The organism is Lysobacter claricitrinus, from assembly GCF_045866565.1.
Taxonomy (GTDB): Bacteria; Pseudomonadota; Gammaproteobacteria; order Xanthomonadales; family Xanthomonadaceae; genus Cognatilysobacter; species Cognatilysobacter claricitrinus.
Genome location: NZ_BAAFZV010000002.1, coordinates 1,274,851 through 1,330,052 on the forward strand (window position 1 = coordinate 1,274,851; position 55,202 = coordinate 1,330,052).

The window sequence follows — 55,202 nt, forward strand, 5'->3', positions numbered from 1 at the left end:
CTTGTTTTCCGCATTGAGCACGACCGCGGTCCAACGACCGAATGTCGGTGAACCGCGACGAATGTCGACCGCCACGTCCCAGACCTCGCCCTGCAGCACGGTGACGTACTTGCCCTGCGGGTTCCGCCACTGGTAATGCAAACCGCGCAGGACACCGCGCGTGGACTGCGAAACATTACCCTGCACGAAGCTCGGCGCGAGACCTTGCGGCGCCAGACGATCGAGGTTGAACGACTCGTAAAAAAAGCCACGCTCGTCGCCAAACACTTTCGGCTCAACGACCAGGCAGCCCGGTAGATCGGTTTCAATCACTTTCACGGCACGTGACCCCGATCGATCAAACCGAGCAGATAGGCGCCGTAGCCGTTCTTCCGTAGCGGCTGCGCGAGGCGAACCAGATCGTCGTTGCCGATCCAGCCGTTGCTCCACGCGATTTCTTCCGGACAACAGACGCGAAGCCCTTGCCGGGCTTCGATGGTTTCGATGTAGTTCGAGGCCTCGAGAAGCGAATGGTGCGTGCCGGTGTCCAGCCAGGCATACCCGCGTCCGAGCCGCTGGAGATGAAGCGAGCCTTCGTCGAGATAGACGCGATTGAGGTCGGTGATTTCGAGCTCGCCGCGCGCTGACGGCTTGAGCTTTGACGCGAATTGGCTTGCGCGTCCGTCGTAAAAATAGAGGCCTGTAACCGCGTAATTGGAACGCGGCTGCACCGGCTTTTCTTCGATGCCGACAACGCGACCATCGGCATCGAATTCGGCGACGCCGTAACGCTCGGGATCCCTCACCCAGTAACCGAACACGGTGGCCCCGTCGGCGCGTTCGTCGGCCTCGTGCAGCATCGCCGTCAGCCCCGGGCCGTGGAAAATGTTGTCACCGAGCACGAGGCAGCTCGGCGCGCCCGCGAGAAATTCCGCGCCGATCACGAACGCCTGCGCGAGACCATCGGGACTTGGCTGCGCTGCGTACTCGATCCGCATGCCCCACTGCGACCCATCGCCGAGCAGCGACCGGAACAACGCCTGCTCATGCGGCGTATTGATGACCAGCACGTCGCGAATACCCGCGAGCATCAGCACGCTCAGCGGGTAGTAGATCATCGGCTTGTCGTAGATCGGCAGGAGCTGCTTGCTGATCGCCTGGGTGATCGGATACAGCCGCGTGCCGGAACCGCCGGCGAGGATGATGCCCTTGCGACCGGTGGAGCTCATGCCTGGCCGATCCGTTCGAGGCGGTAGCTTCCGTCAAGGACACGATCAACCCACGGCTGGTGCTCCAGATACCAGTCGACGGTATTTTCGATGCCCTGTTCGAACGTCACGGTCGGCGACCAGCCGAGATCGCGCTCGATCTTCGAGGCGTCGATCGCGTAACGACGGTCATGTCCCGGACGATCGGTGACGAACATGATCAGCGACTCGCGGGCGCGGCCGTCCGCCAGCGGACGTTTCGCGTCGAGCAGGCGACAGATCGTGCGAACCACCTCGATGTTCTCGCGTTCGGCATTGCCGCCGACGTTGTAGGTCTCGCCCACCTGCCCCGAATCGAGCACGCGTCGGATGGCCGAGCAGTGGTCCCCGACGAACAGCCAGTCGCGAACGTTGCGACCATCGCCGTACACCGGAAGCGGTTCGCCGCGAAGCGCACGCGCGATGATGAGCGGAATGAGCTTTTCGGGGAACTGGAACGGCCCGTAGTTGTTCGAACAGTTCGTCGTCAGCACCGGCAGGCCGTAGGTGTGGTGGAACGCACGCACCAGGTGATCGGACGCCGCCTTCGACGCCGAATACGGCGAATTGGGCGCGTACGGCGTGGTCTCGGTGAACTTGCCGGTATCGCCCAGCGAGCCGTAGACCTCGTCCGTCGACACGTGCAGGAAGCGGAACGCGTCGCGCGCCGGCGCATCCAGCGACTTCCAGTAGTCCCGCACCTTCTCGAGCAGGCTCAACGTGCCGACCACATTGGTCTGGACGAACGCGGCCGGGCCGTCGATCGACCGATCGACGTGGCTCTCGGCCGCGAAATTGATCACGGCATCCGGACGATGCTCGGCGAGGAGGCGTTCGACGAGCCCGGCGTCACCGATGTCGCCATGCACGAACACGTGGCCGGCGGCGTCCGCGACGGACGACAAGGTGTCGAGGTTGCCGGCGTAGGTAAGCGCATCCAGGTTAATGACCCGCACGCCGCGCTGGACGGCGTCCAGCACGAAGTTGCCGCCGATGAAACCGGCGCCGCCGGTTACGAACCAAGTGGTCAAACCGGATTGCTCCTGGTGGGGCGAGGGCGTGTGCCGACGATCAGAACGGAATGTCGTCGTCCGCGAAGTCGCTGCCGAAATCATTGTTGCGCGCGGCCGGTGCCTCGCGGCGCGGAGCCGGCGCGGACTGCGGAGCGCGCTGCTGGCGGTCGCCGCCGCGGAACTCGCTGCGTCCGGCGCCGGAGCCGCCGCCTTCGCCGCCACCACCGCCAAGCATCTGCATTTCGTCGGCGATGATGTCCGTGTAGTACTTCTTGGCATCGCCTTCGCCGCTGGTCGAATACTCGATGCGGCCCTCGATATAGACCTGGCGGCCCTTCTTCAGGTACTCGCCGGCGATCTCACCGAGCTTGCCGAACAGCTTGACGCGGTGCCATTCGGTCTTTTCCTGCTGGTTGCCATCGCGGTCCTTGCGCACGCTCGTCGTGGCGAGGCTGAGCGAGGTGATCGCCATGCCGCCCTGCGTGTACTTGACCTCGGGATCGTTGCCGAGATTGCCGACGAGAATGACCTTGTTGACGCCGCGTGCCATGTGTCTGTCCTTTCCGGATCGTGGTTGACGACCGACATTGAAGTATACCCGGCGGCCGGTGTCGGTCATCCGGCGCCTCGACGGGGCGTCGGAAATGTCCGGGCCGCAACGGGTGCCGCCTATAATCGCCGGCCGCTTTCCCACCGTACGAGACGCCGAGAATGCCGTCCCCGTCCCTGTCCGAAATCCAGGCGCTCGCCAAGGCCCCCATGGCCGCGGTCGACCACCTGATCCGGGACCGCCTCGCCTCGGACGTGGTGCTGATCAACCAGGTCGCCGAATACATCATCGGCGCGGGCGGGAAGCGTCTGCGGCCGATGCTGCTCCTGCTGGCGGCGGGCGCCGCGGGCGGCGACCAGGCGATCGACCGCAACGCGCATCAGCTCGCGGCCGTGGTCGAGTTCATCCACACCGCGACACTCCTGCACGACGACGTCGTCGACGAGTCCGACATGCGCCGCGGCCGCCGCACCGCGAACGCGGTCTGGGGTAACGCCGCAAGCGTGCTCGTCGGCGACTTCCTGTATTCGCGCAGTTTCCAGCTCATGGTCGAACTGCAGCGCATGGAAGTGATGCAGATCCTCGCGGATACGACCAACCGCATCGCCGAGGGCGAGGTACTGCAGCTCCTGCACATCCGCAACCCGGATACCGACGAGGCCGCCTACCTGCGCGTGATCGAGCGCAAGACCGCGGTGCTGTTCGCGGCGGCAACGCGTCTCGGCGGCCTGCTGGCGAACACGCCTGCGACGGAATGCGACGCGCTGGAAGCTTTCGGCCTCGACCTCGGCTACGCATTCCAGATCGCCGACGACGTGCTCGACTACGCGGCCGATGCCGACGTGCTCGGCAAGAACCTCGGCGACGACCTGGCCGAAGGCAAGGCCACGTTGCCGCTGATCCACGCGATCGCACACAGCGACGCGGTGACGTCGGCGCGCCTGCGCGAGATCGTGTCGAACGGTGATGTCGATGCGCTGGACGAAGTCGTCGCCGCAATTCGCGCGACGGGCGGCCTCGACTACAGCCGCGCACGTGCGAACGAGTACGCGGCGAAGGCCGAAGCCGCCCTCGCCGCCCTGCCTGCGAACGCGTACAGCGACGCGCTGCGCGGACTCGCGCGTTACGCCGTCAACCGCGAGACTTGACCGACGCCGACGCGGCGCCGAAGCGCTCGCGGAAGAAGTCGCCGAGCATCCGGTACGCGCGCGCCGCCGACTTGGCGTCGTAGCGGCAATTGCTCGCGGGGTCGTTGCCCGCGTCGGCTTCCGCGAAGCAGTGCACCGCGCCGCCGAAGTCGACGAATTGCCAGTCCGCGCCCGCAGTGTTCATTTCCGCTTGGAAGGCGGCAACCGCTTCGCGCGGTGCGCCCTTGTCCGCCGCACCGTTCAGCACAAGCAGCGGTGTCTTCGCGACGCCGGGCGCGGCCGGCATCGTCGCGTCCAACCCGGCATGCAACGTGACGGCACCGTCGAGCGCCGCGCCCGCGCGCACGAGTTCGAGCACCGAGGTGCCGCCGAAGCAGAAGCCGAACGCGCCGATATGGCGGGCGTCGAGCGGCGAGCTTCCCGCCTGCGCGCGCAGAACGTCGACCGCCTTCTCCATGCGCGCGCGCAACTTGGGGCGATCGCCCTTGAGTCCACCCGCGGCGGCACCGGCTTCCTTGGCGTCCTTGGGACGCACGTTCGCGCCGTAAACATCCGCGACCAGCACGACATAGTCGCGGCCCGCGACCTTCTTCGCCTTCTCAACGGCTGACGCGTTGACGCCCATCCAGTTCGGAACCATCACCAGCCCGGGGCGGTTCTTCGGGCCGGCGTCGTCGTAGACGAGCACGCCCTGGAATTTATCGCCGTCGAGGGTCCAGTCGACGTTGCGTGTACGCATTGCGGCATGCGACTGCGCGGCGGCGAGCAGGAGCACTACGGTCGTGGCGATACGGAATCGGCGAACGATCATCGTGGGAACCTCCGGGCTGGGGATGCCGGAGGGTAGCGCGCCGCGGGGTCCGGGCGCGTCGAGGCTCAGGCGATGCCGAGCCCCGGGATCGCGCTGATGCTCTCGGGGTCGAAACCTGCGCGACGCGCGAAATCGCGGCCGCGGTCCACGTAGTCGCGCCAGACGCCGAAGCTCGGCGCGCCCGGCGACAGCAGGATGACCGGCGCGGCCGAACCGGCCAGTGCGTCGCGTGCCTGCGCCATTGCATCCGCCAGATCCTCGGCGGCGCGCAGGTCGAAGCCGGACTCCTTCGCGATCGGCGCGAGCAGCGCGTGGATGCGCGGGCCGTTCGCGCCGAGCGTGATGATCACCTTCGGCGCGCGCGCGCGCATGGCCGTCGCGAAGTCCGACCAGTCGAGTCCACGATCGTGCCCGCCCACGAGTACCGCGACCTCGCGATCGGCGAAACACTCGAGTGCCGCCAGTGTCGCGTGAGGCGTGGTGCTGATCGAGTCGTTGACGTAGGTGACGCCGCCACGTTCGCCAAGCGTCTGCAGGCGATTCGGCAATGGGCGGAAGTCGAACGCGGCCTTGGCCAGCGAATGCGCGTCGACGCCGAGTGCGTCGATCGCCGTCAGCACCGCGGCGAGGTTGCCGCGATTGTGTCGACCCGGCAGCGGCAGACCGCGCGTATCCATTACTGCATCGTCGCCGCGATACAGCATGTCCTCGCGCAGGTGCCAGCCGCGCGCGTCGCCGAACCAGCGGACGTCGATGTCGCCCGGCAGCTGAAGTTTCGAAAGAATCGGATCGGTCGCGTTGAGCACGGCGATGCGTGGGCGCGCGTCCATCACCAGTCGCAGTTTGTCGGCGACGTAGCGCTCGTGCGAGCCGTGCCAGTCCAGGTGCTCGGGGAACAGGTTGAGCACGAGCGCGACATCGGGGCGCGCGCCGCTGACAGCGACGTCACCGGTCTGATAGCTCGACAGCTCGATCGCCCAATACTCCGGCGCCGGCTGCGGATCGAGCACCTCGAGCAATGGCAGGCCGATGTTGCCCGCGAGCGCTGTGCGATGTCCGGCCCTACGCAGCAGGTGCGCGAGCAGCGACGTCGTCGTGCTCTTGCCCTTGGTGCCGGTCACGCAGACGGTATTCGCGACGATGCCGTCGTCGGCCGCGTGTTCGCCGAACCACAACGAGGTGCCACCGATCAGCAGCGCGCCGGCGTCGCGCGCAACCGTCGCCGCATCGCCGTACGGGCTGATGCCGGGTGATTTGACGATGACGTCGAATGCCGCGAGCGACGCGCCGTCAACGTTCGTCGACACCGCGAGATGCGCGTCGCTGAGCGAAGCTGCGTCGACCGCCTCCTCCTCCGAACAGAACAGCGTCAGCGGCAGCGATGGCAGGCGCGAGCGGATCGCGCGGTACGCCGCGCGGCCCTCGCGGCCCCAGCCCCACAGCGCGACGCGCCGGCCGTCAAGCTGCGAAATGCGCACGCAGGCGGGCCCATAGCGCGTCGGGAATACCGTGCTCGTCGTCGATCGTCAGCAACGATTCGACCGCGGGCACGTCGCCAAGCTGCGGCAGGATCTCGCGTGCGAAACGCTCGACGATCGCGTCTTCGCGCCATTCCGGACGCTGCGCGAGCGCGGCCATCGCGGCGCGCGATTCCTGCCCTTCGCCGACGCATTCGAATGGCTTGTGATCGCGATATTCGAGCAGCGCGTCGAAGCCACCCGTCTGTGACGGTTCGTCGAGCAGGTTGCGGCCGAAGATGCCAACCAATCGCGGCTTGCTCATGAACGGCGCGAGGGCGAGGAATACGAAATGGCACTTCGGACAGATGCCGCACCAGCGCTGCGCCGGGCGCTCGCCGAGGATGTGGAAGTTGCGGTTGCAGCTGGAGAAATGCTGGTCGTAGCGATCACTTTTCGCGAACTGTCGTGCCACGGCGAGTTCGCTCAGCGGACGCAGCAGCGAGTAGTAGCGGAGATCGGCCGCGACATGCGCGCGCAGGTGCGCGGCGAAGTCGCGTTCGAACTGCCAGCCCTTGGACCACTGGTGGTTGACCTCGCCGGTGCCCTCGATCATCGAGCCGTAGCTTGCCGAGCGCTCGTTCGAGAACACGACCTGGTCGACGCCGAGCACGAGGGCGGCCAGCGCCAGGATGGCCGAGTTCACCGCCGTCACCGGAATGTGGCCATTCCATGCGCCGTTGCGGTTGTACTCGAACAGTTGCGGCGCGAGCTGACGACCGATGTTGAGCGTCGGCAGGCCGGTGCGTTCGGCACACGCGGCGATGAGCTGCGAGCCGCCGATCCACGTCACTGTCTGATCGATGCCCGCGATGCGCAGTGCCTCGATGCTGACCAGCGAATCCTTGCCGCCACCGATCGCGGTGAGCGCGTGTTCGCGCAGGCCGACCGCAGGTGCGCTGGTCGACGTCGCCGCATTCGCCGGGAACCGGATCGTGCCGCGCAGATGCAAGCCGTTGCGATACGCGAACTCGCCGAGGCCGTTCTCGTACACCTCGGTCAGTAGCGACGCGGTGGCGGCATCGATGTCATAGCCATCGATGCGGATCGTCTTCGGCACCGCCGCCTTGTAGTAGCTGACGCCAGCGATCAGGTGCAGCAGTCGCACCGCGCGCTGCACCGCTTCGGCGCGCGCGTCGTCGAACGCGAACGGCGCGCCCGGAATGGTGACGGTTTCGACCAGCTCCGGGCCGTCGTCGAAGGCATAGACGAGCCGGGCCACGCCCGTCGCCGCGTCGAAGTCGCAGCGGACGAAGCGGAACGCCTGGATCGCGTCGCGCGAGAAGCGCCAATCAGTCATCGAGAATGTCCTCGGCCGGCAGCGGCCGCAGGTTGTAGGTGTTCGCCATCGCCATGCCGTAGGCGCCGGCGTCGGCAATGAGGACGACGTCCCCCTCGCCCGTCGCGGACGGCAGGCGACGGCCGCGACCGAGCACGTCGCCGCTCTCGCAGATCGGGCCGACGACGTCGAAGGTGTCGAGTGACGCATCGTCGATGCGGGTGAGGTTGTGGATGCCGTGGTAGGCGTCGTACATCGCCGGGCGGGCGAGTGCGTTCATGCCGGCGTCCAACCCAACGCGCCGGATGCCGTCCTTCTCGATCACCTGCGTGACGTGCAGCAGCAACGCGCCCGCTTCGGCGACGAGGAAGCGACCCGGCTCGATCGCGAGGCGACAACGCGGATACGCCGTCTTGATGGCGCGCACGCCTTCGCGCCACGCATCGAGATCGAATGGTCGCGCATCCGGCGTGTACGGCACCGGGAAACCGCCACCGATGTCGATCGTGTCGATCGCATCGCTGGAATCGGCGAGCGCCGCGAGCGTGCCGTAGACCTCGCGCCAGTGCGCCGGATCGTCGATACCACTGCCGAGATGCGCGTGCAGCCCGGTGATGCGCAGGCCCAGCTTGCGCGCCCCGCTCATGAACGCATCGAAGCGCGCGATCGGCAGGCCGAACTTCGCTTCCGCGCCGCCGGTACGCACCTTTTCGTGGTGGCCGTCGCCATGGCCGAGGTCGAGTCGTAGCCACGCATTGCGGCCGCGCACGACGTCCGGCCAGCGCTGCAGCAGCTCGATGCTGTCCAAGGTGACATTGATGCCGGCGGCGAACGCGGCCTCGTACTCGCGGCGCGGCGCAAAGCTCGGCGTGAACAGGATGCGCGACGGGTCGATCGGCGGCAGCGTCGAACGCACGTGCTCGACCTCCGCGATCGACACACATTCGAAGCCGAACCCCACTGCTTCGAGAGCGCGCAGGATCTGAGGATGCGCGTTCGCCTTGAGCGCGTAGAAACCGCAGTCGACCGGACCACCGTGGAGCAGTGAGCGGGCGCGCTCGCGGACGGTCGGCAGGTGGTAGACGTAGCGCGGCGTGCCGGCCTCGGCACGCGCGAGCAATGCGTCGCGTCCCGAAACCCACCACGGCGTCGCGCGTTGCGGGCGGCCGTGCACGACGTCGCGCCATGCCGGACCGAACACGCTTTCGTCGAGCACCGGCATCGCGCCGCCGCGCACGAGTTCGGCGTGCAGCGTCGGCAGCAGGCCTTCGGCGTCGGCCTCGTCGACGACGAACGTCAGGTTGAGATCATTCGACGACTGCGAAATGAGATGAACGCGCTCGCGACCGAACGTCGCCCACACGTCCGACAGCTTGTGCAGCAGCGAGCGCATGCCGCGGCCCACCAGCGTGATCGCCGCGCACGGGGCGATCACCTTGACGCGACACACCTCGGCGAGGTCTTCGCTCAGCGCGCTCAGGACATTCGTGGTGACAAGGTTCTCGCTCGGATCCAGCGACACCGTGACGTTCGTTTCCGACGAGCCGATCAGGTCGATCGACAGGCCGTGCTTCTTGAAGCGCTCGAACACGTCGGCGAGGAAGCCGACCTGCTGCCACATGCCCACCGACTCCATCGACACCAGCACGATGCCATTGCGCCGGCTGATCGCCTTGACGCCCGGTACCGTCGCTGCCGTCGCATCGATGCGCGTGCCGGGAAGATCGGTGCGCTCGGTGTCGAGGATCGCCATCGGCACGTTGGCGTCGCGGCAGGGCCCGATCGAGCGGGGGTGCAGCACTTTGGCGCCGGTCGTCGCGATTTCCTGCGCTTCGGCGTAGTCCAAACGCGCAAGCAGGCGCGCATCCGGTACTTCGCGCGGATTCGCGCTGAACATGCCGGGGACGTCGGTCCAGATTTCCACGCGCGCCGCGCCGAGCAGTGCACCGAAGTACGCGGCCGATGTATCCGAACCACCGCGCCCGAGGATCGCGGTGCCGCCGTCCCCGTGACGCGCGATGAAACCCTGCGTCAACACGACGGTATTCGGCTGCGCGGTGAACCGCGCAGCGAAATCGGCGTCGGTGCCGTGATGGCAGTTCACCGACAACCGCCCGGCCCAGTCGCTCTGGTTCGGCAGCGCGACGGCATTGAGCCACTGGCGCGCATCACACCAGCCGATGTCGAGGCCCTGCGACTTCAGGTAGGCGACGCCGAGCGTCGACGACAGCAGTTCGCCCTGCCCGAGCACGTCCGCCTGCCAGTCGAGGCTGCGGGCCGTCGCGCGCGGGTCGGTCGCGAGTGCCTGCAAGGCGGCGAGTCGTTCGCCCAGCACCGCATCCGCGTCGAGACCCAGCTCCGCGGAGAACTCGCGATGACGCGCGACCAGCGCCGCGATCTTCGCGTTCGTCGCTTCACCCGCGCCCGTGTTCGCGATCGCCTGCAACTCGTTGGTCACGCCCGATAGCGCGGATACCACGACGAGCACGCGCACGTTCTCGTCGTGCGCCCGTTTGGCTGCGAGTCGCCCGATGGTGTCCCAACGGGTCCGGCGCGACACTGAAGTGCCACCGAACTTGAGTACGACCCAGCGCGTCGAAGCGGTCACGAGGTTTCCTGGAGGAGCCATGCGGCGACGAGCCGCGGGGCGGGGATGGGAGCACGCCACGCCGTCCTGGGCGAATGACGCATGCTCATGAGAGCGCGCGATTTTATTCGATGACGGGCCGCGCGCGTCCGGCCACAATGCAGGCCCTTTCCACGCACGTCACGCTTTCCATGACGCAGCGCCGCTTCCTCCAGCTCGACGTCTTCGCCGATCGCCCCGGCGCCGGCAACCCGCTCGCCGTCGTGATCGACGCCGATGGCCTCGACACCGCGACGATGCAGGCGTTCGCGAACTGGACCAACCTGTCCGAAACGATCTTCCTGCTCCCGCCCGGCCCCGGCGCCGACTACCGCGTGCGCATCTTCACCCCGCGGCAGGAGCTGCCGTTCGCCGGGCACCCGAGCGTGGGCGCGGCGTGGGCGGCGATCGACAGCGGGCTGGTCGACGCGGGGGCAGCGTCACTCATGCAGGACTGCGCAGCCGGCCATTTGCCGGTCCAGGCGGCGCCCGATCGCACGATCCGCGTGCGTGCGCCGAAGGCGCGACGCGCGGCGCCACCGACCGACTGGGAAGCGCGCCTCGCCGCTGCCCTCGATGGCGTCGAGCGCGGCCCGCTTCCGGCAGCGCTGTGGGACAACGGCCCGCGGTGGTGGCTGGTCGAGCTGGCTGACGAGGCTGCAGTGCGCGCCCTCGTCCCCGACCTTGCCGCGATCACCGCGCTCACCGCGGATGCTGCGGTCGGCCTCGCCGTGTTCGCGAACGCCGACGCGGGCCACGACTACGACGTCGTCGTCCGCGCGTTCTGCCCGGCCGACGGCATTCCGGAGGACCCCGTCACCGGCAGCGCGAACGCGGCGATCGGTGCGGCGCTGTTCGAGGCCGGTCGCGTCGCGCCCGGTAGCCACTACGTCGCCAGCCAGGGCCGCGAAGTCGGCCGCGACGGCCGCGTCGACGTGCAGGTCGACGCCGATGGCGAGGTGTGGATCGGCGGACGCGTGCAGGCCGTGGTGCGCGGTACCGTCACGTGGTGAACGCTATTCCGGACGCCATGAAAAAACGCTACGTGCAGCTCGACGTGTTCGCCGATCGCCCCGGCGCGGGCAATCCGCTCGCCGTGATTCCCGACGCGGACGGGCTGGACGACGCCACGATGCAGGCGATAGCGCGCTGGACGCGCCTGCCGGAAACGACGTTCGTGTTCCCGCCGACGTCGCCCGATGCGAGCTATCGCATCCGCATCTTCAGCCCGCGTCGCGAAGTGCCGTTCGCGGGGCATCCCAGCGTGGGCACCGCGAGCGTCGTTCTCGATTCGGGCATGGCGACGCCGCGCGACGGCGTGCTGGTGCAGGAAGGCATCGCCGGCTTGCTGCCCTTGCGTGTCGAGGGCGACGGCGCATCGCGCACGATCGCGGTGCGCACGCCGCGCGCGCGCCTGGTCGAACAGGTCGAGGCGAACGATGCGCGCATCGCGCGTGCCATCGCCGGCATGCGCCTCGGCGCGTTGCCCCCGGCGCTGATGGACGGCGGGCGTCGCTGGTGGCTGGTCGAACTCGAAAACGAGGCGGCGCTGCGCAGGGTCGAACCTGCGTGGGGCGCGATCTCGCAACTCGCGACGCGCACCGAAAGTATGGGTGTCTGCGCTTTCGCACGCGCCGACGCAGCCGCCGACTACGACCTCGTGGTGCGCGCATTCGTCGGCGCAACCGCGCAGTTCGAGGACGCCGCGTCCGGCGCCGCCAATGCCACCCTCGCGGCCTGGCTGGCGCAGAACGATCGCCTGCCCGGCCGCGGCGGGCGCTACGTCGTCAGCCAGGGCCGCGAGGTCGGTTTCGATGCGCGCCTGCAACTGCACGTCGACGACGCGGGCGATGTCTGGTCGGGCGGCCACGTGCGCACGGTGGTCACTGGCACCATCGACTGGTAGCGGTTGCCGCAGGTCGCCATTAACCAGGGCCGGCCGACCCATGCATGCGGCGGCGCACTCGGCGACGACATGCGCGCGAACCCTGTAGCCGTCAATTGACTCTCCCCGCCCCGACGCGCATCCGCGCGTTTTCAGTCGTCCGCGAGTTTGTCGGCGTGCCGATGCATGAGCTTCCACTCGCCGTGCTCGCGACGAAAGATCTCGGTAACGCGCAGATTCATGACGGTGCCCGGCGGCTGGCCGCGGACGTTGACCACCGATCGCTGGATTCCGATCCAGTACGCGAAGTCGCCAGTCGCGCCCTTGTGCATGATTTCGAAGTCGTTCTTTCCGCCCGGGCGGAAGTGCGCGGCGCCGTGCGCGTTCGCGGCATCGACCTGCGCCGCGCCCTGCACGCAGTCGCCTTTGGGCCCGAAGATCGTCGCTGGATCCGCGGCCACCGAAATCCCTTGCAGAGGTGCGGCATCGCCATCGACGAATGCGTCGGACGCCGCCTTCCGGCGCGTCATGAACGCCGCGAAATCGTCCGGATCTGACATGTCGTTCTCCCTGATGTCGGCCGCCCGGTTTGCCCTCATTGCACCTCGAGCGAGATGGGCACCGCCGCGAGGACCTTCGAGATCGGGCAGTTCGCCTTGGCATCCTCGGCGTAACGCCGGAAGTCGTCGGGTGACAGGCCCGGCGCCTCGCCGCGCACCGTCAGCTTCACGCCGGTGATGTGCGGCCCGCCGTCCATCGACAGCTCGACGTCCGAGCGCGAGTCGATGAAGGTCGGCGGATGGCCGACTTCGGTGAGCTTGGCCGACAGCGCCATCGCGAAGCAGCCCGCGTGCGCGGCGGCGATCAGTTCTTCCGGGTTCGCGCCCTTCTCGTCGCCGAAGCGCGTGTTGAAGCCGTAGCGCGTGTCCTGGAAGACGCCGCTCTGCGGCGTATTGAGCCGGCCGATGCCGGACTTGAGGTCGCCTTCCCAGCGCGCGGTGGCATGGCGGGTGATGGCCATCGGCAGATCTCCTGAAACGGGAACCGGCACGTTACGGCCCGCGCGCTAAGCCGTCGTGAGCGGCCGTGGCGGAAGCTGTTGCAGCGCAACGCGACGCCCAACAACGGTCGCGCTATCGTGACCCAGCCCCGCCATGACGGCCCGCCCAGCTTCGCTGCGGCGTGCTGCGCGGACAGCCATGACGGCGCATCGCCGGACCGCCACGCGGCCCGCGTTGCGGCCGGACATGACGCCGACATCGACGCCCTCGCCCGGACGGCCGCTCCCCTACCCCCACAGGAGCTTCCGGTCATGGCTTACAGCGCAGAACAGATCCGCAACGTGGCCCTCGCAGGCCACCCAGGCGCCGGCAAGACCACGCTTTTCGAAGCCCTGCTGCATGCCGGCGGCGCGATCCAGGCGGCAGGCAGCATCGAGCGCGGCAGCACGGTGTCGGACTTCGACCCGGTCGAGAAGCAGCGAGGCCATTCGCTCGATGTCGGCATCGCCAGCACCGACCACGCCGGCATCCACATCAACCTGATCGACACGCCGGGGTACCCCGACTTCCGCGGACCCGCCCTTTCGGCGCTCGCGGCGGTGGAAACCGTCGCGATCGTGGTGGCATGTGATGCGGGCGTCGAATACGGCGCCCGTCGCATGATGGAGTACGCAAAAGCACGCGGCCTGTGCCGCGCGATCATCGTCAACAAGATCGACCACGGCGGCGATTGCAGTGCGTTGCTCGAGGCACTGCGCGAAACGTTCGGCAACGAATGCCTGCCGCTGAACCTGCCTGCGAACGGCGGCGCGTCGGTGATCGACTGTTTCGGTGCGTCGACCGGCGACAGCGACCTCGGCCCCGTCGCTGACTGGCACCAGAAGATCATCGACCAGGTGGTCGAGATCAACGAGACGGTGATGGAGCACTACCTCGATCTCGGCGAGGACGGGCTGTCCGGTCAGGAACTGCACGACGCCTTCGAGCAGTGCCTGCGCGACGGCCACCTGGTGCCCGTGCTGTTCTGCTCGGCGCGCAGCGGCGCCGGCGTGCGTGAACTGCTCGACGTCGCCGAACGCCTGTTCCCGCATCCGGGCGAGGCCAATCCGCCCGCGTTCGTGAAAGGCAGCGGCGCGGATGCGCAACCGATCGAGGCGAAGCCGGACCCGAACGCGCACGTGATCGCCGACGTCTTCAAGATCATCAACGATCCCTTCGTCGGCAAGCTCGGCGTGTTCCGCGTGTACCAGGGCACGGTGAAGAAGGACACGCAGCTGCTGGTCGACGACGGCAAGAAGCCATTCCGCGTCGGCCACCTGTTCAAGCTGCGCGGCAAAGAGCATGTCGAAGTCGACCAGGCGATTCCGGGCGACATCGCGGCAGTAGCGAAAGTCGAGGAGCTTCATTTCGACGCCGTGCTGCACGACAGCCACGACGAGGACCAGATCCATCTCGCGCCGCTCGCATTTCCCAGGCCGATGTTCGGGCTAGCGGTTGATGCCGCGAGCAAGGGCCACGAACAGAAATTGGCGACCGCACTGCACAAGCTGTCGGAAGAGGACCCGTGCTTCCAGGTCGAACACACCGCCGAGACCAACGAAACGATCGTGCGCGGCCTGTCCGACCTGCACCTGCGCGTGAATCTCGACCGGTTGAAGGAGCGCTATGGCGTCGAGGTGACGTCGCGTCCGCCGCGGATCGCGTATCGGGAAACGGTGTCGACGAAAGCCGAAGGCCATCACCGCCACAAGAAACAGACCGGTGGCGCGGGCCAGTTCGGCGAAGTGTTCCTGCGCATCGAGCCGCTCGATCGTGGCCGCGGTTTTGAATTCGCCGACGAGGTGAAGGGCGGAACCATCCCCGGGCAATTCATTCCGGCGGTCGAGAAAGGCGTGCGCCAGGCGCTGGCGGCGGGTGCGCTCGCCGGCTATCCATTGCAGGACGTGCGCGTGGTCGTCTACGACGGCAAGCACCACGCGGTCGACAGCAAGGAAGTCGCGTTCGTCACCGCCGGCAAGCGCGCGTTCGTCGACGCCGTGCTGAAAGCCAAGCCGCAGGTACTGGAACCGATCGTCGACCTAGAAGTGGTCGCCCCCGAAGCCAACATGGGCGACGTCAGCGGCAACCTGGCCGGCAAGCGCGCGCGCATCCTCGGCACCGACAGCACGCGTGGCGAGGTGATCGTCAAGGCACAGGTGCCGTTGTCGGAACTGGAGGGGTTCGCGGCGGAACTGAAATCGATCACCGCCGGCCGCGGACGCTATTCGATGGACTTCAGCCACTACGAGCCGGTGCCGTCGAACGTGCAGCAGAAGCTGGCGGAGAGCTACCGGCCGAAGGTCGAGGAAGACTGAGCGACGCATCCGTCGCGGCAACGAAAAGGGCCGGCATTTCGCCGGCCCTTCGCTATGTCGAACTTGCCCGATGTCGCGCTTACTCGGGATGCACGTCCACGCGGACGCGGATGCGGCTGCCCGGGTCGTAGCTGGTGCGCGTCGTGTACTGGCGGCCGCCGTATTCGTACGTGACGTCGTAGCCCTGCACGTTGCGACCGCTTTCGTACGCACCGACCGGCATCGGGTCGCAGGTCGTCACGTGACCGACGGTCGGATACGTCTGCGGACGATGCGCGTTGTCGTAGATCTGCTTGCCGACTTGGCTGCCGACCATCGTGCCGATGGCGGACGTCGCGTAGCGCGCGCTGCCGCCGCCGATCTGGCTGCCGACCACCGCACCCACGATGCCGCCGATCACAGTTGCCGCCGTGCTGCCGCCCTGCGTGGGCTGGCGGACCGGTCGACCGTAGCGGTCGGTGTACTGGCCGTTGTACGGATCGTTGTAGCCGTCGTCCGGATAGCCGTCGCCGTTGCGGTCATAGCCGTTGTTGTACGGGTCGTTGCCGTAGCCGCCGGCATAGGTGCGGCTCTCCGTGCAGCGCGGCCCGCCGGTGGTGGCCGCATAGCTGCCGCGCGGGTCGTAGATCGGGTTGGTGCGGATGACCCGCGCATAGTCGTAGTACCCGCCCTGCGATGCATAGGCGCCGGACGAGGTCGGGTACGAGGAATACTGCTGCGCCGACGCCGCGCCCGCGGTGGCGGTCAGCGCGAGCGCGAGGACGGTGGCGGTGACGTGCTTCATCGAGGAGCTCCCACGCCGGGATGGCGCAGGCGCATCCTCGGGTCGGCGCTCTCAATGCATCCTGAACCCGGCGGACGCGGCGTTAACCGCTCAGCCCGCGTTTACACGGCGTCGACATCAGGGGCCGTTGGTGGTCGACCCCAGCGTGCGCGGCTGCACGGAAAGCTCGGCGCGCATCAGGCCGTCCGGGTGCTCGTTGGTCCGCAGCACGAGGTAGCCCTGGCCGTCGCGGATCTGCTGCGCGATCGCCGGTGTCACCGAGGCCGTGCCGCCGATGATGCGGGCGTCCTGGCCGTCGACCACGACGTCGAGGCGCGCGACCTGCCCCGTGCTTTCGCCCGACGTGCCGGTGTGCAACGTCACCGACGTCGCGCGTTCCGTCAGGCCCGACACCACCATGTCGACGCGCACGTTGTTGCTGTCGTCCAGCGTGACGCGCGCTTCGCCTGAAGGCGGATGCACATCGGCTTCCGGCGCACGCACCGGTGCGAAGCGCCCCTGCATGTGGACGACCTGCTGCACGGGTTGCACGGGCTGCGCGAACCCGACGGGCGCGGTCGAGAGCAGCGCGATGAGGACGAGGGCGGCGGTGGTCGGTCGCATGGCGGCGGTTCCGGAGCAGACGCTTCCGGATAGGGCGTCGGCCGCCATGGCGGCGTGAAAACCGAGTCGCACCAGCCCGGCGTCGGCGTGGCTCGGACGAATGGGCGAAGCGACCGCTGCGCACGCAACGACAGACAGTGACCCCGCGTTCACCACGCGCGGCAGAAGGTGCGGCGGTCAGACGTGGAGACCGCCATGCGCCGAGCTGTTCCCGCCCTCGTGTTTGCTGCCTCGGCAGCGTTGTTCCTGACGACGGCGTGCTCGACGGTCGGTGCGTTGCTGGGGTCGGACACGCTCACGTTCTCGCAGCAGCAGATCCAGCAGAAGCTGGTGAAGAAGTTCCCGCGCGACTACGACAAACTCGGCGGGCTGGTCACGATCACGCTGATGAATCCGCGCCTGTCGATTCCACCGGGCGATCGCCGCCTTCGGGTCGACTTCGACGTCGCCGCGGCCGCACTCGGCCATGCCAGCCGCACACCGGACGGCTCGTTCACGCTGACGAGTGCACTGCGCTACGATCCGGCGACGCGCGGCCTGCATCTGTTCGAGCCGCGCATCGAGAGTGTCGAGGTCGCCTCGCTCGGTGGTCGCATGGGCGACACGCTGCGCAGCGCGCTCAACGACTGGCTGTCGGACTGGGCGCAAAAGGAACCTGTCTACCAGTTCGACGATTCGCTGATCGGGCGCCTCGGCGCGCGTCGCGTCGAGGGGACGAAGATTCAGGATGGGCAGGTGGTCGTACAACTCGGCGAGTGATCGTCGATCGATGCGCGTCGCGTTGGCGACGCTTCTCTCCGTCGCGCTCGCCGCGTGCGGCCACGATGCGGCGTCGAACGCGGGCACCACCGTGCCGCCCGTCGCCGATGACGATGCACTCGCTGGCACGCTGCCGACACCGGCCGCGACGCCGGGCAGCGCGGTGACCGCCATGCCGACGCAACCGCCGCCCCCGGGTGCCGCGGTGGTTGCCGAAACTCCGGCCGCCGCGCTGCCCACCGACGCGACCGCGGCGACCCCGACCGACGTTGCGACCGATCCGAACGCGTTGCCCGCACCCGTCGACGCGGGGACGACCGACGCGGCGCCGGCGCCGAACGCGGCATCGGCCGCACCGACCGACACCACCGCGCCCGCCCCTGCACCACCACCTGTCAGCGCTGCCGACGCCAGCGCGGCGGCGTCGGTGGTCAACCAGTACATGGCGGCTCTCGGCGCGAATGCGCCCGCGCGCGCCCAGGGACTGTGGTCGACCACGCCGAACGACTCCGCGGTGCTGCAACTCGCGCGCGGCACGACGTTCAACGTGGGTGTAGGCGCGCCTTCGGCGGACGCCGGCGGACATGTGACCGTGCCGGTCGATGTGCGCGGCACGGCCGACGATGGCGGCGACCGCCACGTGCAGGTCACCTACACGCTGCAACGCACCCAAGCCGGCGCATGGCGGATCCTGTCCGCCAACGTGCGCGACGCCGCGCCCTGATCGACGCGATGCCCCGTGTCGCCACCTTCGTGCTCGACACGAACGCGTGGCTGGATCTTCTGGTGTTCGGCGATACCGCGTTATCGGGTTTCACCGATTCCGTCGTAGCCGGCGAAGTACGCGTCGTGATCGACGGGCGCGCATTCGCTGAACTCGAACGCGTCCTGCGCTACGACACCGTGCGCATCGACGAGGCCACCGCGGCATCGTGCGTGGCGACGGTGCGTGCACTTGCACAATCAATCCCGGTGCCGGCGATGGCGTTGCCGAAATGCCGCGACCCCGACGACCAGATGTTCCTCGAGATCGCCGTCTGTTCGAACGCCGACGCCCTGCTTACGCGTGACGCGGAACTGCTGCGCATGGCGCGGCGGATGGCGCGCGACCACGGCCTCGCGATCGTCGCGCCCGCTGCGTGGCGCGACGTCGTCGCTCAGATGTCGAAGCGGTAGGCCAGCTTCACCAGCAACTGCTCGCTGTCGCGCAGGTCGAACGCATCCTTGAGCCGCCCTGCTGCGTCGACGTCGCCCATCGTCGGTTCCTCGAACAGGCCACCGCCGCGGACGTAGGCGATGTAGAGGTTCGACAGCGGCGCCAGTTCGTAGCGATAGCGGACCTGAAACCCCAGGTTGCTCAGGCCGAACGGCTGGTGGCGCGTCGCCACCGGTAGCGGCGTTCCGTCGCCCCCGAGGTCGTATGTCTGCGGCGAACGCGCGTCCAGGCCGATCGCTTCGAGCCGTACGCGCAGCTCCTGCTTGTTGCTGATCAGCCAGGTGACGCCGGCCGCGAAGAAGATCTGGTCGACCTGGTAGGTCGCGAGCGATGGCGTTCCGCTCGCGTCGCCGCGCCACAGCAGCAGGCCCGGATCGTGCTTGAGCTCCATCGCGAGGCCAACGTTTGCGTTGTCGCTGATGTAGTACGTGGGCTCGACGTCGAGCGAGATCGAGCCGTGGTCCCAGCCGCCCAGGCTTTCCGCGGCGTAGCGCGAATTCCAGTAGAAGCCCCACGGCCCGCGACGCGGAATGCCGCGCTCGTAGAACAGGTAGAGCTTGGACGGCATGCGCACGTTGCCATGGCCGCGCGTCACCAGGTCGTCGTAGCCGGGCGTGAAGCTCGCGACTTCGAAGAACTCGTTGCCGCCGTCGCGCATCTCGCTGGTGCGGTTGACCGACCACGCGTCGGCGATCTTGACGCCGTGATCGTTCGCGCGATGCGACACCGCGCCACGCCATTGGTGGCTGGCATAGCTCGATTCCTTCGGCAGGTCGGTGAAACGACGCGAGATCTCGTAACGGCCGTAGTTGAAGTTGTTGCGCTCGAGGTAGCCGAAATCGTTGAGCTGCAGGTGATCGCCCAGGTGCAGCAGGTAGAGCTGCTGGCGCCAGCCTTCGCCGAGATCCTGGTCGAACTTCATCTGTGCGCCGGTATCACGGATCGACTGGCCCGCCTGGTCGACATCGGAGCCGACCACGGTCGTTCGCAGCGACATGCTGTCCGACGGCGTCCAGCGATGATCGACCTCGCCGACATTGGCCGTGCGATCGAGGAACGGTCGATCCACGCGCGTCACCATCGCGCCGAAGCCCTGCGTCTGCAGGTCCTTTGTAGCGCGCAGCGCATAGAAGTCGCGACCAACCTCGTCCGCCTCGGTAGCGGCGAACAGGCCATAGTTCACGCCCCCTGCGCTGCCGTTGACCTTGACGGCGGCGGTGACGTCGCCCGCACCCAGTCCGTCGTCGCGCGTGCCGCCGACGCGTCGCGTGTACAGCAGGCGGTTCGCGGTGTTGAGCGAGCCGAACGGCACGTCGAAGAAGCTCTGGTTCTCGGTGAAGAACGGGCGCTTGTCACTGAAGAACGTTTCGATCGCGGTGAAGTTCACGACCAGCTGGTCGCTTTCGACCTGGCCGAAGTCCGGGTTCAACGTCGCCGATAGCTGGAACTTGCCGCTGGGCTTCCAGAAGACGTCCGCGCCGGTGTCGAAATCCGCCTTGTGCGCGACGTTGTCGTACACGCCGACGACGTAAGGCGTAATCGCGAGCAGCGCCTCGCTGTACTTCGGCACGTCGACCTTCTCGAACACCGACAGGAAGCGCGGTTCGGTAAAGCTCACCGCCGGCCACGACGCGCGTTCGCCGGTCGATCCGATCACGCGGTCGAGCACGATGCCGATCCGGCGCGTATCGCCCTCCGCGTCGCGCATCGGCGCGGTGTACCAGGGAATCAGCATCTCGGCCGACCAGCCTTCGGCGTCCTCGCTGACCGCGTGTTTCCAGTTGCCATCCCAGTCCGTGCTGAACTGGTTTTCGCTGGTGATCACCGCGTCGATGATGCTGTCGGACAGCAACACCGTGAAGTTGTAGCCGGTGCGGCCGTCACCATCGAAATCGACGTAGAGGTTCACGCGATCGAATGGCCCGCCCTGGTCGCGCTGCGCGCGCTCGCGACGACGCGTCACGCTCGCCGGCTGCGTGTTGCGGAACGCGATCGCGAGGCCTTCCGGCGTCGCCTTGAACCAGGCCTCGGTGGGCTGCGAGGCCGGCTGGCGCGAGAGCGGCTGGGTCTGACGGAAATCGGTGACGTGGCGTGCGTCGGCCCATTCGGCAGGATCGACATGGCCATCGATCTTCACTTCGGTCGCGGCGAACGCGATCGATGGCAGCGATGCAAGGACGGCGAGCGCCAGCGCGGCGCGGGGCAAGGCGGACATTGAAGGAATCCGGTGCGGCGCGCGGACGGGCCTGGAGGTGCCCGCAGACTAGTCGGCCGCCCGGAGGCGGCCGACTGTCATAGGTCATGGCGTCGCGATGGCCTGAGCGGGCATCCGCACGCGTTACGCGCGCTTGCGGGCGCCCGTGCCGCGCCGGCTGCTGCCGGTGGAACCACGCGTGGCCTGCTTCGTCGCCGCCTTCGATCGGCCGCTCGAGGCGGGCTTGGCCTTGGACTTCGGCTTCGCTTCCGGCTTCGGCTTGCGCTTGGGCTGCAGCATCGTGCCGGTGCAGTTCTTCGCGCCGCACAGGCAGGCCCAGATTTTCTTCATGCGCGGCGTGTGCGCCTCGCCGAGGGTGATGCCGTAGTTGTACGTCAGCTCCTCGCCCGGCTTGATCGCCTTCTTCGCCTCGATGAACACGCGATCCTTGGTGCGGTCGTCGCCGTCGGCTTCCTCGATCACCGAGTCGCAGTTGGGCGAGCAGCTGTGGTTGATCCAGCGCGCGACGCTGCCACGGCGGGCGCCATCGATCACGTAGTCGTCGTTGAGCGTGAAGAGGAACGTGTGGCCGGAATCGGCGGAGCCGTCGTCGCTGTTATCGACGTCGTCGTGCGTGCGGCGCTCTCCGCGGTATTCGATGATGCGCTCGCCCTTGGCGATCGGCGCGATGGCGAACACGCCGGTGCCGTGGATGGCGGAGCGGCGGGCGACGACCTTGCTGGGCATGCGGTGGACCGGATGAAGGGGAGCCGCATTCTGCCGTGCCCGCAGGCTGCGGTCACCACATGCCGCGCGCCGCTGAACCGCCCAAGCGGCCGAATTGGCGCGGGCCGGCGCTAAATCGTACAATTCCGGTCCCGATTCGAAACCGCCTGGACGAGGCCCCGCGCATGCTCCGGGTCACCAAGCTCACCGACTACGCGACCGTCGTGCTCACGGTCCTCGCGGCCGCGCGCAGTGAAGTGCTGAGCGCGACCGAGATCGCCGAGCGCGCCGGCTTGGAATCGACCACGGTCAGCAAGGTGCTCAAGCCGCTTGCGCAGGCCGCTCTGGTCGAAGGCTTCCGCGGCGCGCACGGCGGCTATCGACTCGCCCGCCCGGCGCGCGACGTCTCGCTCATCGAAGTGATCGAGGCGATGGAAGGCCCGCTCGCCGTCACCGAATGCAGCGTGCATGACAGCCAGTGCGGCATCGAATCGTCCTGCGGGATACGCCGCAACTGGCGGCGCATCAACGACGTCATCGCGCAGTCGCTGCGCGGCGTCACGCTGCAGGACATGCTCGAGCCCGAAGCCGATGCGGGCGCCTCGCGCCGTCGCATCGACCTTCGCCTCGCGAACGCCTGAGAGACCCATGACCGACCAGATCGCCAACGCCGAGATCCACCAGCAGCTCGGTCGACGCTACGAAGCCGGCTTCGTCACCGACATCGAGTCGGACACGTTCCCGGCCGGCCTGAACGAGGACATCGTCCGCGCCATCTCGGCCAAGAAGGACGAGCCCGAGTGGATGACCGAGTGGCGCGTCGCTGCGTACCACCACTGGCTGACGATGACCGAGCCGCACTGGGCGAAGCTCGACATCGCGCCGATCGACTTCCAGGCGCTGAGCTACTACTCCGCGCCGAAGGGCCCGAAGTACAAGTCGCTTGATGAAGTGCCGAAGGAACTGCTCGATACCTACGACAAGCTCGGCGTGCCGCTGCACGAGCGCGCGAAACTCGCCGGCGTGGCCGTCGACGCGGTGTTCGACTCGGTGTCGGTCGGCACCACGTTCCGCAAGGAGCTGGCCGAGAAGGGCGTGATCTTCTGCTCGATGTCCGAAGCCGTCCGCGAGCATCCCAACCTCGTGCGTCAGTACCTCGGCAGCGTCGTTCCGACCGGCGACAACTACTTCGCCGCGCTCAACTCCGCCGTGTTCTCCGATGGCAGCTTCGTCTTCATCCCAAAGGGCGTGCGTTGCCCGATGGAGCTGTCGACCTACTTCCGCATCAACGCGAGCGAGACCGGCCAGTTCGAGCGCACGCTCATCGTCTGCGAGGACGGCGCGTACGTCAGCTACCTCGAAGGCTGCACCGCGCCGATGCGCGACGAAAACCAGCTGCATGCCGCCGTCGTCGAGCTCGTCGCGCTGGAAGGCGCGGAGATCAAGTACAGCACCGTGCAGAACTGGTACCCCGGCGACGAGAACGGCGTCGGCGGCATCTATAACTTCGTGACCAAGCGCGGCGAGTGCCGCGGCGCGAAGAGCAAGATCAGCTGGACGCAGGTCGAGACCGGTTCGGCGATCACCTGGAAGTATCCGAGCTGCGTGCTGCTGGGCGACGACTCGGTCGGCGAGTTCTATTCGGTCGCGCTGACGCATCACCGCCAGCAGGCCGACACCGGCACCAAGATGATCCACGTCGGCAAGCGCACCAAGAGCAAGATCATCAGCAAGGGCATCAGCGCGGGCCGCGGGCAGAACACGTATCGCGGGCTGGTGCGCGTCGAACGCACCGCCGACGACGCGCGCAACTACACGCAGTGCGACTCGCTGCTGATCGGCAAGAAGTGCGGCGCGCACACCTTCCCGTACATCGAAGTCCGGCATCCGGGCGCGAAGGTCGAGCACGAGGCGACGACGTCCAAGATCAGCGACGACCAGATGTTCTATTGCCGGTCGCGCGGCATTTCGGAAGAGGACGCGGTGTCGATGATCGTCGACGGCTTCTGCAAGTCGGTGTTCAAGGAGCTGCCGATGGAGTTCGCCGTCGAGGCGAAGAAGCTGCTCGAAGTAAGCCTTGAAGGAAGCGTTGGGTGAGTGGCCGCGCCTAGCTGATGCCACCGAGGCATCAGCTGCGGCCACGAACACCCCGCCGCAAGGCCGGGCCGGGCCGGACGGAACGCCAACTGCCAGGCGCCCACAGCCTGTCGAAACAAGCCGCAAGCGACGAACCCTCGCGCTACGGACTGCAACAGAATTCCTGGAAAACGAAACGATGCTGAAGATCGAAAACCTCCATGTCCGCGTCGCTGGCAAGGACATCCTGAAGGGCCTCACACTGGACGTCGCAGCCGGCCAGGTCCACGCGATCATGGGCCCCAACGGCGCGGGCAAGTCCACGCTCGGCAACGTGCTTGCGGGTCGCGAAGGCTATGAGGTCGTCGACGGCACCATCGAGTTCGACGGCCGGGACCTGCTCGCGCTCGAACCCGAGGAACGCGCCGCAGCCGGTGTGTTCCTCGCGTTCCAGTACCCGGTGGAAATCCCCGGTGTGAACAATACCTATTTCCTGCGCGCCGCACTCAACGCACAGCGCAAGGCGCGTGGCGAGGAAGAACTCGATTCGATGCAGTTTCTCAAGCGCGTGCGCGAGAAGCTCGCGGTTCTGCACCTGAAGGACGAGCTGCTGCATCGCGGCGTCAATGAAGGTTTTTCCGGCGGCGAGAAGAAGCGCAACGAGATCTTCCAGCTCGCGCTTCTCGAACCCAAGCTCGCGATCCTCGACGAAACAGACTCGGGCCTCGACATCGACGCACTCAAGGCGGTCGCCGACGGCGTCAACGCGCAGCGGTCGCCGGATCGCGCCTTCCTCGTGATCACCCACTACCAGCGCCTGCTCGACTACATCCGCCCCGACGTCGTGCACGTGCTGGCCGACGGCCGCATCGTCGAGACCGGCGGACCCGAGCTCGCGCTGGAACTCGAGCAGCACGGTTATTCGTGGGTGAAAGACCGCATCGCCCCGGGAGCCGCGGCCTGACATGAGCGCCCTGCTGGACTCCCTCACTGCCGCGTTCGACACGCTGCCGCTGCGCGACGCAGGCGGCCTTGAAGCCGCGCGTCGCGATGCGCTCGACGCGCTGCGTCGCGACGGCCTGCCGGGCCCGCGCGTGGAAGCCTGGAAGTACACCAGCCTGCGCCCGCTGGAGCGCCGCACGTTCGCCGCGGCAAACGAGGCACTCGCGTTCGATGGGGCATGGGTCGCGACGATCCCCTCGCCGCGCATCGCGTTCGTCAACGGCCGGTTCGCGTCGGAACTCAGTGATCTTTCATCGCTCGCCAGCGGTATCGCCGTCGAATCGCTGTCATCCGTGCTGGCACGCGGCGACGCGCGCGAATGCAACATCCTCGGTCGTCGCTTCGACCGCGCGGACGAACCCTTCGCCCGGCTCAACGCCGCGCTCGCAGTCGACGGCGCGATTGTTCGGGTCGACGCCGGCGTCCACGTGGCGCGACCGCTGCATGTCGTCTCGATCGGCGCCCCGGCCGCCACCGACGTCGCATCTCATGTGCGGCACCTGTTCGACCTGCACGAAGGCGCACGCCTCGAAATCGTCGAACACGCGATCGCCGCGGCGCCGCACGCCAACCTCGCGACGTCGGTGACGCATGCGCACCTGAAGCCGGGTGCGCATCTCCTGCACGCACGCCTGCAGGCGGAAAGCGACGCGGCGCATCTGTTCTCGCGCACCGATGCCGTGCTCGCACGCGACGCCGTCTATCGCCGCCTGGATCTCGAACTCGGCGCCGGCATGTCGCGGCACGAACTGAACATCGCACTGCACGGGGAACGCGCCCGCGCCGACGCCAACGGCGTGCTGCTCGGCAGCGGTCGCCGCCATCTCGATACGCGTCTCGGGCTCGACCATGTGGGCCGCGACAGTCAATGCGAGCTCACGTGGCGCGGCCTCGCCAGCGGTCGCTCCCGCGTGGCCTTCCATGGCGGGATCCTCATACGCGAAGGCGCCGACGGCACGCAGGCGTCGCTGTCGAACAAGAACCTGTTGCTGTCGGACGCCGCGGAAATCGATTCGCAGCCGGTGCTCGTCATCCATGCGGACGAGGTGCAGGCCGCGCACGGCGCGACGGTGGGCCAGCTCGATCCGACGTCCCTGTTCTATCTGCAATCGCGCGGAATTCCCGCGGCCGAAGCGCGCGCACTGCTCACCGCCGCGTTCTGCCGCGAGACGCTCGCCGTCCTCGACGATGGCGCTACGCGCGACCTGCTGGCCGCGCGTCTCGACGCCGCACTCGCCAGGGTCGAAACGCCATGAACGCGTCCGCCGCGCCGCTCGCTGTCGACTGGGCGCGTGTCCGCGCCGACTTCCCGCTGCTGCAGCGCGAAGTGCACGGCAAGCCGCTCGTCTATCTGGACTCCGCCAACACCTCGCAGAAGCCCGCGCAGGTGATCGACGCGGTCGACACGTTCTATCGCCTGCACAACGCGAATGTCAGTCGCGCCGTGCACGCGCTCGGCTCCGAGGCGACCGACGCCTACGAAGGCTCGCGCCGTCGCCTCGCCGGCTTCCTCAACGTGCGGCCCGACGATCTCGTGCTGTGCAGCGGCACGACGTTCGCGATCAATCTCGTCGCCTACAGCTGGGCACTTCCGCGCCTGAAGGCCGGCGACGCCATCGTGCTCACGCGCATGGAGCATCACGCCAACATCGTGCCGTGGCAGATCGTCGCGCAGCGCACGGGCGCGGTGATCAAGGTCGCGGAGATCGACGAGCGCGGCGAGCTCGACCTCGACGCGCTGTACGCGCTGCTGACTCCGGAAGTGAAACTGCTCGGACTGACGCACGTCTCGAACGTGCTCGGTACCGTGAACCCGGTGCGCGAGATCTGTCGCGAGGCGCACCGCCGCGGCATCGTCACGGTGGTCGACGGCTCGCAGGCCGCGCCGCATCGCTCGCTTGATATCGCGTCGATCGGCTGCGACTTCTACGCGATCACCGGCCACAAGATGGTGGGCCCGACCGGCACCGGCGCATTGTGGGCCAAGCGCGAGCACCTGCAGGCGATGCCGCCGTTCCTGGGCGGTGGCGAGATGATCCGCGAGGTGCGTTTCGAAGGCACGGTCTACAACGATCCGCCCCATCGTTTCGAGGCCGGCACACCGAATATCGCGGGTTTCGTCGGGCTCGGCGCGGCCGTCGACTACGTGTCGACCATCGGAATGACCGCGATCGAGGCGCGCGAGAAGGAATTGCTCGCGCACGCCACGGAAGCACTGTCGACGATCGACGGCCTGCGCATCTTCGGCCAGGCACGCGAGAAGGCGGCGGTGATCAGCTTCCTAGTCGAAGGCGCGCACGCGCATGATCTCGCCACGCTGCTCGACCTCGAAGGCGTCGCGGTGCGCTCCGGCCACCACTGCGCGCACCCGCTGATGCACCATTTCGGCGTCCCGGCGACATGTCGTGCGTCGCTCGCGTTCTACAACACGCACGACGAGATCGATGCCTTCGTCGCCGCCCTCCAGAAAGTCCGCCGCCTTCTTGCGTGATCCGATGACCGACCTCCGCTTTCGCAATGCCACGCCCCGCGACGTCGATGTGATCGTCGCGCTCGTCGAATCCGCCTATCGAGGCGACGCCAGCCGCGTGGGCTGGACGACCGAGGCGGACCTTCTCGATGGCCAGCGAACCGACGCCGACGACGTACGCGCAAGCATCGCGCGGCCCGGCAGCGTGATCCTGCTGGCGATCGACGCAGCCACCGGCGAACCGGTCGCCTGTGCGCACGTCGCGCAGGAGGACGGCAACGGTTACTTCGGCATGTTTTCCGTGCGGCCCACGCTGCAGGGCGGTGGCGTTGGCAAGCAGCTGCTTGCGCGTGCCGAACGGCTGGTCTTCAACCATTGGCGCCTACCGGCGATGTGCATGACCGTGATCGACGTGCGCGCCGAGCTCATCGCGTTCTACGAGCGCCGCGGCTACGTGCGCACCGGCGTCAAGAAGCCCTTCCCTTACGGCGACGAGCGCTTCGGCCAACCGCGACGTGACGACCTGCGTTTCGAGGTTCTCGAAAAGCGGGCGCCCACTCGCGCAGTCTCTCGCGCCTGAGCATGGACGGCTGGGCACGCGTCGGCACCACCGCCGAGATCCTGCCGGGCGAGCACCGAGTGGTCTGGGATGGCGACACGCCGATCCTGGTGGTGAACCTCGAGGGCGACTTCTACGCCCTGCTCGACCAGTGCACGCACGAGGACTTCGAACTCTCGGCCGGCCCGATCGAGGCCGACGAAGGCGTCGTCGAATGCACCCTGCACGGCGCGCGCTTCGACCTGCGTAGCGGCCGCGCCCTCTGCGGACCGGCGTACCTGCCGGTCGCGAAGTTCCCTGTCGAGGTCGTCGACGGCGTGGTCTGGACCCGCGACGACCGCTGAAGCCGCGGCGTCGCCGAGCGACTGGACGAACGCGTCACCCAACGACGCTTAATTTGTAATTGCGAATCATTCTTAATTGCGTTTCAATAGCGCCACGGCCGGTCGCCCCGCGGCGCCACGGCTGCCCCTTCCTATTCAGCCGGATCCCATGAGCCCCATCAGGAGTCGCAAGCACGCCACGCGCCCGGAAGCGCACCTCGCTCGCTCTATCGGCGCATCGCTGGTCGCAGGTCTCGCCCTCGGCGCGTCGTTCAGCGCGATCGCCGCCGACGCTTCCGCGGACGACAAGGAGACGCTCGATCGAGTGAAGGTCTACGGCGCGCGCACCAAGCGCTATGCCGGCGAGTCGAGCTCGGCGAAATTCACGCAGACGCTGGTCGACACGACGCAGACGGTCAACGTGATCGGCAACGACCTGTTCAACGAGCAGGGCGCGACGTCGCTGACCGACGCGCTGCGCAACAGCCCGGGCGTTGGCACCTTCTACGCCGGCGAGAACGGCAACACGAGCACGGGCGACGCGATCTATCTGCGCGGGTTCGACACGTCCGGAAACATTTTCGTCGATGGCGTGCGCGATCTTGGCGCGGTCAGCCGCGATGTCTTCAACATCGACCAGATCGAAGTGACGAAGGGCCCGGCTGGCACGGATACGGGCCGCAGCTCGCCCACCGGGTCGATCAACCTCGTGACCAAGCGCGCCAATCTGCGCGATGCCAAGAGCGCGTCGCTGTCGATCGGCAGCGACAGCCAGCTGCGCGGCGTCGCCGACATCAACCATCGCCTGGGCGAAGGCACCGCGCTGCGCGTGAACCTGATGGCGCAGGACAGCGACGTCCCGGGACGCGACCGCGTCAACAACAGTCGCTGGGGCGTCGGGGCGTCGCTCGGCTTCGGGCTCGACGGCCCGACGCGCACGCATCTCGACGTGTTGCACGTAAAGCAGGACAACATTCCCGATGGCTGGGTGCCGACCATCGGCCTGCCCGGCTATTCGTCGCCGGATCCGACGCGCCCGTTCCTTTCGAGCGCTGCGCCCGTCGATTCGACGAACTTCTACGGCACTGCGTCGGACTTCGACCACGTCACAGCCGACATGGCGACGCTGCGGGTCGAGCACATGACCGACGGCGGCGCGCAGCTGCGCAACATCACGCGCTGGGGCCGCACGTCGCAGGAGTACATGCTGACGTCGTTCACCGCCACGGCGGCGAACCTCAAGACGCCAAACCCGGCCGATCCGTCGACGTGGACGCTGGCGCGCAGCAATCCGACGTTCAAGGACCAGGCCAATTCCATCGTCACCAACCAGACCAGCCTGGTGATGCATTTCGGCGACGGCTTCCTGCGGCAGGACCTGAGCACGGGCTTGGAGTTTGTCCACGAGACGCTCAACCAACGCGGCGTTGCACCGCGGGCCGGCACGGCGTGGCCTGCCGCGAATCTGTACAACCCCGATCCGAACGTCACCGGCCTGATCGCGGACCGCAACGGTGCGGACAGCCACGGCCGCGTGAACACGGTGGCGGCGTACGCGTTCGACACGATCAGCTTCGGCACGCAGTGGCAGATCAACGGCGGCTTGCGCGTCGATCGCTACGAAAGCAAGTATCGTAATGCGCGGGCGTGCATCGCGGTCACGACACCCACGTCGAGCGCACCGCAGTGCAACGGCGCGGCACTCGGCACGGTGCTTCCTTACCTCGACACGACCGATTCGGACACGCTGCTCAACTGGAAGATCGGCGCGCTCTACAAGCCGACCGCGGGTTCCAGCGTGTACGCGAACTACGCGTTGTCGTACCAGCCGCCGGGCGGCTCCACGCTCGAGCTCAGCGGCGCGAGCAACAGCGCGAACAATCCGGGTTACGAGCCACAGAAGGCGACGACCGCGGAAGTCGGCGCGAAGTGGAACCTGTCCGACGACGCGCTGCTGTTGACCGCCGCGCTGTACGACACGCGCATCGAGAACGAGGTGGTGCTGGATCCCTCCGTCAACGCCTACTACCAGAATGGCGAGAAGCGCGTCCGCGGCATCGAGTTGAGCGCGGTCGGCCAGATCACCAGCAAGTGGTGGGTATCGACCGGCTTCACGACCATGGACAGCAAAGTCACCGCGGGTCCGCACGTCACCGCCGACGGCTCGCAGCAACTGGCGTACACCCCCAAGCACGCCTTCACCGCATGGACGACCTATCGCTTCGACAACGGCCTGACGCTCGGCGGCGGCGCGCGTTATACGGGTGAGATGAAGCGCGGCACCGATGCCGCGATCGGCACGCCGGCGTTCACCGAGGCCTACTGGGTGTTCGATGCGGTAGCCACCTATGCGTTCAACGATGCGGTCGACGTTCGCTTGAACCTCTACAACCTTGCCGACAGCGACTACGTTGCCGCGATCAACAAGAGCGGTTATCGCTATACCCCCGGCCAGCCGCGTTCCGCGCTGCTGACCTTCAACGTGAGGTTCTGACGATGCTGCTGCACGTCCCTGGCGTTCTCGACGGCGCGACGCTCGCGGAAATCCGCCGCGTACTCGGCGATGCCGACTGGTCCGATGGTCGCACGACCGTCGGACCGCAGGGCGCGCAGGTCAAGCGCAATGAACAGCTGCCGGACACATCACCGCTGCGAGAACGGCTTTCGGCAGTCGTAGTCGATGCGGTGTCGCGCAGCCCGCTGTTCCACGCGGCAACGCTCCCCGCGCGCGTGTTTCCGCCGCGTTTCAACCGCTATCGCGGCGGCGGCGAATACGGCTTCCACGTCGACGGTTCGGTGATGGCGGTCGACGCGACGGCGAACACGCCGGCGCAGCAGATCCGTAGTGACGTCTCGTGCACCCTGTTCCTCAACGAGCCTGATGACTACGACGGCGGCGAGCTGATCATCAGCGACACCTACGGCGAGCACGAGGTGAAGCTGCCGGCGGGCGATCTCATCGTCTATCCGTCGAGCAGCCTGCACCGGGTCGCGCCGGTCACGCGCGGCGAGCGGTTGGCGTCGTTCTTCTGGGTGCAGAGCCTGGTGCGCGACGACGGACAACGCCGAACGCTGTTCGAGCTCGATGCGTCGATCCAGGCACTGACGGAAACCGGCGCCGACCGCGAACCGCTGGTACGTCTCACCGGCGTCTATCACAACCTGCTTCGTCGCTGGGCCGAGACCTGACGACAGCGCGCGATCTTGACCCTTCGCGGCGCACGGATGACGCCCATCTTCAATGACGATCCGACCTCAATGACCCCGACGACTTCCAAGCCGCGCTCCGCCTCCCGCAACACCGTCTACCGCTGGGTGCGACAGATCCACCTGTGGGTCGGCGCGTGGGGTGCGCTCGCCGCCCTGCTGTTCGGCTTCACCGGCCTGTTCCTCGCCAATCGCATGGGCGACAGCGCGCTGCCGCAGGGCAAATCGAGCGAGACCGGCACGCTGACGATCGAAGTTCCGGCGGACGCACGCGCAAACCCGAAATCACTCGCGGCGTGGTTGCGAACGGCGTATCACCTCGACGCGACCAGCATGCGCGGCGGCAAGCCAGAAGGCGGGCGCGTCGAGGGTCGCGACGTGAACCAGCCGGCCAAGTGGTCGCTGTCGGGCGGCAGCGCGCGCCATTCCTGGACGTTCGAGTACGTGCCGGGCAACGCGACGGCGGAGCTCAAGCGCAGCGAGCAGTCGCCGCTGGCCGCGCTGCTCCGCCTGCACAAGGGTGTGGGCGGCGGTCTGTTCTGGCGCGTTCTGCAGACCAGCTTCGCGATCGGCATGGTGCTGCTCGGCGTGTCGGGCATCTGGATGTGGGCGCGTGGCCGCACGATGAAGCAGATGGCGCTGAGCGTGATGGGACTAGCAACCTTGGTATTCGTCGCGGCGCTCGGCCTGGCGCTGGCTTAACTGGCGCGGTCAGGCGTCGCTTTCGAGCGACAGCCCCGCGCCGGTCGAACCGTCTATCGGCATGAGGCGGATCAGCAGTGCTTCGCCCGCGCCGTCGAGCACGTGGCGCAGGCGCGCATCGCCGGCCTGGAGGATCGCGGTGTCGGCCATCGCGAGGTCTGGCAGTCCGCTGCCGTCGGCGAAGCGCGTGTGCCCGGCGAGCTGGTGCACGATCCATGTCGAGTCCGGCTCCGCGAACACCACCATCGCGCCCACCAGTGGTCGACGCCACAGCTCGGCGGTGTAGCGATCGCGTCGCCACATCAGGTTGAAGTCATGCGTCGGGCCGTCGACGAGTTCGCCGTGCACGGCAAGCTCACCGGCGAAACGATGACGCCCGTGCGGCGGCAGCACCTCGGCTACTTCGCCGTCGTCGAATTGCAGCCTGACGCCCTCGCCCGCGAGCAGCACCAGCTCGCGGTCGATGCCTGCGAACGTGGAGAACGGGCCGTCGGCGGTGATCTCCGCGATCGACAGGCGCCAGTCCCAGTCCGCGTCATCAGACGCCGGCTCGGCGTGGATTTCACGCGTCCAGCCCGTGCCGTTGCGCCAACGCGTGCGGCGGTATTCGTACGAAGGAATGACGCGGGATCGGGCGGGCATGGGACGTCCGTGCGACGGGCCTCGCCAGTATGCCGACGGAGCCCGCACGCACGGAACCGCCGGCGGGCTCCCTGCCCGCCGACGGTATACGCCCCTGTCGGGGTCCATCCCCGGATGTCAGGCGTCCGTGCCTGCCGGCCGTCTTTCCCTGCGACCGGTGTAGCGGATCAGCGCTGCAGGCTGGCGGCGCGCGACGGCACGCGGCTGGCGGTCGCCGGGCGGGCCGGGACACTGCCGAGCACGATGCGGTCGCGGTTCTTCTCGATGGTCTTGAGGCCGATGCCCTTCACCAGCGCGAGCTGGTCGATGGTGCGGAACGGGCCGTTGGTCTTGCGGTAGGCGACGATCTCCTGCGCCTTCGCCGGGCCCACATTGACCAGCACGCGATCGAGCGTCGCGGCGTCGGCGGTGTTGATGTTCACGCGCTCGACGGCCGGGGCGGCGGCGCGGGCCGGCGGCATCGGAGTGGCGGCGGCTGCCGTGCTGGCGAGGGCGAGCGAGAGTGCGAGGGTCTGGAAGAGGCGGGCAAGCTTCATGACGTAATCCCTGTCGGTAAGTGGCCGTGTCGGCCGGTGAGGACAGTCTCCCGGTGCCGCCCCATCCGGCCGATCGGCCGTCTGCCCGGCGGGGTGCGGGATTCTCCGTACCGTGGGGTAGGAAAAGTCCGATCCGCGCCGGGCGCTAGAATGGTCGACCGCTTTTTCCCCTCCCCCGAGGCCCCCATGGACGCCCGTCGCGTCGAAGCATTCGTGTCGAAGAAGTGGGACGACGAAATCGTCCCGCAGCTGGTCGACTACATCCGCATTCCCTGCAAGTCGCCCATGTTCGACGCCGATTGGGCCGCCCACGGCTACATCGACCAGGCCATCGCGCTGATGGAGCGCTGGGCCCGCGCGCAGAACATCGACGGCATGCACCTCGAGGTCATCCGCCTGGAAGGCCGCACGCCGCTGATCTATGTCGACGTGCCGGCGGCGAACGGCGGCAGCGACGAAGATCCGATCCTGCTCTACGGCCACATGGACAAGCAGCCCGAGATGACGGGCTGGGACGACGACCTCGGCCCGTGGACGCCCGTCATCAAGGGCGATCGCCTGTACGGCCGCGGTGGCGCCGACGACGGCTACGCGATCTTCGGTTCGCTCACCGCCGTGATGGCGCTGCGCGAGCAGGGCCTGCCGCATTCGCGTTGCGTGATCCTGATCGAGGCCTGCGAAGAGTCCGGCAGCTACGACCTGCCCGCCTACGTCGACCACCTCGCCCCCCGCATCGGCAAGCCATCGCTGGTCGTCTGCCTGGACTCGGGCTGCGGCAACTACGACCAGCTGTGGTGCACGACGTCGCTGCGCGGCCTCGCCGGCGGCAACCTCACCGTGCGCGTGCTGCACGAAGGCGTGCATTCGGGCGACGCGTCGGGCGTGGTCCCGTCCAGCTTCCGCATCCTGCGCGACCTGCTGTCGCGCATCGAGGACGAAGACACCGGTCGCATCCTCATCGAGGACATGCATGTCGAAGTGCCGGCCGAACGCCTGGCGCAGGCCAGGGAAGCCGCACGCGTTCTCGATACCGCGGTGTTCGACAAGTTCCCGTTCCTCGACGGCATGACGCCGATGGCGGACGACCTCACCGAACTCGTGCTCAACCGCACATGGCGCCCGGCGCTGTCGGTGACCGGCGTCGACGGCATGCCGGCGCTGTCGTCGGCCGGCAACGTGCTGCGCCCCTTCACCGCGGTGAAGCTGTCGCTGCGTCTTCCGCCCACGCTGGACGGCAAGCGCGCGGGCGAGCTGCTCGAAAAGGCGCTCACCGAGAATCCGCCGTACGGCGCGCACGTGTCGCTGGAACTCGAGAAGGCCAGCACGGGCTGGAACGCGCCGGCGATGTCGGAGTGGCTCGGTCGCGCGATCGACGAATCCAGCCGCGCGTATTTCAGCCAGCCCGCGATGTACATGGGCGAAGGCGGCAGCATTCCGTTCATGGGCATGCTCGGCGAGAAGTTCCCGGGCGCGCAGTTCATGATCACCGGCGTGCTGGGCCCGCACAGCAACGCACACGGCCCGAACGAGTTCCTGCACATCCCGATGGGCAAGCGCGTCACCGCCTGCGTGTCGCACGTAATCCACGAGCATCACCTCGCCTCGCAGCGCGGCGAGACGACCGGTGTCGCGGCGGTCGCCGGCGGCGAAGACCGCGGTAACCACGGCTGCTGCTGATCGACCGAATGCCGATCGTCGCGCAATGTTGCGGCGATCGGTTTCCTGCACGCGGCGCCGACGCGGCGGCAGGGACGATCGACGTTCCTGACGGAGGCGATGTCATGTTCCACGGCTTCTGGGGTTACCTGATCGGCGGCGCGATCATCGGCGTGCTCGCGCGCTTCCTGAAGCCGGGCCCGGACCCGATGGGCCTGATCATGACCATCCTGATCGGTGCCGCAGGTGCAGCGATCGGTGGCATGGTGGCCGGACGCGGCGCGATCGCCTGGATCGTCGCCATCGTCAGCGCGATCGTGCTGATCGCGATCTACCAGCGCATCACCGGACGCAAGGCGCGCGATCGCATCGCGCGCTGACGCTCAGCGAAGCAGTGCCTCCACCACGCGCGCCGCGAGCGCTTCGGCCGGCTCGTTGACGGTATCGAGCACGAGTTCGGCGTTCTCCGGCACTTCGTACGGCGAGTCGATGCCGGTGAAGTTCGGAATGCGCCCCGCGCGCGCCTTCGCGTAGAGCCCTTTCACGTCGCGCGATTCGGCGACGTCGAGCGGCGTATCAACGAACACCTCGACGAACTCGCCGTCGTCGAACAGCTCGCGCGCAAGACGGCGCTCGGAGCGGAACGGCGAGATGAAGCTCACCAGCACGATCAGGCCGGCGTCGGTCATCAGTTTCGCCACTTCGGCGACGCGACGGATGTTTTCGACGCGATCCTCGGCGGTGAAGCCGAGATCCTTGTTGAGCCCGTGGCGTACGTTGTCGCCGTCGAGGATGTAGGTGTGCAGGCCCATCGCGAGCAGGCGCTTCTCGACGAGATTCGCGATCGTCGACTTGCCCGAGCCCGACAGGCCGGTGAACCACACGCAGCGAGGATTCTGGCCCTTCAGGCGCGAACGTGCGGCCTTGTCGACATCGACATGCTGCCAATGGATGTTCGCCGCGCGTCGCAGCGCGAAGTCGATCGTGCCGGCGGCGACGGTCGCATTCGTCTGGCGGTCGATGAGGATGAACGCCCCGAGCTCCCGGCTGTCGGCGTACGACTCGAACGGCACCGGCGTGTCGAGATACAGGTTGCAGTAGCCGACCTCGTTCATTTCGAGATGCTTGGCCGCCAGCGATTCCTGCGTATTGACGTCGACCTTGTGCTTGATCTCGGTGACGCTCGCACCGACCTCGCGCGCGCCGATCTTCAGCCAGTACGGGCGACCGGGCAGCAACGGTTGTTCGTCGAACCAGAGCACGTGCGCTGCGAACTGGTCGCTGACTTCGGATGGATCGTGCGCGGCCGCGATGACGTCGCCGCGGCTGATGTCGAGCTCGTCGGCGAGCGTGAGCGTGATCGCGTTGCCGTGCGCAGCGACATCGAGGTCGCCGTCCGCAGTGACGATGCGCGCGACCTTCGATCGCCTCCCCGAGGGCAGCGCGACCACGTCGTCGCCGGGTTTCACCGCGCCCGCGGCGACGGTACCCGCGAAACCGCGGAAGTCCTGGTTGGGGCGATTCACCCACTGCACGGGAAGGCGGAATCCCAGATCGCTCGCCGGCGCGTCGACCGGCACGGATTCGAGGAACTCCAGCAGCGACGGACCTTCGTACCACGCGGTATTCGGCGAGTGCGCGATCAGGTTGTCGCCTTCGAGTGCCGACAACGGCACTGCGGTGACGTTCGTGATGCCGAGCGACGCCGCGAGTTCGCGATACTCGCCCGCGATGCGTTCGAACGTGTCGCGGTCGTAGCCGACCAGGTCCATCTTGTTCACGGCCAGCAACACGTGGCGAATGCCGAACAGCGACACGATGTAGCTGTGGCGCCGCGTCTGCGTGAGCAGGCCCTTGCGCGCATCCACCAGCACGACCGCGGCGTCGGCGGTCGACGCGCCGGTCGCCATGTTGCGCGTGTACTGCTCATGCCCCGGGCAGTCGGCGACGATGAACTTTCGCTTCGCCGTGCTGAAGAATCGATACGCGACGTCGATGGTGATGCCCTGCTCGCGCTCGGCTTCGAGCCCGTCGAGCAACAGTGCATAGTCGACGCGTTCGCCCTGCGTGCCGTGACGACGGCTGTCGGAGGCCAGCGATACGAGCTGGTCCTCGAACAGGCCGCGCGTGTCGTGCAGAAGTCGGCCGATCAGCGTGCTCTTGCCGTCGTCGACGCTTCCGCAGGTGATGAAACGCAGCAGGCCACGGGATTCGTGATCGGCGAGATAGGCGGCGACCGTCGCGGCCGCATCGTCGAAGCGCGTCATCAGAAGTAGCCCTCGCGCTTCTTCTTTTCCATCGATGCCGACGGGTCCTGGTCGATCACGCGACCCTGCCTTTCAGATGTCGTGGCGACCAGCATCTCGGCGATGATTTTTTCCAGCGTGTCGGCATCCGAATCGATCGCGCCGGTAAGCGGATAGCAGCCGAGCGTGCGGAAGCGGACGCGGCGCATCGCAGGAATCTCACCGTCGAGCAGCGGGAAGCGCTCGTCGTCGACCATGATCAGCGCACCGTCGCGCTCCACCACCGGACGTTCCGCTGCGAAATACAGCGACGGCACCGGGATCTTCTCGCGGTAAATGTAGAGCCAGATGTCGAGCTCGGTCCAGTTCGACAGCGGGAACACGCGGACGGATTCCCCCGACTGGATACGCGTGTTGTACAGATCCCACAGCTCGGGACGCTGGTTCTTCGGGTCCCACGCATGCTGGCGATTGCGGAACGAGAACACGCGCTCCTTCGCACGCGATTTTTCCTCGTCACGGCGTGCGCCACCGATCGCGGCGTCGAAACGGTACTTGTCAAGCGCCTGCTTGAGCGCCTGCGTCTTCATGACGTCGGTATGCACCGTCGCGCCGTGCGACACCGGGCCGATGCCCCGGGCGATGCCGTCGGGATTGGTGTGTACGCGCAGTTCGATGCCGGTTTCCGCGGCGCGCCGATCGCGGAATTCGATCATCTCGCGGAACTTCCACGTCGTATCGACGTGCAAAAGCGGGATCGGCGGACGCGCGGGGTGGAAGGCCTTGACCAGCAGGTGCAGCAGCACCGAGCTGTCCTTGCCGACCGAATACAGCATCACCGGATTGCGGAAGCCGGCCGCCACCTCGCGCAGGATGTGGAGGCTCTCGGCCTCCAGGCGGTCCAGGTGGCTCAGGGTGGGCAGCGGCATCGGCGGCACGGCGACGGAACGGACCCGGCGATTATGGCGGTGCGGGGCGGCGTCGAGGCCGAATGCGGGCTGCAGGAGAGTCACGGCGGCGCAGGTGGTGTCGGAGCGCCAGTGTCCGCGCGGGTGCCGGGCGCAGGAAGTTCGGTCGCGGCATGAGCACATGAGCTCGCGTCCTTTCCGTGAATGAGCCGCCGGCGCGACGCTGTGCGCCCCGATCCGATGCGCCCCGCCATGTCCGCCGTGCTGCTTCCGCACCCCCTGCCCGACGGTCGAGTCGAGCTGCTCGACCGCCTGACCGACGGGCTCGGGCGCGATGCACTGTGGTGGCTGTCGGGCTACGCGGCCGCGCTGGCGCGTTCGCAGGGCGCGGCCGACTCGCCGTCATCGTCGGCCATCGCGGCAAATGCGCCACGTTTGACCATCGTCTACGGCAGCCAGACCGGCAACGCACGACGCGCGGCGGAACGGCTTGCCACGCGGCTGGGCGATACCGGTGTCGACGTGCGGCTCCTGAACGCAGCCGACTACCCGCTGCGCGAGCTGAAGTCGGAGACGCTGCTCGTCGTCGTCATCAGCACGCAGGGCGATGGTGATCCGCCGGACGACGCGCGCGCGTTCGTCGAACACGTCGTGGGTACGCGCGCGCCCCGCCTCGACGGCCTGCGTTTCGGCGTTCTGGCGCTGGGCGATTCCAGCTATCCGCAGTTCTGCGCGATCGGGCGTCGACTCGACGAACGCTTCCAAGCGCTAGGCGCACGACGCTGGCTGCCGCGCGGCGACGCCGATCTCGATATCGACGAGGTGGCGACGCCGTGGATCGACGCAGCGCACGCCGCCGTACGCGATCTCACGCCTGCGCCCACGCTCGCGACCGTCACGCCGATTCGTCCCACGACGGCCCCCGCGCACCATCGCGATGCACCCTTCGCTGCGCCGGTTCTCGCGGTGCAACGGCTCACCGCGCGTGGCGCGGCGCGCGACGTGCGGCACGTCGAACTCTCGCTCGAAGGTTCCGGCCTGACGTACGAGCCCGGTGACGCGCTTGGGGTCTGGCCGACCAACCCGCCGGCGCTAGTGGACGAGATCCTCGACACGCTCGCGCTGGACGGCGACGTCGCCGTCGAATCGAAGGGCCGGGAACGTCCACTGCGTGACTGGCTGCTGCACGAGCGCGAGGTGACGCGCCTGTCACGTCCGGTCCTCGCGCGGCACGCCGAGCGGGTCGGATCGGGCGAACTCGCCGCGCTGCTCGCCGCGGGAGGCGAAGCGGGGCTCGCACGCCTGCTGGAATCGACACAGCTCGTCGATGTGCTGCGCACACATCGCGCGTCGTGGTCGGCCGATGCATTCGTCAGCGCGCTGCGCCCGCTCATGCCGCGGCTTTACTCGATCGCGTCGTCGCCGCTCGAGGTGGGTGACGAAGCGCACCTCACCGTCGCGCATGTCGAGTACGACGTCGACCGCCGCACGCGCTGGGGTGCGGCGTCGCACGTTCTGGCCGGCCTCGGCGAGGGCGACCGGGCGCGCGTCTTCGTCGAGCGCAACGAGCGATTCCGCCTGCCCGGCGATGGCTCGCGCGACGTGCTGATGATCGGCCCCGGTACTGGCGTCGCGCCGTTCCGTGGTTTCCTGCAGCACCGCGCGCATGTCGGCGCCACCGGCCGCAACTGGCTGCTGTTCGGCGCGCCGCACGCGCGTACCGACTTCCTTTACCAGCTCGAATGGCAGCACGCACTCAAGCGCGGCACGCTGCATCGTCTGGACGTCGCGTTCTCGCGCGATCAGCCCGAGAAGGTGTACGTGCAGCAGCGCCTGCATGAAAACGGCCGCGAAGTGCATGCGTGGCTCGATGGCGGCGCGCACGTCTACGTCTGCGGCTCGGTGGCGATGTCCAGGAGCGTGCATGCCGCGCTCGTCGACATCGTCGCCACCCACGGCGGCCGCAGCGTCGAGGACGCGAGCGCCTGGCTCGATGCGCTCCTCGCCGAAGGCCGCTACGCGCGGGACGTCTACTGATGCTGCACAGGTATCCCGGCCCCCGAATGCGCTGTCGACGCTGACGTACGCCAGCCTCGATACCGCACACGGAGAACGCCGATGACCGCCCATTCGGTCGAAGACATCAAGAAGAACAGCCGCGCGCTGCGAGGCTCGCTGCTGGAAAGCCTCGCCAACCCGATCACGGGTGCGATCGCGGATGACGACCAGACGCTGATCAAGTACCACGGCAGCTACCAGCAGGACGACCGCGACCTGCGCGAAGAACGCCGCCACCAGAAGCTCGAACCGGCCTACCAGTTCATGATCCGCACGCGGACGCCCGGCGGCGTCATTACGCCCGCTCAATGGCTCAAGCTCGATGCGATCGCGTCGACCTATGCCGAGCGCGGCCTGCGGATCACCACGCGGCAGGCGATCCAGTTCCATGGCGTCGTCAAACGCGAACTGAAGGCGACGATGCGGGCGATCAATGCGGCGTTGATCGACACGCTCGCTGCATGCGGCGACGTCAACCGCAACGTGGCGATCGCAGCGAATCCGCTTCAGTCCGACGTGCACACCAACATCTACGCGACGGCCGCGACGCTGTCGGAACACCTGCTGCCGAATACGCGTGCGTATCACGAGATCTGGCTGGACGAGGAACGCATCGCGGGCACGCCCGAGCAGGACCCGATCTATGGCGAGGCCTACCTGCCGCGCAAGTTCAAGATCGGCTTCGCGATTCCGCCGACCAACGACGTCGACGTGTTCGCGCAGGACCTGGGCTTTATCGCCATCGTCGAGAACGGGCGCGTCGCCGGCTACAACGTGAGCGTCGGCGGCGGCATGGGTGCAACGCATGGCGACGCGGAGACCTACCCACGGCTCGCCGACGTGATCGGCTTCGTCGAACCGCAGCACGTCCTTGCGATCGCGGTCGCGGTCGTCACGACGCAACGCGACTGGGGCAACCGCGCGGTGCGCAAGCGCGCCCGGCTGAAGTACACCATCGATGATCGTGGCCTTGGCGCATTCAAGGCCGAGGTCGAACGTCGTGCAGGCTTCGCGTTGACGCCCGCACGTGCCTTCGGTTTCGATCACAACGGCGACCGTTTCGGCTGGGTCGACGGGCACGACGGCCGCGCCCATCTCACGCTGCGCATCGTGTCCGGTCGCGTGCAGGACGGCGCCGATGCCACGCCACAGACCGGCCTTCGCGAGATCGCGGAACTGTTGCAGGCCATCGATGGCGCGCAGCTCCGGCTCACGCCGAACCAGAACCTGGTGATCGCGAATGTCGACGCCGCGCATCGCGCGCGCATCGATGCCATCGCCGCGATGCATGGCCTCGACGGCCATGCACGTTCGACGCCATCACGTCTCGCCGCGCTCGCCTGTGTCGCCCTGCCTACGTGCGGGCTGGCGATGGCCGAAGCGGAGCGTTACCTGCCGTCGTTCCTTGACACTTTCGATTCCCTGCTCGACCGTCACGGCCTGCGTGACACGCCGATCCACGTTCGCATCAGCGGTTGCCCGAACGGATGCTCGCGTCCGTACCTCGGCGAGATCGCGCTGGTCGGCAAGGCGCCCGGCCGCTACGCGCTTCGCCTCGGCGCCGACCACCGCGGGCAACGCCTCAATGTGACGTATCGCGAGAACGTGGACGAAGCCGGCATCGTCGAAGCGCTCGATCCACTGCTTGCGCGTTACGCGAGCGAGCGCATGGGCGATGAACGCTTCGGCGATTTCCTCGTGCGCAGCGGCGTGGTGGGCATCCCGCGCCCCATCGCCGTGACGTTGCAGGAGGTCGCCGCATGAGCGCGCCGGATCCACTGACCGCGGCGGAGTCACCGCGTGCGCTCGCCGAACTCAACGATTGGCTCAGCCGGCGGACCGCACAGGCACGCGTGGCCTGGGCGCTCGAAAACCTGTCGGGCGAGCACGCGCTGTCATCGAGCTTCGGTGCGCAGGCGGCGGTGAGCCTGCATCTCGCGACGCAGCAGCGCGCAGACCTGCCCGTGATCCTCGTCGACACCGGCTACCTGTTCCCCGAGACCTATCGTTTCGTCGACGAGCTCTCGCAGCGCCTGGCGCTCAACCTGCATGTCGTGCGCCCGCAGATCGGCATCGCATGGATGGAAGCGCGATTCGGCCGACTCTGGGAACAGGGGTTGGACGGACTGGAGCGCTACAACCGCTTGCGCAAGGTGGAGCCGATGCAGCGCGCCCTGCGTGACCTCGGCGTGCGCTGCTGGATCGCAGGCCTGCGTCGCAGCCAGTCGCGCTCGCGTGAGGGCGTCGACTTCCTCGAACTGCGCGATGGCCGATGGAAGCTGCACCCGATCGCCGATTGGACGGACTACGACGTCTTCCGCTACCTGCAGCAACACGACCTGCCCTACCACCCGCTGTGGCACGACGGTTATGTCTCGATCGGCGACGTGCACACCACGCGTCCGCTCGAAGCCGGCATGAGCGCCGAGGACACACGTTTTTTCGGGCTCAAACGCGAATGCGGACTGCACGAGGCGTGGGGCAGCGAGGGCCGCGCGGCGTAGTGCGCATCAGTGCGACGACGTATCCAGCAATTCGCGGATCTCGATCGCCCCGCCCGCACGGGCGCACGGTGTCTCGGCGACCAGGCGCACGACTTCGTCGAGATCGTTCGCCTCGATGATCGAGAATCCGGCCATGGGCAAACGCGCCGTCGCGAAGGATGCGGCTTCCGTTTTCGGCGTGCCGTCCCATGCGGTCACCGTGGTTGCCGCGTCGTGCACGGCCGAGATGTAACCACCGCGATCGCGGATGCGCTGGTCCGCCGCGAGCAGCGTCTCCTGCTCGGCGTGCGTCAGCTTCTTCCAGTCGGCCCCGCTGCCGTAGGCCAGGCACAGGAACTTCATGCGGCGCGCCTCCGTCGTTGACCGCCGCACTTTGCCCGCGACGATGTTGCCGGAGCGTCGCTAAGCGGCAATGGTCCGACGCAGCGCGGCCCAGCCCGGTGGCTCCGGCCAATCCGGTTCGTCGGTTCCGGCCACGGCACGACGCAGGTCGGTGCGATCGAGTTGCGGCGCCACCGCCGTTAGGAGCGACAGCGTGTAGTCGCGCAACACCCGTTCGCGCGGCAGCAGCGCCCAGGCGATGCATTCGGGCACGACGTCCGGCGCCGGCAACGCGACGAGCGAATCGAGGTCGTCGTCGCCCACCGCCATTTCGGCCAGCAGCCCGACGCCGAGGCCGGCGCGCACGTAGGTCTTGATGAGGTCGGCATCGCGCGCGGTCATCGAGATGCGTGGCTCCAGCCCCTGCTGTGCGAACGCGCGACGCAGCGACGAATCGGCGCGCACCGACGATTCGTAGCTGACCAGCGGGAAGCCCGCCAACGCGTCGAGCGTCGGCGCCGTCGACAGCGATGCCAGCGCGTGATCGCGCGGTACCAGCACCACGCGGCGCCAGCGGAACAGCGGTACCGCGATGCCGCCCGCCGGAACATCGCCGGACGTGCTGATCACGGCGACATCGGCTTCGCCGCGCGCGAGCAGCTCGAGCACTTCGCCTTCGCCGGTCGGCTGCAGGTGCACGCTCATCTGCGGATACGCATTGCGCACATGCGCGATCGCAACGGGCAGCACGTGCCGGGCCTGCGTATGCGTGGTGGCGATGACAAGCCGTCCCTGCGCGTCGCCGCGCACGTTGGCGGCGTAGGCGCGGATGTTGGTCGCTTCGGCGAGCAGCCGGCGCGCGTGCGCCAGCACCTGCTGGCCGGCGGGCGTGATCGAGTCCAGCGAGCGTCCCTTGCGGGAGAACAGCAGGAAGCCGAGCTCGTCCTCGAGCTGCTTCAACTGCTTGGAAAGCCCCGGCTGCGTGGCGTGCACGCGCTCGGCGGCAACGGTGATGTTCAGGCCGGAATCGGCGATGGCGACGAAATAACGGAGCTGGGCAAGGGTCATGGCGGCGGCACGGAAAGTCGGGATCGAAGGACGGCGGACGGCAGTCGGGCGGTGCGACACATGCGGCAGCTCGGGCGTTTCGTCATATTCATCGCTCAATCCGGATAGAACGATGCCTAAGCTAGCGGGCGCGGACCGGCGTGTCCAGCCGCTCATGCCCGGCCGGCATGTCGCCGTGGCGAGCCGTCATTTCGCGGCGTGCGTCCCCGGCCCTACGGTGCCGTCATTCGTCCACCGGATCGCCACCGTGTCCGCAACGCCCGGCTCCACGCCGCTGTTCCCGTTGTTCCTCGACCTGCGCGGGCGCCGCGTGCTGGTCGTGGGGGGTGGCGTGGTCGCGCGTCGAAAGGTCATGGCGTTGCTCGACGCGGGTGCGGACGTGCAGGTCGGTGCGCCCGCGCTCATCGACGCGCTGCAGACGCTGGCCGACGCCGGCCGCGTCCGGCATCTGTGCAGCACGTTCGACGCGGCATGGCTCGACGACGCATGGCTGGTGGTCGCCGCGACCGACGATGCGGCGATCAATCGCGCCGTCGCCGATGCCGCGAACGACCGTCGCATCTGGGCGAACGTCGTCGACGATGCGGAGCTGTCGACCGTGCAGGTGCCTGCGCGCGTCGAGCGCGGGCCGTTGCAGGTCGCGATCTCCAGCGGCGGCGGCGCCCCGATGCTGGCGCGGCACCTGCGCGAGACGTTCGAAGCGCAACTGGACGAAAGCTGGTCGTCGCTGGCGACACTGCTCACCCGCTATCGCCGCGTGATCCGCGCACGCTTTGCCGACACCGGCGCGCGACGCGCGTTCTTCGATCGCGTTCTCGCCAGTGAAATCGCCGACCTTCTGCGCGCCGGCCGCGACCGCGAAGCGCGCGACACACTGCGCGCATTGCTGGCCGACACGGCGACACATCGACGCGGCCGCGTCATCCTCGTCGGCGCGGGTCCGGGTGATGCCGGCCTGCTGACGCTGCGCGCGCTACGCGTGCTGTCGCAGGCCGATGTCGTGCTGCACGATCGCCTTGTCGGTGCCGACGTGCTCGCACGCATCCGTCGTGATGCGGAACTGATCGACGTCGGCAAGCACGCGGCGGGCGCGGGTGCGACCTCCGTGCACGACGACACGCAATCGCGCATCCATGCGTTGATGGTCGAGCACGCGAAAGCCGGTCGCACCGTGGTGCGACTGAAAGGCGGCGACCCGTTCGTGTTCGGGCGTGGTGGCGAGGAACTCCAGGCGCTCGCCGTGCACGGCATCGCGTTCGAGGTGGTGCCCGGCATCACCGCCGCCCTCGCCTGCGCCGCATTTGCCGGCATTCCGCTGACCCATCGCGAGCATGCGCAGTCGCTCCACGTGCTCACCGCTCATGCGAAGGACGGCGGCGACCAGCCCGACTGGGCCGCGCTCGCGAAGCCGCGACAGACGCTTGCGATCTACATGGGCGTCGCGGCCGCCGACCACGTCTCGACGCAGCTGCTCACGCACGGCCTGGCGGCATCCACGCCGGTCGCGATCGTCGAGAACGGGTCGCGTCCGACGCAGCGCGTCGTTACAGGCACGCTCGAGCGCCTCGGCGCGCTTGTCGCGGCGCACGATGTGAAGTCTCCCGCGCTGCTGATCGTCGGCGAGGTCGCGGCGCTTGCGAACGCGTTGCACTGGTTCGGCGCACCGCCGCTCGGCGAGGCGCAACCGCCGTTGCAGGCGGCCGCGTGACCAGCGACGGACGCCATCGCGGCCGGGACACGGCATTCGACCAGCGGCACGCCATGCCAAGCGCGCGGGCGGCACCCTAGCCCTTCCCCACACGACCCCCACCCATGGCCCTCTACGACAGCATCCTCGACACCGTCGGCAGCACGCCGATCGTGCGCCTGCACCGCCTCGCACCGAAGAACGTCGCGCTCTACGCGAAGGTCGAATCCTTCAATCCCGGCGGCTCGGTGAAAGACCGCCTCGCGCTCGCCATCGTGCTCGATGCCGAACAACGCGGCCTGCTCAAGCCGGGCGATACCATCGTCGAAGCGACGTCAGGCAACACCGGCATCGCATTGGCGATGGTCGCTGCGGCGCGCGGCTACAAGTTCGTGGCGGTGATGTCGGATTCGTTCTCGATCGAACGCCGCAAGCTCATGCGCGTGTACGGCGCGAAAGTCATCCTGACGCCTGCCGCCGAACGCGGCAGCGGCATGGTGCGCAAGGCGCAGGAACTTGCCGACAAGCACGGCTGGTTCCTCGCGCGACAGTTCGAGAACGAGGCCAACCCGGCCTACCACCGCAGCACCACCGGCCCGGAAATCCTGCGGGACTTCGCCGGGCAGCGGCTCGACTACTTCGTCACCGGCTGGGGCACCGGCGGCACCATGACCGGCGCCGGCCAGGTGCTGAAACTCGCGCGTCCCGGCATCAAGGTGATCGCCGCGGAACCGGCCGGTGCGGCGCTGCTGTCCGGCGACCAGTGGCAACCGCACAAGATCCAGGGCTGGACACCCGACTTCGTTCCCGCGGTGCTCGATCGCTCGATCGCCGACGACATCCTCAAGATCGACGACGTGCTCGCGCGCGACACCGCGCGCCGCCTCGCCGCCGAAGAAGGCATTTTCGTCGGCATTTCCGCGGGCGCCACGGCGGCCGCGGCGCTGCGCGTCGCCGAGTCCGCGCCTGAAGGTTCGGTGATCCTCACGATGCTGCCCGACACCGGCGAGCGCTACCTGTCGACGATCCTGTTCGAAGGTATCGCCGAAGGTTCGGATGACGAGTGGCTCGCGTCGGTCGGCGACACCAGCCTGCCCTGACCCGGCCAACGGCGGCCGCCGCAACACCCGGCGGCCGTCGCGTTTTCCGTAGCGGCCATTCAACGCGCCGCCCGCGCCGGCTACCCTGTCGGGCCGCGGCCGTCGCCGCGCGGAGAACGCATGACGTCCAGCAGCAACCCGGCGCGCGAGCAGGCGCGCCTAGCCTGGGCCCGGTCCGCCACCGGGCACGCGCACATCGACCTCGTCGCCGCATCCGCGGACGCGGGCTTCCGCAGCTACTGGCGCACCGTCGGCGAATCGCCGACGCGCATCGTCATGGACTCGCCCCCGGACAAGGAGGACGTGCGCCCGTGGCTTGCGCTGCGCGACGTGCTGGAAGCCGGTGGCGTGCGGGTGCCCCGCGTGCTGGCGCGCGACGTCGAGAACGGCTTCCTGTTGCTCGAAGACCTCGGCGCGCAGACCTACCTGCACGTCATCGCCGATACGAACGCGGATGATCTCTTCGACGACGCGGTCACGCAGCTGCTCAAGCTGCAGGCGATCACGCCGCCCACCGATCTGCCGCACTACGACGAAGCGCTGCTGACGCGCGAACTGCGCCTGTTCGACGAATGGTTCCTGACGCGCCACCTCGGCCACGAACTCGACTGCGACGACCAGGACAATCTCGACGCCGCTTACCGCGTGCTGATCGACGCCGCGCTCGCGCAGCCTAGAGTGCTGGTTCATCGCGACTACATGCCGCGCAACCTGATGCCGACCGACGACGACAACGGCCCGGCCGTTCTCGATTTCCAGGACGCCGTCGTCGGACCCATCGCCTACGACGCGCTGAGCCTGTTCAAGGACGCGTTCCTGAGCTGGCCCGAAGCGCGCGTCGACGCCTGGCTCGCCGACTACCATCGCCGCGCGAACGATGCGGGGCTGCCTGTGCCGGCCTTCGACCGCTTCCGACGCGACGCCGACCTGATCGGCGTGCAGCGTCATCTCAAGGTGCTCGGCATCTTCGCGCGCTTGAACCACCGCGATCACAAGCCGAAGTACCTGGAAGACGCGCCACGCTTCGTCGCATATCTCGACGGCGTGCTGCCGCGCTATCCGGAACTCGCACCGCTCGCGCGCGTGATCGAACGCTGCGTGCGTCCACATTTCCCCGCATGAAGGCGCTCGTGCTCGCAGCGGGCCTCGGCGAGCGCATGCGCCCGCTGACGCTGACCACGCCCAAGCCGCTGCTCGAAGTCGGCGGCAAGCCGCTGGTCGCATGGCATCTGGAAAAACTCGCGGCGATGGGCGTCCACGAAGTGATCGTCAACACCAGCTGGCTCGCGCCGAAATTTCCGGATGCGCTCGGCGACGGCAGCCGCTGGGGCCTGCGCATTCGCTGCATCGACGAAGGCCCGGTGCCGCTGGAAACCGGAGGCGGCATGTGGAACGCGCTCGATGCGCTGTCGCCGAACGGCGAGCCCTTCCTGGCGGTCAACGGCGACATCTGGACCGACTACGACTTCGCGCGCCTTCCGCGCGATCCCGATGGCCTCGCGCATCTCGTGCTGGTCGACAACCCGTTGCACAACGACACCGGCGACTTCGCGCTCGACGGCCCGTTGGTGCGCAGCGACGGCGTGCCGCGCTACACGTTCTCCGGCGTCGGCGTATATCGCCGCGGTTTGTTCGACGACTGGCGTTCGATCATCGGCGATGCGCCGGGCGCGGGCGACGCGCCGCCGCGCTTCAAACTCGCGCCGCTGCTGCGCGCGGCGATGCGCAACGACGCCGTGACCGGCGAACACCACCGCGGTGCGTGGACCGACGTTGGCACGCCGGAGCGCCTGCAAACGCTCGACGCGTCGCTGCGCGCGGGTTGACTCAGAGCGCGAGCAGCGTCGTCAGCGATGCATGCAGACCCGGCGCCTCGGGATCGACGAAGGAATCGACCGTCCGCGCGATCGCCGGCCATTCGCGGCCGTCGAACAGGCGCACGAACAGGAACAGCGTGTCGAGGTTGCCGTGGTCCGCGCGCGGAGGTTCGACCCAGCGGCCCGGCTCCTGCTCGCGCAGGACCTCGCCCGCGTAGCTGCCGAACGCGTAGAGCGACTTGTTGATCGCTTCAACCGGTGCACCGCCATCGCGCCATTCGGCGAGCACGCGATCGACATGCGCCAGCGACGCGACCGAGTAGTCGAGCCGGACGCCGTACATCGCCTGCATGTTGCGCACCGCGTCTTCCGCGTAATCACGTACGGTTTCGGGCGCGGGAGCGATGTCGAGGCGGAGCGTCATGGCGTGTCCGTCGTGGCGGTCAGTCGCCCGATCGTACGTCGGATTCGCGTCCGAGAACCTCGCGCAGGAACGGAACCGTGAGCCGGCGCTGCGCTGCGAGCGCAGCGTGGTCGAGGCGGTCGAACAGTTGGGTCAGGCTGCCGAGGTCACGGCCGACGCGGCGCATCAGCCACTCGAGCGCGGCCTCGTCCACCGCAAGGCCGCGCCGCTGCGCGCGCTGGCGAAGCACCTCGCGGCGTCCGTCGTCGTCCAGCGGCGTCAACGCGACGCCGATGCACTGGCCGAGCCGCGAGCGGAGGTCGGGCAACACGAGTGCGAGCGCGTCGGGGCGCGCGGTCGCCGCGTACACGACGCGCGCTCCGCCGGCACGCGCGCGGTTGTGGAAGTCGAACAACGCGACTTCGTCGTCCCGGTGTCCGGCAATCGCGTCGAGGTCGTCCAGCGCGACGACGTCCATGCCTTCGAAGGCATGCAGTGCATCGGACAAGCGGCCGGCGGCGTTGGCGAGCGAGAGGTATGCGGGCCGCTGCGCATCGGACAACGCCTGCGCGCAGGTGGCGAGCAGCAGGTGCGTCTTGCCCGAACCGCCGCCACCGCTGACGAACACCCAGTCGTTCGACGTACCTGCAGCAGATGCCGCAAGCAGCGCGATCGCACCGTCCGGCGCACCGACGAACGTGTCGAGCCGCTGGTCCGGCGGCGACCGCAGCGCCAGCGGCAACTGCGGCACGTGACGCGGCGTCGTCATCAGGGCGCGCCGGACTCCGCGCCCGACGCATCGACGATGATCACCGGCGTCTCGTCGGCGCCGTACAGCCGGCTCGCGCGATAACGTTCCTGCGCGTAACGCAGCAGCACGTTGACCACCGCCGCCACCGGCAACGCGAGCAGCATGCCGAGGAATCCGAACAACTGGCCGCCGGCAAGCACCGAGAAGATCACCGCCATCGGATGCAGGCCGATGCGGTTGCCCACGAATTTCGGCGTGAGCCAGTAGCTCTCGATCACCTGGCCGACCGCGAACACAATCAGCACGCCGCCGAAATGCTGCCAGTCACCGAACTGCACCAGCGCGGCGATTCCGCCCAGCGTCAGCAGCGTCGCCGGGCCCACGAACGGTACGAACGTCAGCATGCCGGCGACCATGCCGATCAGGATGCCGAGGTCGAGGCCGATGATTTCGAGACCGACGGCGTACATGACGCCGAGGATCAGCATCACCAGGAATTGCCCGCGCAGGAAGCCGCCAAGCACGGCATCCGATTCGCGTGCCAGCCGCGACACCACGGACAAGTGCCGCGGGGGCACCAGCGACGCGCAGCGGGCGACGAGCGCATCCCAGTCGCGCAGGAAGAAGAACGCGAGCACCGGCACGAGCACTGCATTGGCGATGAGGCCGAGCAGCATCGACCCCGAACGCGTGACGTAGCCGAGCACCGTTGCCGCGATGCTGCTGGCGCCCTGCCAGTGCTCGCGAACGAGCCGGGTCAGATAGCCGACGTCGAGGTAGCGATCGACGTCGATCCGCAGGTGCGCGCCGATCCAGGGCAGCAGCGTGCCGCCGATCCACGCGCTGTAGGTCGGTAGCGACTCGATCAGCGTGATCAGCTGGCGCTGCACGATGGGCAGCACGATCAGCAGCACCAGCACGAAGAACAGCGTCATCACGCTGAAGACGATGGCGACCGCCGCACCGCGCGACAGCCCGCGCGCTTCGAGGCGATCGGCGACGGGATCGCCGAGCCAGCCGAGCAGCGCCGCGATGACGAACGGCGTCAGCACCGGCGCCAGCAACCCGACGAGCCACAGCGCGGCGACGATCACCGCCGCCCACTGCAACCGTCGCAGGAACCGCGCGATGTCCTCGAGCGGCGTGGTGGTGTCCATCAACGCAGGTGGAACGTGGTGGTCGAGGTGTCGTCGTCTCCGACGCCTTCAATCACACCGTCGCGCGCGGCGATGCGCGAGAAGCCCGCCACGCCGCTCACCAGCTCGAGCTCGTAGACGAGGCCATCCGGCGTCGCGCTCACCGGCGTCGCGCGCTTCACCACGGCCATCCTTTCGAGGTACGCGGCGAGGCGGATGAAGTCGTCCGTGCTGTTCACGCCTGTGAACGTGATGGTATAGGTGCCGGCGGGGCCGAGCGCGCGACCGGGCCGCGCGTACTTGCGGATCAGCGCATCGGCGGCGATGTCCGCACCGCCCGACATCGCGCGTCGCGCATCGCGGTCGTACGTCGCCGACTTCGCGAGCTGCTTGCCGTTGTCGAGGAAGGTCCACTCGGCCTGCCAGCCGCCCGAAACCGTGCGGAACAGCTTTCCGATCAGCTGCATCGGCGGCGCGTACTTGGACGACGCGCGCGCGATCGCCGCACTGTCGCCACGCCAGATCGAACCGACCAGCGCCTGTTCCGCCGCGGTGCCCGACGGCAGCCCGAGCGCGTAACCGCGCTGCTTGGCGCGATCAAGCACGGGGCGCGCCGCGTTGCTCTTGTCGAGGCCGACCAGGCGCGGCCCGGAGCCGTCGTCGATCGCGAGCCAGAGCACGGGCTTGGGACGCGGCTGCGGCCACATCGGCAGGCCCAGCGTCGCGATCATCTCCTCGACCTTCTTGCCGTCGTACTGCACGACGAGGGTCGTATTGAACGTGGGCGCGCCGGTGGCGCTGACGCCTTCGTCCTGGCGGTAGTCGTAGTGGTCGACGTAGGCCTTGGCGTTGCGCAGTTCGTCGCCGACGCCGGGGCGCTGGTTGACCGCGCGATCGCCGGTCATGCGCTGCAGGATCTGCAGCAGGCCCCGCGCGAAGCCGCTGCTGCGCTGCGCGTCGCCCTGGTTGGTGACCACGACTTCCGTCGCGTATGCGCCGGCGGCTTGCGCGCGGTCGCCCTCCACGCGTTGCGCCAGCACGGCGGTGCTGAACGCGAAAAGGAGGAAAGCAGTAAGAAGGCGGTGCGTGCGCGTCATCGCCGGCCCGGGGGTCGTGGACTGGCCGGACATGGTGCCGGAGCGCCGCCGGCACGTCCACGGCGGCCGGTCGGGGGCGTCGCCGCTGGTAGAATCGCGGGCTTCCCCGACGCCTTCCGAGACCGCCGTGTCCCAGTCGAACGCCACAGGCCGCCCCCCGCTCACCTACCGGGAGGCGGGCGTCGACATCGATACCGGCAACGAGGTCGTCGAGCGCATCAAGCCGCTGGTGAAGCGCTCGTTCCGCCCGGAAGTGATGGGCGGGCTCGGCGGCTTCGGCGCGCTGTTCGACCTTTCGGGCAAGTACCGGGAGCCGGTACTTGTCTCCGGCACCGACGGCGTCGGCACCAAGCTCAAGCTGGCGCAGCAGCTCAACCGGCACGACACCATCGGCATCGACCTGGTCGCGATGTGCGTGAACGACGTGCTGGTGCAAGGCGCGGAACCGCTGTTCTTCCTCGACTATTTCGCCACCGGGAAGATCGACGTCGAAACGACCGTCGCCGTCGTCGGCGGCATCGCGCGCGGTTGCGAACTCTCGGGCTGCGCGCTGATCGGTGGCGAGACGGCCGAAATGCCCGACATGTACCCCCCGGGCGAATACGACCTTGCCGGCTTCTGCGTGGCGGGCGTCGAGAAGTCGAAGATCGTCGACGGCTCGAAGGTGCGCGAAGGCGACGTGCTGATCGGCATCGCCTCGTCGGGCCCGCATTCGAACGGGTATTCGCTGGTGCGCCGTATCTACGACCGTGCCGGTCGCCCGGCCGATCTGGACGTCGGCGGCGTGAAGCTGGTTGATGCGCTGATGGCGCCGACGCAGCTGTACGTCAAGCCGATCCTCGAACTGCTCGCCTCGCACGACCTGCACGCGATGGCGCACATCACCGGCGGCGGACTTTCGGAAAACATCATCCGGGTGATTCCGGATGGCCTCGGCGTCGATATCGAGGCCAGCGCGATCGTGCTGCCGCCGGTATTCGACTGGCTCAAGCGCGAAGGCGCAGTCGCCGACGACGAAATGTGGCGCACCTTCAACTGCGGCGTCGGCTTCGTGCTGGTCGTCGCGCCGAACGATGTCGCGGCGGTGTCGACCGACCTCCAGCGCCTCGGCCTCGCGCATCGCACGATTGGCCAGGTCGTCCGCGCGGACGGCGAGCGCGTGCACATCGGCTGATGGCGACGCCCCTGCGACTGGCGGTCCTCGCCTCCGGCCGCGGCAGCAATCTCCAGGCGATCCTGGACGCGATCGGCAGCGGCGCGCTCGATGCGCGCGTCGTCGGCGTGTTCTCCGATCGACGCAGCGCGAAGGCGCTCGATCGCGCGCGCGATGCCGGAATTCCCGCGGTCGCGATCGCGCCGGCGAAGTTCGAAACGCGCGAAGCATTCGACACGGCGTTGTTCGACGCGATCGCCGCTGTTCAGCCCGACCTCATCGTCTGCGCCGGATACATGCGCCTGCTGGGCGCCGCCCAGGTCGAGGCATGGCACGGCCGCATGATCAACATCCATCCTTCGCTGCTGCCGCTGCACAAGGGCCTTCGCACGCACGAACAGGCGTTGTCGGACGGTGCGTCAGAACATGGCGCGAGCGTGCACTTCGTCACCGCCGAGCTCGATGGCGGGCCGGTGATCGCGCAGGCGACCGTGCCGGTTCTCGCAGGTGACGACGCGCAATCACTCGCGGCGCGCGTGCTCGAACGCGAACACCCGCTGCTGATCGCGGCGCTGCGGCTGTTCACGGCGCGTCGCCTCCGCCTGCACGCCGCGTCCGTAGAGTTCGACGGCCGTGCCCTGCAGCAGCCGCTACGACTGGCCGGCACCGACCTCCGGGAAATCAACGCATGAGCCGCTTCGTCGCATTCGCCGTCACCATCGCGCTGCTCGTCGCCGCCCTGCCCGCGCGCGCGATGCAGCCGTTCCACGCGACCTACGACGTCTACCGCGGCGGCCACAACCTCGGCGTCGCCACGCTCGCGGTGGTGCCCGATGGCGGCCACTGGCGGGTCGACCTGGTCATGGATGGCAAGGGCCTGATCGGCCTTGCCGGCCTCAACGCGCAGCAGAGCACGGTGTTCGACGAGGTGAACGGCGCCTATCGCCCGCTGTCGCAGAGCACGCTCAGGAAGATGCTGTTCACGCGCAAGCAGACGACCGGTGTCTACGATTGGGCCTCGCAACGTGCGACCTGGACCGGGGACGTGAAGAAAACCCGCCAGGCGCCGGTGCCGCTGCAACCGGGCGACATGAGCGGCCTGCTGATCAACCTCGCGGTGATCCGGGACGCCCAGCCGGGCCAGGCGCTGCAGTACCGGTACGTCGACAGCGGTCGTGCGCGCATGCAGCGCTACACGGTGTCGGCCGAAACGGAAGCCATGAGCGTCGGGGAGTTGCAGTACAGCGCGTTGCGAGTCGACCGCGTGCAGTCGGGCGACGAGCAGACCTCCATCTGGGTCGCGGAAGGCGTTCCGACGCCGATCCGCATCCTTCAGCGTGAAAACGGCGAGGACACGTATGACCTGCGCCTCATCGAATACAAGGGAGCCTGACCACATGACGAAGACGTTCCTCCGCGGCGCCGTACTGGCCGCCTCGCTCGCCCTCGCCACGCTGCCCGCGATGGCCACGCAGCCATTCAGCGCCGCGTACCAGGCGAACTACATGGGCATGAACGCCACCGGTCGCATGGCGATCGAATCCGCCGGCAACGGCCAGTGGCGCTACACGCTCGAGATCCGCAACCAGCTCGCCGACCTCGTGCAGACCACGGTGTTCGACGAGGACGGCGGCGTGCTGCGTCCACTCTCGGGCAGCGACACCAACAAGCTGTTGATCAAGAAGTCGAACAAGAAGGCGACGTATGACTGGTCGCGTGGCGTCGCCACGTGGTCGGGCGACGTCAAGCCCGATCGCGCCGGCCCGGTGAAGCTGCAGAAGGGTGATCTCGACGCCCTGCTCGTCAACATCGCGATCGCACGCGATGCCGTCGCCGGCAAGCCGCTGCATTACCGCCTCGTCGAGAACGGCAAGGCGCGCGACCTGTCGTACTCGGTCGCCGGCAAGGAAGCGATCACCGTCAACGGCAAGTCGCAGCAGGCGACCAAGGTCGTGAGCACCTCGGGCGACAAGAAGATGACGTTGTGGGTCGTGCCCGGCGTGCCGGTTCCGGTGCGCATCATGCAGGTCAACGGCGACGACACGATCGACCTGCGCATCGCGCAGTAACCCGCCGACGTCGTGCAAA

General features: G+C 68.0%; 53 protein-coding genes and 1 pseudogene (1 of these 54 running past the window's edge). 30 read left to right on the forward strand and 24 right to left on the reverse strand.

The features are described 5' to 3' along the window. The 4 genes in view from rfbC to ssb are tightly spaced (at most 40 nt apart) and all read right to left on the reverse strand, a layout consistent with a single transcriptional unit that may run on beyond the window. A protein-coding gene (gene rfbC / locus ACKTTN_RS10745) for a dTDP-4-dehydrorhamnose 3,5-epimerase (RefSeq protein WP_407909828.1) crosses the window boundary here: on the reverse strand, nucleotides 1-318 show its 5' portion. 237 nt of this gene lie to the left of the window's left edge; the window shows 318 of its 555 coding nt (coding positions 1-318); it begins with the start codon at nucleotides 316-318; the stop codon falls past the left edge of the window. Beyond that, nucleotides 315-1,208, reverse strand: a complete 894-nt coding sequence (rfbA, locus tag ACKTTN_RS10750) for a glucose-1-phosphate thymidylyltransferase RfbA (RefSeq protein ID WP_407909829.1) — start codon at nucleotides 1,206-1,208, stop codon at nucleotides 315-317. The genes rfbC and rfbA overlap by 4 nt, the downstream gene beginning before the upstream one ends. Continuing rightward, nucleotides 1,205-2,257 (reverse strand): dTDP-glucose 4,6-dehydratase, encoded by a 1,053-nt coding sequence (rfbB, locus tag ACKTTN_RS10755; RefSeq protein WP_407909830.1) that lies wholly within the window; start codon nucleotides 2,255-2,257, stop codon nucleotides 1,205-1,207. The genes rfbA and rfbB overlap by 4 nt, the downstream gene beginning before the upstream one ends. 40 nt (nucleotides 2,258-2,297) lie before the next feature. Continuing rightward, entirely contained in the window at nucleotides 2,298-2,789 is a 492-nt protein-coding gene (gene ssb / locus ACKTTN_RS10760; RefSeq protein WP_407909831.1) for a single-stranded DNA-binding protein, read from the reverse strand. A gap of 161 nt (nucleotides 2,790-2,950) precedes the next feature. Between ssb and ACKTTN_RS10765 the strand changes: the two genes are divergently transcribed. Further along, on the forward strand, nucleotides 2,951-3,937 hold the full coding sequence (locus ACKTTN_RS10765; protein WP_407909832.1) for a polyprenyl synthetase family protein: 987 nt from the start codon (nucleotides 2,951-2,953) through the stop codon (nucleotides 3,935-3,937). On the opposite strand, the gene ACKTTN_RS10770 is transcribed toward ACKTTN_RS10765, so the two are convergent. From ACKTTN_RS10770 to ACKTTN_RS10785, 4 genes are all read right to left on the reverse strand, one after another. Beyond that, nucleotides 3,921-4,748 (reverse strand): dienelactone hydrolase family protein, encoded by an 828-nt coding sequence (locus ACKTTN_RS10770; protein ID WP_407909833.1) that lies wholly within the window; start codon nucleotides 4,746-4,748, stop codon nucleotides 3,921-3,923. The two genes, ACKTTN_RS10765 and ACKTTN_RS10770, sit on opposite strands and share 17 nt — an antisense overlap. Nucleotides 4,749-4,813: 65 nt before the next feature. Beyond that, entirely contained in the window at nucleotides 4,814-6,226 is a 1,413-nt protein-coding gene (murD, locus tag ACKTTN_RS10775) for a UDP-N-acetylmuramoyl-L-alanine--D-glutamate ligase (protein ID WP_407909834.1), read from the reverse strand. Beyond that, nucleotides 6,207-7,565, reverse strand: coding sequence for a UDP-N-acetyl-alpha-D-muramoyl-L-alanyl-L-glutamate epimerase (gene murL, locus ACKTTN_RS10780; protein ID WP_407909835.1), 1,359 nt, complete (start codon nucleotides 7,563-7,565; stop codon nucleotides 6,207-6,209). The genes murD and murL overlap by 20 nt, the downstream gene beginning before the upstream one ends. After that, complete coding sequence (locus tag ACKTTN_RS10785) at nucleotides 7,558-10,152, reverse strand: bifunctional aspartate kinase/diaminopimelate decarboxylase (protein WP_407909836.1); 2,595 nt, start codon at nucleotides 10,150-10,152, stop codon at nucleotides 7,558-7,560. Before ACKTTN_RS10785 ends, murL begins: the two co-directional genes overlap by 8 nt. A gap of 170 nt (nucleotides 10,153-10,322) precedes the next feature. On the opposite strand from ACKTTN_RS10785, the gene ACKTTN_RS10790 reads away from it, so the two are divergent. Both ACKTTN_RS10790 and ACKTTN_RS10795 read left to right on the forward strand, forming a co-directional pair. After that, complete coding sequence (locus ACKTTN_RS10790) at nucleotides 10,323-11,183, forward strand: PhzF family phenazine biosynthesis protein (protein ID WP_407909837.1); 861 nt, start codon at nucleotides 10,323-10,325, stop codon at nucleotides 11,181-11,183. Nucleotides 11,184-11,200: 17 nt separating this feature from the next. Next, a complete protein-coding gene (locus ACKTTN_RS10795) occupies nucleotides 11,201-12,076 on the forward strand; it encodes a PhzF family phenazine biosynthesis protein (RefSeq protein WP_407909838.1) in 876 nt (291 codons plus the stop codon). Nucleotides 12,077-12,207: 131 nt separating this feature from the next. Here ACKTTN_RS10795 and ACKTTN_RS10800 read toward each other — a convergent pair whose 3' ends face one another. Next, nucleotides 12,208-12,615, reverse strand: a complete 408-nt coding sequence (locus ACKTTN_RS10800; protein WP_407909839.1) for a YybH family protein — start codon at nucleotides 12,613-12,615, stop codon at nucleotides 12,208-12,210. 35 nt (nucleotides 12,616-12,650) lie between these two features. Beyond that, complete coding sequence (locus ACKTTN_RS10805; protein WP_407909840.1) at nucleotides 12,651-13,076, reverse strand: OsmC family protein; 426 nt, start codon at nucleotides 13,074-13,076, stop codon at nucleotides 12,651-12,653. 291 nt (nucleotides 13,077-13,367) lie between these two features. Between ACKTTN_RS10805 and fusA the strand changes: the two genes are divergently transcribed. Beyond that, nucleotides 13,368-15,410 carry an elongation factor G gene (gene fusA, locus ACKTTN_RS10810; protein ID WP_407909841.1) on the forward strand — a complete coding sequence of 681 codons (2,043 nt, stop codon included), beginning with the start codon at nucleotides 13,368-13,370 and terminating at the stop codon, nucleotides 15,408-15,410. A gap of 79 nt (nucleotides 15,411-15,489) precedes the next feature. Here fusA and ACKTTN_RS10815 read toward each other — a convergent pair whose 3' ends face one another. Next, nucleotides 15,490-16,194: a glycine zipper 2TM domain-containing protein gene (locus tag ACKTTN_RS10815; RefSeq protein ID WP_407909842.1), complete on the reverse strand. Its 705-nt coding sequence runs from the start codon at nucleotides 16,192-16,194 to the stop codon at nucleotides 15,490-15,492. Between the two features lie 117 nt (nucleotides 16,195-16,311). Continuing rightward, the gene (locus ACKTTN_RS10820; protein ID WP_407909843.1) at nucleotides 16,312-16,797 is read right to left on the reverse strand and encodes a CHRD domain-containing protein; all 486 of its coding nucleotides are present in this window, start codon (nucleotides 16,795-16,797) and stop codon (nucleotides 16,312-16,314) included. A 195-nt stretch (nucleotides 16,798-16,992) separates the two neighbouring features. On the opposite strand from ACKTTN_RS10820, the gene ACKTTN_RS10825 reads away from it, so the two are divergent. From ACKTTN_RS10825 to ACKTTN_RS10835, 3 genes are read left to right on the forward strand one after another with little or no spacing between them, the layout of a single operon-like run. Then, the gene (locus ACKTTN_RS10825) at nucleotides 16,993-17,556 is read left to right on the forward strand and encodes a DUF1439 domain-containing protein (protein WP_407909844.1); all 564 of its coding nucleotides are present in this window, start codon (nucleotides 16,993-16,995) and stop codon (nucleotides 17,554-17,556) included. Then, nucleotides 17,525-18,280: a hypothetical protein gene (locus tag ACKTTN_RS10830; RefSeq protein ID WP_407909845.1), complete on the forward strand. Its 756-nt coding sequence runs from the start codon at nucleotides 17,525-17,527 to the stop codon at nucleotides 18,278-18,280. Before ACKTTN_RS10825 ends, ACKTTN_RS10830 begins: the two co-directional genes overlap by 32 nt. An 8-nt stretch (nucleotides 18,281-18,288) precedes the next feature. After that, complete coding sequence (locus tag ACKTTN_RS10835; RefSeq protein ID WP_407909846.1) at nucleotides 18,289-18,732, forward strand: putative toxin-antitoxin system toxin component, PIN family; 444 nt, start codon at nucleotides 18,289-18,291, stop codon at nucleotides 18,730-18,732. Here the strand turns inward: ACKTTN_RS10835 and ACKTTN_RS10840 are convergent. Both ACKTTN_RS10840 and ACKTTN_RS10845 read right to left on the reverse strand, forming a co-directional pair. Then, the gene (locus ACKTTN_RS10840) at nucleotides 18,714-20,987 is read right to left on the reverse strand and encodes a DUF5916 domain-containing protein (protein ID WP_407909847.1); all 2,274 of its coding nucleotides are present in this window, start codon (nucleotides 20,985-20,987) and stop codon (nucleotides 18,714-18,716) included. The genes ACKTTN_RS10835 and ACKTTN_RS10840 overlap by 19 nt on opposite strands. Before the next feature lie 261 nt (nucleotides 20,988-21,248). Next, nucleotides 21,249-21,713 (reverse strand): annotated as a pseudogene (locus ACKTTN_RS10845) (SET domain-containing protein); the annotation flags it as partial. A gap of 164 nt (nucleotides 21,714-21,877) precedes the next feature. Here ACKTTN_RS10845 and ACKTTN_RS10850 point away from each other — a divergent pair. The 10 genes from ACKTTN_RS10850 (at nucleotide 21,878) to ACKTTN_RS10895 (ending at nucleotide 32,031) form a co-directional block, all read left to right on the forward strand. Further along, entirely contained in the window at nucleotides 21,878-22,333 is a 456-nt protein-coding gene (locus tag ACKTTN_RS10850) for an SUF system Fe-S cluster assembly regulator (protein ID WP_407909848.1), read from the forward strand. A 7-nt stretch (nucleotides 22,334-22,340) separates the two neighbouring features. Next, nucleotides 22,341-23,789 carry a Fe-S cluster assembly protein SufB gene (gene sufB / locus ACKTTN_RS10855; protein ID WP_407909849.1) on the forward strand — a complete coding sequence of 483 codons (1,449 nt, stop codon included), beginning with the start codon at nucleotides 22,341-22,343 and terminating at the stop codon, nucleotides 23,787-23,789. A gap of 178 nt (nucleotides 23,790-23,967) precedes the next feature. Next, nucleotides 23,968-24,732, forward strand: a complete 765-nt coding sequence (gene sufC, locus ACKTTN_RS10860) for a Fe-S cluster assembly ATPase SufC (protein WP_407909850.1) — start codon at nucleotides 23,968-23,970, stop codon at nucleotides 24,730-24,732. A 1-nt stretch (nucleotide 24,733) separates the two neighbouring features. Next, entirely contained in the window at nucleotides 24,734-26,026 is a 1,293-nt protein-coding gene (gene sufD / locus ACKTTN_RS10865) for a Fe-S cluster assembly protein SufD (RefSeq protein WP_407909851.1), read from the forward strand. Then, complete coding sequence (locus ACKTTN_RS10870; protein WP_407909852.1) at nucleotides 26,023-27,261, forward strand: cysteine desulfurase; 1,239 nt, start codon at nucleotides 26,023-26,025, stop codon at nucleotides 27,259-27,261. Before sufD ends, ACKTTN_RS10870 begins: the two co-directional genes overlap by 4 nt. 4 nt (nucleotides 27,262-27,265) lie before the next feature. After that, the gene (locus ACKTTN_RS10875) at nucleotides 27,266-27,820 is read left to right on the forward strand and encodes a GNAT family N-acetyltransferase (RefSeq protein ID WP_407909853.1); all 555 of its coding nucleotides are present in this window, start codon (nucleotides 27,266-27,268) and stop codon (nucleotides 27,818-27,820) included. 2 nt (nucleotides 27,821-27,822) lie between these two features. After that, nucleotides 27,823-28,143 carry a Rieske (2Fe-2S) protein gene (locus ACKTTN_RS10880; RefSeq protein ID WP_407909854.1) on the forward strand — a complete coding sequence of 107 codons (321 nt, stop codon included), beginning with the start codon at nucleotides 27,823-27,825 and terminating at the stop codon, nucleotides 28,141-28,143. A gap of 148 nt (nucleotides 28,144-28,291) precedes the next feature. Then, entirely contained in the window at nucleotides 28,292-30,616 is a 2,325-nt protein-coding gene (locus ACKTTN_RS10885) for a catecholate siderophore receptor Fiu (RefSeq protein WP_407909855.1), read from the forward strand. Nucleotides 30,617-30,618: 2 nt separating this feature from the next. Then, nucleotides 30,619-31,311, forward strand: coding sequence for a Fe2+-dependent dioxygenase (locus tag ACKTTN_RS10890; RefSeq protein ID WP_407909856.1), 693 nt, complete (start codon nucleotides 30,619-30,621; stop codon nucleotides 31,309-31,311). A 69-nt stretch (nucleotides 31,312-31,380) separates the two neighbouring features. Further along, complete coding sequence (locus ACKTTN_RS10895) at nucleotides 31,381-32,031, forward strand: PepSY-associated TM helix domain-containing protein (protein ID WP_407909857.1); 651 nt, start codon at nucleotides 31,381-31,383, stop codon at nucleotides 32,029-32,031. Nucleotides 32,032-32,040: 9 nt separating this feature from the next. Here the strand turns inward: ACKTTN_RS10895 and ACKTTN_RS10900 are convergent, their stop codons facing one another. Both ACKTTN_RS10900 and ACKTTN_RS10905 read right to left on the reverse strand, forming a co-directional pair. Beyond that, on the reverse strand, nucleotides 32,041-32,673 hold the full coding sequence (locus ACKTTN_RS10900) for a HutD/Ves family protein (protein ID WP_407909858.1): 633 nt from the start codon (nucleotides 32,671-32,673) through the stop codon (nucleotides 32,041-32,043). Nucleotides 32,674-32,840: 167 nt separating this feature from the next. Continuing rightward, a complete protein-coding gene (locus ACKTTN_RS10905) occupies nucleotides 32,841-33,134 on the reverse strand; it encodes a ComEA family DNA-binding protein (protein ID WP_407910071.1) in 294 nt (97 codons plus the stop codon). Between the two features lie 261 nt (nucleotides 33,135-33,395). Here ACKTTN_RS10905 and ACKTTN_RS10910 point away from each other — a divergent pair, with 261 nt between their 5' ends. Further along, on the forward strand, nucleotides 33,396-34,886 hold the full coding sequence (locus ACKTTN_RS10910) for a M20 family metallopeptidase (protein WP_407909859.1): 1,491 nt from the start codon (nucleotides 33,396-33,398) through the stop codon (nucleotides 34,884-34,886). A gap of 104 nt (nucleotides 34,887-34,990) precedes the next feature. Beyond that, nucleotides 34,991-35,245 (forward strand): GlsB/YeaQ/YmgE family stress response membrane protein, encoded by a 255-nt coding sequence (locus ACKTTN_RS10915; protein ID WP_407909860.1) that lies wholly within the window; start codon nucleotides 34,991-34,993, stop codon nucleotides 35,243-35,245. A gap of 3 nt (nucleotides 35,246-35,248) precedes the next feature. Here the strand turns inward: ACKTTN_RS10915 and cysN are convergent, their stop codons facing one another. Together cysN and cysD are read right to left on the reverse strand one after the other, a co-directional pair. Continuing rightward, complete coding sequence (gene cysN, locus ACKTTN_RS10920; RefSeq protein WP_407909861.1) at nucleotides 35,249-37,132, reverse strand: sulfate adenylyltransferase subunit CysN; 1,884 nt, start codon at nucleotides 37,130-37,132, stop codon at nucleotides 35,249-35,251. Next, nucleotides 37,132-38,040: a sulfate adenylyltransferase subunit CysD gene (gene cysD, locus ACKTTN_RS10925; protein WP_407909862.1), complete on the reverse strand. Its 909-nt coding sequence runs from the start codon at nucleotides 38,038-38,040 to the stop codon at nucleotides 37,132-37,134. Before cysD ends, cysN begins: the two co-directional genes overlap by 1 nt. 219 nt (nucleotides 38,041-38,259) lie before the next feature. On the opposite strand from cysD, the gene ACKTTN_RS10930 reads away from it, so the two are divergent. From ACKTTN_RS10930 to ACKTTN_RS10940, 3 genes are all read left to right on the forward strand, one after another. Beyond that, entirely contained in the window at nucleotides 38,260-40,056 is a 1,797-nt protein-coding gene (locus ACKTTN_RS10930) for an assimilatory sulfite reductase (NADPH) flavoprotein subunit (protein WP_407909863.1), read from the forward strand. Between the two features lie 81 nt (nucleotides 40,057-40,137). Then, nucleotides 40,138-41,841: an assimilatory sulfite reductase (NADPH) hemoprotein subunit gene (gene cysI, locus ACKTTN_RS10935; protein WP_407909864.1), complete on the forward strand. Its 1,704-nt coding sequence runs from the start codon at nucleotides 40,138-40,140 to the stop codon at nucleotides 41,839-41,841. Then, entirely contained in the window at nucleotides 41,838-42,581 is a 744-nt protein-coding gene (locus tag ACKTTN_RS10940) for a phosphoadenylyl-sulfate reductase (protein WP_407909865.1), read from the forward strand. The genes cysI and ACKTTN_RS10940 overlap by 4 nt, the downstream gene beginning before the upstream one ends. 6 nt (nucleotides 42,582-42,587) lie before the next feature. Here ACKTTN_RS10940 and ACKTTN_RS10945 read toward each other — a convergent pair whose 3' ends face one another. Next, complete coding sequence (locus ACKTTN_RS10945) at nucleotides 42,588-42,923, reverse strand: YciI family protein (RefSeq protein WP_407909866.1); 336 nt, start codon at nucleotides 42,921-42,923, stop codon at nucleotides 42,588-42,590. A gap of 60 nt (nucleotides 42,924-42,983) precedes the next feature. Next, nucleotides 42,984-43,970 (reverse strand): LysR family transcriptional regulator, encoded by a 987-nt coding sequence (locus ACKTTN_RS10950; RefSeq protein WP_407909867.1) that lies wholly within the window; start codon nucleotides 43,968-43,970, stop codon nucleotides 42,984-42,986. Between the two features lie 247 nt (nucleotides 43,971-44,217). Between ACKTTN_RS10950 and cysG the strand changes: the two genes are divergently transcribed. The 4 genes from cysG to murU all read left to right on the forward strand — a co-directional run bounded on the left by cysG (nucleotide 44,218) and on the right by murU (nucleotide 48,583). Next, entirely contained in the window at nucleotides 44,218-45,678 is a 1,461-nt protein-coding gene (gene cysG / locus ACKTTN_RS10955; protein WP_407909868.1) for a siroheme synthase CysG, read from the forward strand. A gap of 104 nt (nucleotides 45,679-45,782) precedes the next feature. Beyond that, nucleotides 45,783-46,757: a cysteine synthase A gene (gene cysK, locus ACKTTN_RS10960; protein WP_407909869.1), complete on the forward strand. Its 975-nt coding sequence runs from the start codon at nucleotides 45,783-45,785 to the stop codon at nucleotides 46,755-46,757. A 120-nt stretch (nucleotides 46,758-46,877) separates the two neighbouring features. Then, a complete protein-coding gene (locus tag ACKTTN_RS10965; protein ID WP_407909870.1) occupies nucleotides 46,878-47,879 on the forward strand; it encodes an aminoglycoside phosphotransferase family protein in 1,002 nt (333 codons plus the stop codon). After that, nucleotides 47,876-48,583 carry an N-acetylmuramate alpha-1-phosphate uridylyltransferase MurU gene (gene murU / locus ACKTTN_RS10970; RefSeq protein ID WP_407909871.1) on the forward strand — a complete coding sequence of 236 codons (708 nt, stop codon included), beginning with the start codon at nucleotides 47,876-47,878 and terminating at the stop codon, nucleotides 48,581-48,583. Before ACKTTN_RS10965 ends, murU begins: the two co-directional genes overlap by 4 nt. A 1-nt stretch (nucleotide 48,584) precedes the next feature. On the opposite strand, the gene ACKTTN_RS10975 is transcribed toward murU, so the two are convergent. Genes ACKTTN_RS10975 through ACKTTN_RS10990 form a run of 4 tightly spaced genes read right to left on the reverse strand, consistent with a single transcriptional unit; the run spans nucleotide 48,585 to nucleotide 51,961 of the window. Beyond that, entirely contained in the window at nucleotides 48,585-48,998 is a 414-nt protein-coding gene (locus tag ACKTTN_RS10975; RefSeq protein WP_407909872.1) for a hypothetical protein, read from the reverse strand. A gap of 19 nt (nucleotides 48,999-49,017) precedes the next feature. After that, a complete protein-coding gene (gene hda, locus ACKTTN_RS10980; RefSeq protein ID WP_407909873.1) occupies nucleotides 49,018-49,746 on the reverse strand; it encodes a DnaA regulatory inactivator Hda in 729 nt (242 codons plus the stop codon). Beyond that, entirely contained in the window at nucleotides 49,746-50,885 is a 1,140-nt protein-coding gene (locus tag ACKTTN_RS10985; protein WP_407909874.1) for an AI-2E family transporter, read from the reverse strand. Before ACKTTN_RS10985 ends, hda begins: the two co-directional genes overlap by 1 nt. Next, nucleotides 50,885-51,961 (reverse strand): DUF2066 domain-containing protein, encoded by a 1,077-nt coding sequence (locus ACKTTN_RS10990; RefSeq protein WP_407909875.1) that lies wholly within the window; start codon nucleotides 51,959-51,961, stop codon nucleotides 50,885-50,887. The genes ACKTTN_RS10985 and ACKTTN_RS10990 overlap by 1 nt, the downstream gene beginning before the upstream one ends. Before the next feature lie 127 nt (nucleotides 51,962-52,088). Here ACKTTN_RS10990 and purM point away from each other — a divergent pair, with 127 nt between their 5' ends. Genes purM through ACKTTN_RS11010 form a run of 4 tightly spaced genes read left to right on the forward strand, consistent with a single transcriptional unit; the run spans nucleotide 52,089 to nucleotide 55,183 of the window. Continuing rightward, nucleotides 52,089-53,135, forward strand: coding sequence for a phosphoribosylformylglycinamidine cyclo-ligase (gene purM, locus ACKTTN_RS10995; protein ID WP_407909876.1), 1,047 nt, complete (start codon nucleotides 52,089-52,091; stop codon nucleotides 53,133-53,135). After that, nucleotides 53,135-53,806 (forward strand): phosphoribosylglycinamide formyltransferase, encoded by a 672-nt coding sequence (gene purN / locus ACKTTN_RS11000; protein ID WP_407909877.1) that lies wholly within the window; start codon nucleotides 53,135-53,137, stop codon nucleotides 53,804-53,806. Before purM ends, purN begins: the two co-directional genes overlap by 1 nt. Next, complete coding sequence (locus ACKTTN_RS11005) at nucleotides 53,803-54,507, forward strand: DUF3108 domain-containing protein (RefSeq protein WP_407909878.1); 705 nt, start codon at nucleotides 53,803-53,805, stop codon at nucleotides 54,505-54,507. The genes purN and ACKTTN_RS11005 overlap by 4 nt, the downstream gene beginning before the upstream one ends. 4 nt (nucleotides 54,508-54,511) lie before the next feature. Then, nucleotides 54,512-55,183 (forward strand): DUF3108 domain-containing protein, encoded by a 672-nt coding sequence (locus ACKTTN_RS11010; RefSeq protein ID WP_407909879.1) that lies wholly within the window; start codon nucleotides 54,512-54,514, stop codon nucleotides 55,181-55,183. Nucleotides 55,184-55,202: the final 19 nt, after the last annotated feature.

What these genes read in the sequence shown, in the direction of transcription:
- cysI (WP_407909864.1), top strand. Translation starts at nt 40,138, where the DNA reads ATGACCGCCCATTCGGTCGAAGACATCAAGAAGAACAGCCGCGCGCTG.
- ACKTTN_RS10975 (WP_407909872.1), bottom strand. Translation starts at nt 48,998, where the DNA reads ATGACGCTCCGCCTCGACATCGCTCCCGCGCCCGAAACCGTACGTGAT.
- ACKTTN_RS10825 (WP_407909844.1), top strand. Translation starts at nt 16,993, where the DNA reads ATGCGCCGAGCTGTTCCCGCCCTCGTGTTTGCTGCCTCGGCAGCGTTG.
- purN (WP_407909877.1), top strand. Translation starts at nt 53,135, where the DNA reads ATGGCGACGCCCCTGCGACTGGCGGTCCTCGCCTCCGGCCGCGGCAGC.
- ACKTTN_RS10820 (WP_407909843.1), bottom strand. Translation starts at nt 16,797, where the DNA reads ATGCGACCGACCACCGCCGCCCTCGTCCTCATCGCGCTGCTCTCGACC.
- ACKTTN_RS10895 (WP_407909857.1), top strand. Translation starts at nt 31,381, where the DNA reads ATGACCCCGACGACTTCCAAGCCGCGCTCCGCCTCCCGCAACACCGTC.
- ACKTTN_RS10885 (WP_407909855.1), top strand. Translation starts at nt 28,292, where the DNA reads ATGAGCCCCATCAGGAGTCGCAAGCACGCCACGCGCCCGGAAGCGCAC.
- rfbA (WP_407909829.1), bottom strand. Translation starts at nt 1,208, where the DNA reads ATGAGCTCCACCGGTCGCAAGGGCATCATCCTCGCCGGCGGTTCCGGC.
- ACKTTN_RS10940 (WP_407909865.1), top strand. Translation starts at nt 41,838, where the DNA reads ATGAGCGCGCCGGATCCACTGACCGCGGCGGAGTCACCGCGTGCGCTC.
- ACKTTN_RS10815 (WP_407909842.1), bottom strand. Translation starts at nt 16,194, where the DNA reads ATGAAGCACGTCACCGCCACCGTCCTCGCGCTCGCGCTGACCGCCACC.
- sufD (WP_407909851.1), top strand. Translation starts at nt 24,734, where the DNA reads ATGAGCGCCCTGCTGGACTCCCTCACTGCCGCGTTCGACACGCTGCCG.
- ACKTTN_RS10830 (WP_407909845.1), top strand. Translation starts at nt 17,525, where the DNA reads ATGGGCAGGTGGTCGTACAACTCGGCGAGTGATCGTCGATCGATGCGC.
- ACKTTN_RS11010 (WP_407909879.1), top strand. Translation starts at nt 54,512, where the DNA reads ATGACGAAGACGTTCCTCCGCGGCGCCGTACTGGCCGCCTCGCTCGCC.
- ACKTTN_RS10910 (WP_407909859.1), top strand. Translation starts at nt 33,396, where the DNA reads ATGGACGCCCGTCGCGTCGAAGCATTCGTGTCGAAGAAGTGGGACGAC.
- ACKTTN_RS10915 (WP_407909860.1), top strand. Translation starts at nt 34,991, where the DNA reads ATGTTCCACGGCTTCTGGGGTTACCTGATCGGCGGCGCGATCATCGGC.
- ACKTTN_RS10945 (WP_407909866.1), bottom strand. Translation starts at nt 42,923, where the DNA reads ATGAAGTTCCTGTGCCTGGCCTACGGCAGCGGGGCCGACTGGAAGAAG.
- ACKTTN_RS10840 (WP_407909847.1), bottom strand. Translation starts at nt 20,987, where the DNA reads ATGTCCGCCTTGCCCCGCGCCGCGCTGGCGCTCGCCGTCCTTGCATCG.
- ACKTTN_RS10900 (WP_407909858.1), bottom strand. Translation starts at nt 32,673, where the DNA reads ATGCCCGCCCGATCCCGCGTCATTCCTTCGTACGAATACCGCCGCACG.
- hda (WP_407909873.1), bottom strand. Translation starts at nt 49,746, where the DNA reads ATGACGACGCCGCGTCACGTGCCGCAGTTGCCGCTGGCGCTGCGGTCG.
- ACKTTN_RS10800 (WP_407909839.1), bottom strand. Translation starts at nt 12,615, where the DNA reads ATGTCAGATCCGGACGATTTCGCGGCGTTCATGACGCGCCGGAAGGCG.
- ACKTTN_RS10880 (WP_407909854.1), top strand. Translation starts at nt 27,823, where the DNA reads ATGGACGGCTGGGCACGCGTCGGCACCACCGCCGAGATCCTGCCGGGC.
- ACKTTN_RS10965 (WP_407909870.1), top strand. Translation starts at nt 46,878, where the DNA reads ATGACGTCCAGCAGCAACCCGGCGCGCGAGCAGGCGCGCCTAGCCTGG.
- cysD (WP_407909862.1), bottom strand. Translation starts at nt 38,040, where the DNA reads ATGCCGCTGCCCACCCTGAGCCACCTGGACCGCCTGGAGGCCGAGAGC.
- ACKTTN_RS10770 (WP_407909833.1), bottom strand. Translation starts at nt 4,748, where the DNA reads ATGATCGTTCGCCGATTCCGTATCGCCACGACCGTAGTGCTCCTGCTC.
- ACKTTN_RS10990 (WP_407909875.1), bottom strand. Translation starts at nt 51,961, where the DNA reads ATGACGCGCACGCACCGCCTTCTTACTGCTTTCCTCCTTTTCGCGTTC.
- ACKTTN_RS10805 (WP_407909840.1), bottom strand. Translation starts at nt 13,076, where the DNA reads ATGGCCATCACCCGCCATGCCACCGCGCGCTGGGAAGGCGACCTCAAG.
- cysK (WP_407909869.1), top strand. Translation starts at nt 45,783, where the DNA reads ATGGCCCTCTACGACAGCATCCTCGACACCGTCGGCAGCACGCCGATC.
- ssb (WP_407909831.1), bottom strand. Translation starts at nt 2,789, where the DNA reads ATGGCACGCGGCGTCAACAAGGTCATTCTCGTCGGCAATCTCGGCAAC.
- sufC (WP_407909850.1), top strand. Translation starts at nt 23,968, where the DNA reads ATGCTGAAGATCGAAAACCTCCATGTCCGCGTCGCTGGCAAGGACATC.
- ACKTTN_RS10790 (WP_407909837.1), top strand. Translation starts at nt 10,323, where the DNA reads ATGACGCAGCGCCGCTTCCTCCAGCTCGACGTCTTCGCCGATCGCCCC.
- cysN (WP_407909861.1), bottom strand. Translation starts at nt 37,132, where the DNA reads ATGACGCGCTTCGACGATGCGGCCGCGACGGTCGCCGCCTATCTCGCC.
- murL (WP_407909835.1), bottom strand. Translation starts at nt 7,565, where the DNA reads ATGACTGATTGGCGCTTCTCGCGCGACGCGATCCAGGCGTTCCGCTTC.
- ACKTTN_RS10950 (WP_407909867.1), bottom strand. Translation starts at nt 43,970, where the DNA reads ATGACCCTTGCCCAGCTCCGTTATTTCGTCGCCATCGCCGATTCCGGC.
- ACKTTN_RS10930 (WP_407909863.1), top strand. Translation starts at nt 38,260, where the DNA reads ATGCGCCCCGCCATGTCCGCCGTGCTGCTTCCGCACCCCCTGCCCGAC.
- sufB (WP_407909849.1), top strand. Translation starts at nt 22,341, where the DNA reads ATGACCGACCAGATCGCCAACGCCGAGATCCACCAGCAGCTCGGTCGA.
- ACKTTN_RS10835 (WP_407909846.1), top strand. Translation starts at nt 18,289, where the DNA reads ATGCCCCGTGTCGCCACCTTCGTGCTCGACACGAACGCGTGGCTGGAT.
- ACKTTN_RS10890 (WP_407909856.1), top strand. Translation starts at nt 30,619, where the DNA reads ATGCTGCTGCACGTCCCTGGCGTTCTCGACGGCGCGACGCTCGCGGAA.
- murU (WP_407909871.1), top strand. Translation starts at nt 47,876, where the DNA reads ATGAAGGCGCTCGTGCTCGCAGCGGGCCTCGGCGAGCGCATGCGCCCG.
- ACKTTN_RS10795 (WP_407909838.1), top strand. Translation starts at nt 11,201, where the DNA reads ATGAAAAAACGCTACGTGCAGCTCGACGTGTTCGCCGATCGCCCCGGC.
- ACKTTN_RS10875 (WP_407909853.1), top strand. Translation starts at nt 27,266, where the DNA reads ATGACCGACCTCCGCTTTCGCAATGCCACGCCCCGCGACGTCGATGTG.
- ACKTTN_RS10765 (WP_407909832.1), top strand. Translation starts at nt 2,951, where the DNA reads ATGCCGTCCCCGTCCCTGTCCGAAATCCAGGCGCTCGCCAAGGCCCCC.
- ACKTTN_RS10985 (WP_407909874.1), bottom strand. Translation starts at nt 50,885, where the DNA reads ATGGACACCACCACGCCGCTCGAGGACATCGCGCGGTTCCTGCGACGG.
- fusA (WP_407909841.1), top strand. Translation starts at nt 13,368, where the DNA reads ATGGCTTACAGCGCAGAACAGATCCGCAACGTGGCCCTCGCAGGCCAC.
- ACKTTN_RS10870 (WP_407909852.1), top strand. Translation starts at nt 26,023, where the DNA reads ATGAACGCGTCCGCCGCGCCGCTCGCTGTCGACTGGGCGCGTGTCCGC.
- ACKTTN_RS10905 (WP_407910071.1), bottom strand. Translation starts at nt 33,134, where the DNA reads ATGCCGCCGGCCCGCGCCGCCGCCCCGGCCGTCGAGCGCGTGAACATC.
- ACKTTN_RS11005 (WP_407909878.1), top strand. Translation starts at nt 53,803, where the DNA reads ATGAGCCGCTTCGTCGCATTCGCCGTCACCATCGCGCTGCTCGTCGCC.
- ACKTTN_RS10850 (WP_407909848.1), top strand. Translation starts at nt 21,878, where the DNA reads ATGCTCCGGGTCACCAAGCTCACCGACTACGCGACCGTCGTGCTCACG.